56 protein-coding genes (2 of these 56 cut by a window edge) are annotated in these 57,036 nt (G+C 54.3%); 37 read left to right on the top strand and 19 right to left on the bottom strand.

The window, feature by feature from the left end; translation table 11 throughout:
• Window positions 1-479: the beginning of a cytochrome C gene (locus HPY30_06955; GenBank protein QYZ65748.1), read on the bottom strand. 1,486 nt of this gene lie to the left of the window's left edge; the window shows 479 of its 1,965 coding nt (coding positions 1-479); its start codon is at window positions 477-479; its stop codon lies beyond the left edge, outside the window.
• 456 nt (window positions 480-935) lie between these two features.
• On the opposite strand from HPY30_06955, the gene HPY30_06950 reads away from it, so the two are divergent.
• Together HPY30_06950 and HPY30_06945 are read left to right on the top strand one after the other, a co-directional pair.
• On the top strand, window positions 936-1,721 hold the full coding sequence (locus tag HPY30_06950; protein ID QYZ65747.1) for a cytochrome c: 786 nt from the start codon (window positions 936-938) through the stop codon (window positions 1,719-1,721).
• Between the two features lie 32 nt (window positions 1,722-1,753).
• Window positions 1,754-2,695: an ankyrin repeat domain-containing protein gene (locus tag HPY30_06945; protein ID QYZ65746.1), complete on the top strand. Its 942-nt coding sequence runs from the start codon at window positions 1,754-1,756 to the stop codon at window positions 2,693-2,695.
• Window positions 2,696-2,734: 39 nt separating this feature from the next.
• On the opposite strand, the gene HPY30_06940 is transcribed toward HPY30_06945, so the two are convergent.
• Together HPY30_06940 and HPY30_06935 are read right to left on the bottom strand one after the other, a co-directional pair.
• Window positions 2,735-3,181: a YaiI/YqxD family protein gene (locus HPY30_06940; protein ID QYZ65745.1), complete on the bottom strand. Its 447-nt coding sequence runs from the start codon at window positions 3,179-3,181 to the stop codon at window positions 2,735-2,737.
• 8 nt (window positions 3,182-3,189) lie between these two features.
• Window positions 3,190-3,753: a hemerythrin family protein gene (locus HPY30_06935; GenBank protein ID QYZ65744.1), complete on the bottom strand. Its 564-nt coding sequence runs from the start codon at window positions 3,751-3,753 to the stop codon at window positions 3,190-3,192.
• Window positions 3,754-4,286: 533 nt separating this feature from the next.
• On the opposite strand from HPY30_06935, the gene HPY30_06930 reads away from it, so the two are divergent.
• From HPY30_06930 to HPY30_06875, 12 genes are all read left to right on the top strand, one after another.
• The gene (locus tag HPY30_06930; protein QYZ65743.1) at window positions 4,287-5,915 is read left to right on the top strand and encodes a nitrite reductase; all 1,629 of its coding nucleotides are present in this window, start codon (window positions 4,287-4,289) and stop codon (window positions 5,913-5,915) included.
• A 100-nt stretch (window positions 5,916-6,015) separates the two neighbouring features.
• Complete coding sequence (locus tag HPY30_06925; GenBank protein QYZ65742.1) at window positions 6,016-8,847, top strand: cytochrome C552; 2,832 nt, start codon at window positions 6,016-6,018, stop codon at window positions 8,845-8,847.
• 2 nt (window positions 8,848-8,849) lie between these two features.
• Window positions 8,850-9,203, top strand: a complete 354-nt coding sequence (locus tag HPY30_06920) for a plastocyanin (protein QYZ67942.1) — start codon at window positions 8,850-8,852, stop codon at window positions 9,201-9,203.
• 95 nt (window positions 9,204-9,298) lie between these two features.
• Complete coding sequence (locus HPY30_06915) at window positions 9,299-9,622, top strand: cytochrome c (protein QYZ65741.1); 324 nt, start codon at window positions 9,299-9,301, stop codon at window positions 9,620-9,622.
• Entirely contained in the window at window positions 9,622-10,812 is a 1,191-nt protein-coding gene (locus tag HPY30_06910) for a protein nirF (GenBank protein ID QYZ67940.1), read from the top strand. The genes HPY30_06915 and HPY30_06910 overlap by 1 nt, the downstream gene beginning before the upstream one ends.
• 61 nt (window positions 10,813-10,873) lie before the next feature.
• On the top strand, window positions 10,874-11,326 hold the full coding sequence (locus HPY30_06905; GenBank protein QYZ67941.1) for an Lrp/AsnC family transcriptional regulator: 453 nt from the start codon (window positions 10,874-10,876) through the stop codon (window positions 11,324-11,326).
• Entirely contained in the window at window positions 11,317-11,793 is a 477-nt protein-coding gene (locus HPY30_06900) for an Lrp/AsnC family transcriptional regulator (protein ID QYZ65740.1), read from the top strand. Before HPY30_06905 ends, HPY30_06900 begins: the two co-directional genes overlap by 10 nt.
• Entirely contained in the window at window positions 11,793-12,236 is a 444-nt protein-coding gene (locus HPY30_06895; GenBank protein QYZ67939.1) for an Lrp/AsnC family transcriptional regulator, read from the top strand. The genes HPY30_06900 and HPY30_06895 overlap by 1 nt, the downstream gene beginning before the upstream one ends.
• Before the next feature lie 95 nt (window positions 12,237-12,331).
• Window positions 12,332-12,571, top strand: a complete 240-nt coding sequence (locus HPY30_06890) for a hemerythrin family protein (protein QYZ65739.1) — start codon at window positions 12,332-12,334, stop codon at window positions 12,569-12,571.
• Between the two features lie 20 nt (window positions 12,572-12,591).
• A complete protein-coding gene (locus HPY30_06885) occupies window positions 12,592-13,095 on the top strand; it encodes an Lrp/AsnC family transcriptional regulator (GenBank protein ID QYZ65738.1) in 504 nt (167 codons plus the stop codon).
• Window positions 13,096-13,323: 228 nt separating this feature from the next.
• Window positions 13,324-14,511 (top strand): heme d1 biosynthesis radical SAM protein NirJ, encoded by a 1,188-nt coding sequence (gene nirJ, locus HPY30_06880; GenBank protein QYZ65737.1) that lies wholly within the window; start codon window positions 13,324-13,326, stop codon window positions 14,509-14,511.
• Window positions 14,512-14,518: 7 nt separating this feature from the next.
• Window positions 14,519-16,099: a cytochrome C oxidase Cbb3 gene (locus HPY30_06875; protein ID QYZ65736.1), complete on the top strand. Its 1,581-nt coding sequence runs from the start codon at window positions 14,519-14,521 to the stop codon at window positions 16,097-16,099.
• 7 nt (window positions 16,100-16,106) lie between these two features.
• On the opposite strand, the gene HPY30_06870 is transcribed toward HPY30_06875, so the two are convergent.
• Window positions 16,107-16,391, bottom strand: coding sequence for a hypothetical protein (locus HPY30_06870; protein ID QYZ65735.1), 285 nt, complete (start codon window positions 16,389-16,391; stop codon window positions 16,107-16,109).
• 243 nt (window positions 16,392-16,634) lie between these two features.
• Here HPY30_06870 and HPY30_06865 point away from each other — a divergent pair, with 243 nt between their 5' ends.
• The 4 genes from HPY30_06865 (at window position 16,635) to HPY30_06850 (ending at window position 20,538) form a co-directional block, all read left to right on the top strand.
• Window positions 16,635-16,823, top strand: a complete 189-nt coding sequence (locus HPY30_06865; GenBank protein ID QYZ65734.1) for a protein nirD — start codon at window positions 16,635-16,637, stop codon at window positions 16,821-16,823.
• Window positions 16,824-16,838: 15 nt separating this feature from the next.
• Entirely contained in the window at window positions 16,839-17,396 is a 558-nt protein-coding gene (locus tag HPY30_06860; protein QYZ65733.1) for a thermonuclease family protein, read from the top strand.
• A gap of 133 nt (window positions 17,397-17,529) precedes the next feature.
• Window positions 17,530-18,648, top strand: a complete 1,119-nt coding sequence (locus HPY30_06855) for a cytochrome-c peroxidase (GenBank protein QYZ65732.1) — start codon at window positions 17,530-17,532, stop codon at window positions 18,646-18,648.
• A gap of 168 nt (window positions 18,649-18,816) precedes the next feature.
• A complete protein-coding gene (locus HPY30_06850; GenBank protein ID QYZ65731.1) occupies window positions 18,817-20,538 on the top strand; it encodes a mechanosensitive ion channel in 1,722 nt (573 codons plus the stop codon).
• Between the two features lie 230 nt (window positions 20,539-20,768).
• Here HPY30_06850 and HPY30_06845 read toward each other — a convergent pair whose 3' ends face one another.
• The 3 genes from HPY30_06845 to HPY30_06835 form a co-directional block, all read right to left on the bottom strand.
• Window positions 20,769-21,431, bottom strand: a complete 663-nt coding sequence (locus HPY30_06845; protein QYZ65730.1) for a cytochrome B — start codon at window positions 21,429-21,431, stop codon at window positions 20,769-20,771.
• Complete coding sequence (locus tag HPY30_06840) at window positions 21,431-23,101, bottom strand: tetrathionate reductase family octaheme c-type cytochrome (GenBank protein QYZ65729.1); 1,671 nt, start codon at window positions 23,099-23,101, stop codon at window positions 21,431-21,433. Before HPY30_06840 ends, HPY30_06845 begins: the two co-directional genes overlap by 1 nt.
• A 206-nt stretch (window positions 23,102-23,307) precedes the next feature.
• Window positions 23,308-23,991, bottom strand: a complete 684-nt coding sequence (locus tag HPY30_06835) for a cytochrome c (protein QYZ67938.1) — start codon at window positions 23,989-23,991, stop codon at window positions 23,308-23,310.
• 121 nt (window positions 23,992-24,112) lie between these two features.
• On the opposite strand from HPY30_06835, the gene HPY30_06830 reads away from it, so the two are divergent.
• From HPY30_06830 to HPY30_06790, 9 genes are all read left to right on the top strand, one after another.
• A complete protein-coding gene (locus tag HPY30_06830; GenBank protein ID QYZ65728.1) occupies window positions 24,113-25,162 on the top strand; it encodes a hypothetical protein in 1,050 nt (349 codons plus the stop codon).
• Between the two features lie 95 nt (window positions 25,163-25,257).
• Complete coding sequence (locus HPY30_06825) at window positions 25,258-25,704, top strand: cytochrome c (protein ID QYZ65727.1); 447 nt, start codon at window positions 25,258-25,260, stop codon at window positions 25,702-25,704.
• A 15-nt stretch (window positions 25,705-25,719) separates the two neighbouring features.
• On the top strand, window positions 25,720-27,108 hold the full coding sequence (locus HPY30_06820; protein QYZ65726.1) for a nitric-oxide reductase large subunit: 1,389 nt from the start codon (window positions 25,720-25,722) through the stop codon (window positions 27,106-27,108).
• A 233-nt stretch (window positions 27,109-27,341) separates the two neighbouring features.
• Window positions 27,342-28,052: an ABC transporter ATP-binding protein gene (locus HPY30_06815; GenBank protein QYZ67937.1), complete on the top strand. Its 711-nt coding sequence runs from the start codon at window positions 27,342-27,344 to the stop codon at window positions 28,050-28,052.
• Window positions 28,049-30,430 (top strand): ABC transporter permease, encoded by a 2,382-nt coding sequence (locus tag HPY30_06810; protein ID QYZ65725.1) that lies wholly within the window; start codon window positions 28,049-28,051, stop codon window positions 30,428-30,430. The genes HPY30_06815 and HPY30_06810 overlap by 4 nt, the downstream gene beginning before the upstream one ends.
• Window positions 30,431-30,432: 2 nt before the next feature.
• Complete coding sequence (locus HPY30_06805; protein ID QYZ65724.1) at window positions 30,433-31,752, top strand: HlyD family efflux transporter periplasmic adaptor subunit; 1,320 nt, start codon at window positions 30,433-30,435, stop codon at window positions 31,750-31,752.
• A gap of 56 nt (window positions 31,753-31,808) precedes the next feature.
• Window positions 31,809-32,309, top strand: a complete 501-nt coding sequence (locus HPY30_06800; GenBank protein ID QYZ65723.1) for a hypothetical protein — start codon at window positions 31,809-31,811, stop codon at window positions 32,307-32,309.
• Window positions 32,309-33,676: a UDP-N-acetylmuramate:L-alanyl-gamma-D-glutamyl-meso-diaminopimelate ligase gene (gene mpl, locus HPY30_06795; protein ID QYZ65722.1), complete on the top strand. Its 1,368-nt coding sequence runs from the start codon at window positions 32,309-32,311 to the stop codon at window positions 33,674-33,676. The genes HPY30_06800 and mpl overlap by 1 nt, the downstream gene beginning before the upstream one ends.
• Window positions 33,677-33,678: 2 nt before the next feature.
• Window positions 33,679-34,290 (top strand): UbiX family flavin prenyltransferase, encoded by a 612-nt coding sequence (locus HPY30_06790; GenBank protein ID QYZ65721.1) that lies wholly within the window; start codon window positions 33,679-33,681, stop codon window positions 34,288-34,290.
• Between the two features lie 99 nt (window positions 34,291-34,389).
• Here the strand turns inward: HPY30_06790 and HPY30_06785 are convergent, their stop codons facing one another.
• The 5 genes from HPY30_06785 to HPY30_06765 form a co-directional block, all read right to left on the bottom strand.
• Complete coding sequence (locus HPY30_06785; GenBank protein ID QYZ65720.1) at window positions 34,390-34,695, bottom strand: cytochrome c; 306 nt, start codon at window positions 34,693-34,695, stop codon at window positions 34,390-34,392.
• A 283-nt stretch (window positions 34,696-34,978) separates the two neighbouring features.
• Window positions 34,979-37,324, bottom strand: a complete 2,346-nt coding sequence (locus HPY30_06780; protein QYZ65719.1) for a diguanylate cyclase — start codon at window positions 37,322-37,324, stop codon at window positions 34,979-34,981.
• A 19-nt stretch (window positions 37,325-37,343) separates the two neighbouring features.
• Entirely contained in the window at window positions 37,344-39,200 is a 1,857-nt protein-coding gene (locus HPY30_06775) for a PhnD/SsuA/transferrin family substrate-binding protein (protein QYZ65718.1), read from the bottom strand.
• Window positions 39,201-39,325: 125 nt separating this feature from the next.
• Window positions 39,326-41,251: a phosphatase PAP2 family protein gene (locus HPY30_06770; GenBank protein ID QYZ65717.1), complete on the bottom strand. Its 1,926-nt coding sequence runs from the start codon at window positions 41,249-41,251 to the stop codon at window positions 39,326-39,328.
• Window positions 41,252-41,568: 317 nt separating this feature from the next.
• Window positions 41,569-42,354 (bottom strand): phosphate ABC transporter substrate-binding protein, encoded by a 786-nt coding sequence (locus tag HPY30_06765; protein QYZ67936.1) that lies wholly within the window; start codon window positions 42,352-42,354, stop codon window positions 41,569-41,571.
• 585 nt (window positions 42,355-42,939) lie between these two features.
• Between HPY30_06765 and HPY30_06760 the strand changes: the two genes are divergently transcribed.
• Window positions 42,940-43,590, top strand: a complete 651-nt coding sequence (locus HPY30_06760; protein QYZ65716.1) for a hypothetical protein — start codon at window positions 42,940-42,942, stop codon at window positions 43,588-43,590.
• Window positions 43,591-43,651: 61 nt separating this feature from the next.
• Here HPY30_06760 and HPY30_06755 read toward each other — a convergent pair whose 3' ends face one another.
• The 4 genes from HPY30_06755 to HPY30_06740 all read right to left on the bottom strand — a co-directional run bounded on the left by HPY30_06755 (window position 43,652) and on the right by HPY30_06740 (window position 47,051).
• Entirely contained in the window at window positions 43,652-44,245 is a 594-nt protein-coding gene (locus tag HPY30_06755; protein ID QYZ65715.1) for a DUF924 domain-containing protein, read from the bottom strand.
• 72 nt (window positions 44,246-44,317) lie between these two features.
• On the bottom strand, window positions 44,318-45,601 hold the full coding sequence (gene hemL, locus HPY30_06750; GenBank protein QYZ65714.1) for a glutamate-1-semialdehyde 2,1-aminomutase: 1,284 nt from the start codon (window positions 45,599-45,601) through the stop codon (window positions 44,318-44,320).
• Complete coding sequence (locus HPY30_06745) at window positions 45,598-46,245, bottom strand: thiamine phosphate synthase (protein ID QYZ65713.1); 648 nt, start codon at window positions 46,243-46,245, stop codon at window positions 45,598-45,600. The genes hemL and HPY30_06745 overlap by 4 nt, the downstream gene beginning before the upstream one ends.
• Window positions 46,242-47,051 (bottom strand): hydroxymethylpyrimidine/phosphomethylpyrimidine kinase, encoded by an 810-nt coding sequence (locus tag HPY30_06740; protein QYZ65712.1) that lies wholly within the window; start codon window positions 47,049-47,051, stop codon window positions 46,242-46,244. Before HPY30_06740 ends, HPY30_06745 begins: the two co-directional genes overlap by 4 nt.
• A 203-nt stretch (window positions 47,052-47,254) precedes the next feature.
• Between HPY30_06740 and HPY30_06735 the strand changes: the two genes are divergently transcribed.
• From HPY30_06735 to HPY30_06725, 3 genes are all read left to right on the top strand, one after another.
• Window positions 47,255-47,731, top strand: a complete 477-nt coding sequence (locus HPY30_06735) for a DUF5063 domain-containing protein (GenBank protein QYZ65711.1) — start codon at window positions 47,255-47,257, stop codon at window positions 47,729-47,731.
• A gap of 154 nt (window positions 47,732-47,885) precedes the next feature.
• The gene (locus HPY30_06730; GenBank protein QYZ65710.1) at window positions 47,886-48,260 is read left to right on the top strand and encodes an iron-sulfur cluster assembly accessory protein; all 375 of its coding nucleotides are present in this window, start codon (window positions 47,886-47,888) and stop codon (window positions 48,258-48,260) included.
• Between the two features lie 125 nt (window positions 48,261-48,385).
• Window positions 48,386-49,588, top strand: a complete 1,203-nt coding sequence (locus tag HPY30_06725) for an NAD(P)-binding protein (GenBank protein QYZ65709.1) — start codon at window positions 48,386-48,388, stop codon at window positions 49,586-49,588.
• Between the two features lies 1 nt (window position 49,589).
• Here HPY30_06725 and HPY30_06720 read toward each other — a convergent pair whose 3' ends face one another.
• Window positions 49,590-50,276 carry a DUF4126 domain-containing protein gene (locus HPY30_06720; GenBank protein ID QYZ65708.1) on the bottom strand — a complete coding sequence of 229 codons (687 nt, stop codon included), beginning with the start codon at window positions 50,274-50,276 and terminating at the stop codon, window positions 49,590-49,592.
• A gap of 188 nt (window positions 50,277-50,464) precedes the next feature.
• Here HPY30_06720 and HPY30_06715 point away from each other — a divergent pair, with 188 nt between their 5' ends.
• The 5 genes from HPY30_06715 (at window position 50,465) to HPY30_06695 (ending at window position 53,697) form a co-directional block, all read left to right on the top strand.
• On the top strand, window positions 50,465-51,496 hold the full coding sequence (locus tag HPY30_06715) for an N-acetyl-gamma-glutamyl-phosphate reductase (protein QYZ65707.1): 1,032 nt from the start codon (window positions 50,465-50,467) through the stop codon (window positions 51,494-51,496).
• Window positions 51,497-51,510: 14 nt separating this feature from the next.
• Window positions 51,511-52,233, top strand: coding sequence for a hypothetical protein (locus HPY30_06710; protein QYZ65706.1), 723 nt, complete (start codon window positions 51,511-51,513; stop codon window positions 52,231-52,233).
• Window positions 52,234-52,260: 27 nt separating this feature from the next.
• On the top strand, window positions 52,261-52,692 hold the full coding sequence (locus HPY30_06705) for a polymer-forming cytoskeletal protein (protein QYZ65705.1): 432 nt from the start codon (window positions 52,261-52,263) through the stop codon (window positions 52,690-52,692).
• 108 nt (window positions 52,693-52,800) lie between these two features.
• A complete protein-coding gene (gene erpA / locus HPY30_06700; GenBank protein ID QYZ65704.1) occupies window positions 52,801-53,154 on the top strand; it encodes an iron-sulfur cluster insertion protein ErpA in 354 nt (117 codons plus the stop codon).
• 276 nt (window positions 53,155-53,430) lie between these two features.
• Window positions 53,431-53,697 carry an RNA-binding protein gene (locus tag HPY30_06695; protein ID QYZ65703.1) on the top strand — a complete coding sequence of 89 codons (267 nt, stop codon included), beginning with the start codon at window positions 53,431-53,433 and terminating at the stop codon, window positions 53,695-53,697.
• A gap of 34 nt (window positions 53,698-53,731) precedes the next feature.
• On the opposite strand, the gene HPY30_06690 is transcribed toward HPY30_06695, so the two are convergent.
• Entirely contained in the window at window positions 53,732-54,868 is a 1,137-nt protein-coding gene (locus HPY30_06690) for an anhydro-N-acetylmuramic acid kinase (GenBank protein ID QYZ65702.1), read from the bottom strand.
• Window positions 54,858-56,330: a peptidoglycan DD-metalloendopeptidase family protein gene (locus HPY30_06685; GenBank protein ID QYZ65701.1), complete on the bottom strand. Its 1,473-nt coding sequence runs from the start codon at window positions 56,328-56,330 to the stop codon at window positions 54,858-54,860. The genes HPY30_06690 and HPY30_06685 overlap by 11 nt, the downstream gene beginning before the upstream one ends.
• Window positions 56,331-56,492: 162 nt before the next feature.
• Here HPY30_06685 and HPY30_06680 point away from each other — a divergent pair, with 162 nt between their 5' ends.
• Window positions 56,493-57,036, top strand: partial view of a tyrosine--tRNA ligase gene (locus tag HPY30_06680; GenBank protein ID QYZ65700.1) — the beginning only. Its footprint extends 656 nt past the window's final position; only the first 544 of its 1,200 coding nucleotides appear in the window; the start codon lies at window positions 56,493-56,495; the stop codon falls past the right edge of the window.

Genomic DNA, 57,036 nt, shown 5'->3' with positions numbered 1-57,036 from the left:
CTGGACTGGTCGGCAAGACTTGGGCGGGCATGCACCGAATGCATGTAGCTGTCGACCTGCTCCAATACCACCTTCAGGCGTTTGTACTTCGGGTCGGGGCTGTCTTTCTGCTCTTCCAGATTTTCCTGGTGGCACTGCACACAACCGACGGTAATGGGCAACCTTTCGTCATGTTCCCCTTTTGTCAGGGTGACGTTGGTATGACAGCCGACACAGTATTGCTTCCCATGGACGCTGTTCTCGAACTTGCCCGGGTCAACGTAGATGAATTTCGTTGTGCCATCTTCATACTCCCAGATCTGCTCATCTTCATCATCATCGGCATGACACTTGGTGCATTTTTTGTTTGGAGTGAGTGGCTTGCCTGCTTTTTCAGATGCAGGTGTTGAAGCCTGCTCCACTGCAGCAAAAGCAGTAAAGGCAGATAGCCCAAGCAGGGCTGCCAACATCACTGACCAGACCTTATTTATTCTCCTCATTATCTCCCCCGGCGCCCCTTCTGATTTTGATTGATCTGCCACAAACGAAGCCTCTGGCCCGGTAACTCGTGGGCGTTGCAGGAGGCTGTCTGAATTGCTCCCGGCAAACGGCGAGTCTGGCCGGGTGCGGATAAATCCTAATGCTGCAGGGGAATATCCACTCTATTTTTATGTTTGCGTATTCTTCTCTACAATACAGGCAAGGTCAACAGGTTCGGGGATGTTTACTCTGTGCGGCCTCTCCGCAATAGCATTGTCAAGAGTTGGGAGGTTTGGAATGGCAGAGAGCGAATCCAGTCTCATCCCTGTTAGAGTCGGGCCTTGTTGACACTGGTTATGATTGGATATATAAGCAGCATGTGCTGGGCTGTCGGAGTCCCGTAGATATGGTAACTGCTTAGCGCTGCTGAAGTGGTTCTGAATCTGTACTATCAATATAAAAAGATATTATTCGCTATGATCTATTTATTATCTTTATTTGCTAATATAGCAAAGTCATCGTTTCGTTTATTGCTGGTTTTTAGTTTGAGTCTGGCTTTCCTTGCTTCCGGCGTTGCCAATGCTGAATCAGAGGCAAAAAAAATTGATGAGGTAGTTCAAAAAGCCCTCGATGTGACACCCGATGTTGAAAAAGGCAAAAGGCTGTACTTCAACTGTGCAGTTTGCCACACGCCAGAGGGCTGGGGTTCACCATCCGGTCATTTTCCGCAAATTGCCGGACAGCATCAAAGCGTGATACTGAAACAGCTTGCTGATATCCATAAGGGTAATCGTGATAATCCCACCATGATGCCTTTTACAAAGCCCCTATTTGCCAAAGGTACACAGGCATTGGCTGATATCTCAGCCTATATTGAGCAGTTGCCGATGGTTCCCAATAACAGCATTGGCTTCGGTATGCGGCTTGAAGAAGGCAAAGAGCTATATAATGAAAACTGCAAAAAGTGTCACGGGGAGAATGGTGAAGGTGATGCAAAAGAGTTTTATCCGCGTATTCATGGGCAGCATTTCAAGTACCTGCTACGGCAATTACAGTGGGTGAAAATCGGCAAGCGCAGAAATGCAGATGAAAAAATGGTGGAACAATTTAAAATCTTTAGTCACTCTGATCTGGCAGCAATTGCCGATTATGTTTCCCGCCTGGCACCGGATAAAGAATTACTTGCCGATCATCTGGATTGGAGAAACCCGGATTTCAGAACTGGTTTTAGAACAGCACCTAAGGCGAAGCAAGAACAATGACACATAGCAGTACACTATTCAGAGGCATTAGCATGCTAAACCAGACAAAACTGTTAACCGGCCTGATTTTATATCTCTTTGTATGCTCAACAGCATGGGCTGACACCTTGCTGGACCAGCAGCTTCGTGATGTTGCGTCAGGGGGGACAGCAGAACAGCTCAGCTCGTTGATCAGAAAAGGCGCAAATATAGATGCGCCGGGTAAATATGGGAAGAGACCCCTTATGTTTGCCGCGGAATCCGGTAATACTGATATAGTTGCAACCCTGCTTTCTCATGGCGCAGAAGTCAATGCCAGAACGAAATCAGGTTCGACGGCACTAATATTTGCCGCTGAAAATGGTCATCCACAAATAACCGCATTGCTGATCGAACTGGGCGCTAACGTACATGATCGCAACAGGTCGGGATCCAACTCACTGATGATTGCCGCGAAAAAGGGGGACGATATCATCGTTGCCCAACTGCTGGAGTTTGGAGCAGATGTTCGTTCATCTGACAGAAAAGGCAATTCAGCCTTGATGCATGCGATAAATGCGGGGCACACTGATGTCGTTAAAACCCTGTTTAGATACAGCAGTCAGGTCACCCCCTGCGTACCTAATAATGCAGGTCTTACGCCACTGATGGTTGCAATTAATAAACGACAGAACGAAAGCGTAGAAATACTGCTGCCCAGAATCAAGAATGTTAATTTTCAGGATAATTTTGGCGCAGGCGCCCTTCATTATGCCGCTGAAAGGAATAATCTTGATGTCGTAAAATATCTTGTTGAGCGCCTTGCCAATGTCAATTTGCAGGATGAGGACCTCTCTACGCCCCTTATCTATGCGGTAAAAGCAGGTAATACTGAGGTTGTCTCGTACCTGTTAGCCAATGGCGCCGATAAATCACTAGAAAATGATATGGGTAAAACCGCCCAACAGCTTGCTGAAGAAAAAAACAATCAGGCTATCATCGATTTGCTTCGCTAGCAGTTTGTCCGGGAAAGGGAAAGAGAGGAAGAGGGCACGTTATAGCGCCTGTTTGAGAAACCTGTCAAGCTGATTGGCGAATGCCTGCCGGTCACCGTGGTTGAAGGACGGCGGGCCGCCGGTATCCACACCGCTACCGCGCAGTTCGTCCATGAAATTGCGCATGCTCAGCCGCTGTTTGATGTTGCTTTCGGTATAGCGTTCTCCCCTGGGATTGATCGCATTGCCGCCTTTCTCGATGACCTCGGCTGCCAGGGGAATGTCGGCTGTGATCACCAGGTCACCCGGTAGCAGACGCTTGACGATCTCGTTGTCAGCCACGTCGAACCCCGATCCGACCCGGATGGTCTTGATATAACGGGAGGGCGGCGTGCTGAGTGGCTGGTTGGCCACCAGGATCAGCGGTATCTGCACCCGCTCGGCGGCCCGATAGAGAATCTCCTTGATGACCTTCGGGCAGGCGTCGGCATCGACCCAGATCTGCATGGTGCGGCTCAGTTGACCCCTTTCCCCTGAAGGTGGGAGGTGTACTGTTTGTCAGTGCCGTTGATGTGGTTGATCAGCCAGCCCTGGAGATACTGGGCGACACCTGCCAGTGCTTCATGTCCCCGTACCTTGTAGTCCTCCACGAAACGCTCCACTTCGGCAATCATTGCTATATGCTGATCCTTGTGGGCGGCGAAGTCCGGGTAGTTGTTATCCTGCAGCAACTTCTCTTCATGATCGAAGTGATATTTGGTGTAGTCCACCAGCTCTTCCAGCGCCTTGCGCTCGAACTCTTCTCCGGTGTGATACTCATACGCTGTCTGGAATTTGTTCAAAAGCTCGATCAGTTTCTTGTGGTCATCATCCAGTTGTACGATGCCGACGCTGTATGAATCTTTCCACACCAGCTGGTCCGAGCGAACCTTCCAATTATAGATGAAGGGGATCAGAATCACCATGCCGATCAATATCCATGCAACCGGATTGTCGATTCCAAACAGGAATCCCAGTCCTGCAGCAACCACCAGGAGACTGATGGTGGTGACTAACAGCAGTGTTTTTAATTTTTTCATGCCTTAATTTCCAGCGTGATCGATTATTGTTCGTGAAATCAGCCTACATTCTAGGCCACTTTGGGGTATTTCAGAAACCCATCTGACGTGATGGCAGGTTCTTTATTTGGAAAAAGCTGTTCTCAACTTGGGGGAGGGGAGAGCAAGCGGCCAAAGGGTTGCAAAAAAATACAGGCTTTTATTGACGCAGGTCAATAAGAATTGGGATTGAGGTTTCTTTCGTTGTCTGACAAATATCAGAAACCTGCGAATTGAATTTTGGAAAATTGAGTTGTAGCGTTTGAATTAACTGTTGCTAATATACTGAGATATGGTGGTTTTTATAAGAAAAGGAATGGGATTTCCCGTGAGCGGTTCACCTTTTTTCACGTTTGAAAACCTGATTGCCACCCAGCAATAAAAAACGCGTTTGATTCATGTCAAAGAGTGATATTCCTCTCCGGCGGTATCGTCAGCCCGTGACTAAACCCACGAAAGTACGGGGTTTTGCCAAAATCTTCATAATCGATGGCCTTGATGGAGACTCAACTAACATGAAGAAAACCACATTTACACTTTCTGCCCTGGGCTTTGCCCTTGGTGTAGCAACGTCAGGTTTCGCTGTAAACGCAACTGCGGCAGCGCCAACCATGTCGGAAGCAGACTTTGAAAAAGGGAAGACGATGTATTTCCAGCGTTGCGCGGGTTGCCACGGCACTCTGCGTAAGGGTGCTACCGGCAAGAGCCTTGAGCCGGAGAACACCATAAAGCTGGGACAGACGCGTCTTGAAAAGATTATCACCTACGGTACAGAAGGTGGTATGAACAACTTCGATGACATCATGTCGAAGGCAGAGATCAGCCTGATGGCCAAGTACATCCAGCAGGAGCCGCCGGTTCCGCCGGAGATGTCTCTTGCCCTGATGAAGGAACGTCACAAGGTTTACGTCGAACCCAAGGACTATCCCACCAAGCCGATGCACGGCCGCAACTGGAAGAACTTTTTCCTGGTTATCGAGCGTGATGTAGGCAAGATTGCCATCATCGACGGCGACACGAAAGAAATTGTTGCACACATTCCGACCGGCTATGCAGTACATGTACTGAAAGCGGTAGAGCACCACAATACCCTTCATGCAAAAGATCCCGGCCGCTTCTGGTACATCATGGGTCGTGACGGCATGATGACCAAGGTCGATCTTTGGGCCATGCCTGATAAGATGAAAGTCGCTCAGGTACAGGTTGCTTATGACGCCCGCGATGTGGCCGTGTCCGGTGACGGCAAATATGTCATCGGTGGTGGTTACTGGCCGCCTCACTTCGTTATCCTTGATGCCAAGACCATGGCGCCGCTTAAAGTGGTTTCTGCTCGTGGCGTGAATGTTGATGGAAAGTATGTCAACGAGTCTCGTGTCGCTGCAGTATACGACACCCCTATGGCGCCCAGCTGGCTGGTCTCAATGAAGGAGCTGGGGCAGATGTGGCAGGTCGACTACAGTGACCTCGACAACCTGCAGATCACCAAGATCGACTCTGCTAAGTACCTGCACGACGGTTTCTACGATCCAAGCAATCGTTACTTCCAGATCGCTGCCAATGCCTCCGACAAGATGGTTGTGGTTGACACCAAGACCCGCAAGCTGGAAGCAATGATCGATGTGGACAAGAAACCTCATCCTGGTCCTGGCGCCAACTGGATCGATCCCAAGTGTGGTCCTGTCGGTGGTACTACCCATCTGGGTGTAGGTAAAGTCACTGCCTGGGGCAATGATCCCAAGGGTCATCCCGATCAGGCCTGGAAGATCTGCTACGAAGTCGAGACCGATGGTGCCGGCGTATTCTTGCGTACCCACCCCAAGTCAGACTACGTTTGGGCTGATCAGACCAAGCATCCAGAGCCTGAAGTGCAGCAGTCAATCCAGGTCATCTCGAAGAAGACCCGTGAGATCGTCAAGACTATTCGTCTGACCGAAACCACTGGTTATGCCGCTGTTCATATCGAGTTCAATAACGATGGCTCTGAGGTCTGGACTTCCGTCTGGAACCGCAAAGACAGCAAGAAGCCCAATGGTGAGATCATCATCTTTGATGCCAAGACTCTTAAAGAGAAGGCGCGCATCAAGGGTCTTTACGCACCGACCGGCAAGTTCAACGTCTACAATCGCGTTAACCATGTAACCTGATCAGGGTTGCATAAAATCGGGTAAAACCGATAGCGGGCATGGATGCACTCCATGCCCGCGTTTTTTCGCCTTTTTTCTCCTCGTGTAAAACGGTAAGCAAATGGCAGATCAGTTCAAAAAACCTAGCTTGGCATCTCGGCGATTCATTCTTGGCACAACCGTGGGTGGCGCACTGCTGTTTTTTATCGGTGGCATCATCTTCTGGGGCGGTTTCAATACTGCTATGGAGGCGACCAACACCCTCGAATTCTGTGTCAGCTGCCACGAGATGGAGGAGAATGTCTACGAGGAGTACAAGCCGAGTATTCACTATTCCAATCGCACCGGTGTCAGGGCGGCCTGCTCTGATTGCCATGTCCCTGATCCCTGGGTACACAAGATGGTGCGGAAGATTCAGGCCAGTAATGAGATCTACCACAAGATTCTGGGGACCGTGGATACCCCTGAGAAGTTCGACGAGCACCGCCTGACCATGGCGAAGCGGGTCTGGGATACGATGAAGAGCACCGACTCCCGCGAGTGCCGCAACTGTCACAATTTTGAATCCATGAACCCGGAGTTTCAGAAACCCCGGGCGAGAAATCAGCATCTGAATGCCTTTAGAACCGGCCAGACCTGTATCGACTGCCACAAGGGCATTGCTCACAAACATGTGCGTGATCTGCTCTCCGACGAGGAGCTGGAGACGCTGGAGGCGCCAGAACCCTCGTTTATCCGAAAAGTGCCCGAGATGTATCTCGAGGGCTTGAAAAGGGTAGAGGCCAAAGAGGCCGCCGAGGCTGAGGCGGAGCTGGCTGCGAAGAAGAAGGCCCGTGAGATCAAGGTGGCAGCCAAGAAGGCCGAAAAGGCACGGCTGGATATAGCCGTTGCGGATGCGCTGGCCGCCTACAAGACGCAACAGGCGGGTGAAGTGCCAGCTGCAAGCGCGGCGGCAGGCCCGGTTGCCGGTTTCGGTATCGACTGGGGCGATGTGCCGACGCGTAATATCACTGTCTTCTATCCGGGGCAGACCTCCATGGAGTGGATGTTGACCGGCAAGGACCACGGTGGCGCACGTCCATTCATCAAGGCAGGCGATCGTTGCACCACCTGTCACGACAAGGAAGCCGCGGCCATGGGTGAGAAGATGGTCACTGGCCAGAAGGCGGAACCGACACCCATCCCCGGCAAGCGTGGCAGTATTCCCGTCAATGTGCAGGCGGCCCACGATACGGAAAATCTCTATCTGCGATTTGAGTGGGAAGATACGGACCATGTGCCGGTTCCCTTCGTGGATGGTGGCAAGATGGATCCGGAAAATCCCATGAAACTGGCCGTCATGTTTGCCACCGACAAGGTGAAATATGCAGACCGGTCCGGCTGCTGGGGAACCTGTCATCATGACGTGCGTTCTATGCCGCATGCCCCGGATGCGGATACCGCAAACAGCAGTCCGGTCGCGCAAGAGCTTGACCTGTCTCAGGGGCTGACCAAGTACATCGAAGAGAGCCGAACCAAGGTCGAAGTCAAAGGGCGTCGCGGAAAGAAACGTGGCGGCTGGGACAAACTGAAGAGCGGGGATGAGCTGAAAGCGGAGATGGATGCCCATAAGTTCATGGATTTAATGCGCTACAAATCCGGCAAAGGCGAGACCGAGGACGGAGATATTCTGGCGCAACGTCAGATGAGCGGTGGTCAGGGTTTTGAGGTGGATGCCCGCAAGGAGGGCAATACCTGGATCGTTGTCATGAAGCGCAAGCTTAAATCCGACAAACCCGGCGATCTGAGTCTGGCGCTGGATCAGGTCTACAATCTGGGTTTTGCCATCCATGACGACCATACTGATGCCCGTTTTCACCATGTCTCCCTGGGATACAAGATCGGTTTCGACAATGAAGATCCCAACATCGAGATCAATGCAGTGAAACGTGAGGCGGCTGCTGCCGCGCCTGCTGCAGCGGCGGTACCAACTGCGGCAGTACCTGCAGCCAGCGGTATTGATGTGGACTGGAGCAAGGCTGCCAGTCGCGAGATCACCATCTTCTATCCAGGGCAGACCTCCATGGAGTGGATGCTGACCGGCAAGGACCATGGTGGAGCCCGTCCCTTTATCAAGGCGGGTGATCGTTGCACTACCTGCCATGACAAAGAGACTGCCGCCATGGGCGAGAAGATGGTTACCGGTCAGAAGGCTGAAAAGACCCCCATTCCCGGCAAGCGTGGCAGCATTCCGGTCAACGTCGAGTCGACCCACGACGGGGAGAACCTCTACCTCCGTTTCAGTTGGGAAGACTCCGAGCATGCGCCTGTGCCCTTCGTTGAGGGCGGCAAGATGGACCCGGAGAACCCCATGAAGCTGGCGGTGATGTTTGCCACCGACAAGGTGAAATACGCTGATCGATCCGGTTGTTGGGGCACCTGTCACCATGATATTCGCTCCATGCCCCACACGCCGGATGCCGAGATCGCAAATGGCAGCCCGGTGGCTCAGCAGCTCGACCTTTCCCAGGGCCTGACCAAGTACATCGAGGAGAGTCGTATCAAGATCGAGGTTAAGGGTCGCCGTGGCAAGAAGCGTGGTGGCTGGGACAAGATGAAGAGTGCGGATGAACTCCAGGCAGAGATGGACGCCCACAAATATATGGAGTTGGTGCGCTATAAATCCGGCAAGGGTGAGGTCGAGGATGGTCATATCCTGGAGCAGCGCACCATGAGCGGCGGCGAGGCGTCAGAGATGACCGCATCATTGGAGGGTGGTATCTGGACCCTGGTGATGAAACGTAAGCTTCAGACCGGCAAGCCGGGTGATCTGCCGCTGGCGAAAGACCAGATCTACAATTTTGGTTTTGCTATCCATGACGACTTTAGCAACGCGCGTTTCCACCACGTCTCCCTGGGTTACAAACTGGGATTTGATAACGATAAGACTGAGATTAACGCAACTGCACAGTGATGATGAGCAAGACGACCAACTTGATAAACGTTCGTCGGAGCCTGCTAGTTCTGGTTTTCACCCTATCTGCCTCGTCTCTGTCGGCGGGTGGTGTGCAGACACCGGTCGCTGAGATAGACATCATCAAATTTAAATTTGAGCCACAGGAGATTACCATCAAGGCCGGGCAGCGGCTGCGTTGGATCAACCGGGAGAAGCGGCAGTACCACAGCGTCTGGTTTGAGCAGGCGGGGGATCCAGAGCCTGATTATCTGTTTCCAGATGATACCTATGAACGCAGCTTCGATCAGGCCGGAAGTTTTCCCTATCGCTGTGGTCCACATCCCAAAATGACGGGTGTGGTACACGTCGAATAGGGAGGTTGACAGAAGTCAAAGCCACTCCCGAAACCCAGGTGATATCTTACTATTTAAGTAATGTCTTATTTACGCGAAAGAGAAGTATTAACCTGATGAAATCCCTTTCCATCCTGCTGTTGGTCATACCTGTCGTTATGACAGGCACTGCCGTGCAGGCGGAAATCGTCTCCCCGCGTCAGGCTGAGTTGCTCTATCTGTTGAAACATGACTGCGGCTCCTGCCACGGCATGCGGTTGGAGGGTGGGCTCGGCCCTGCTCTGACACCGAAGCGCCTGCAGTCCTGGCAGGCGGAACAGTTGGCGGTCACCATCCTGCACGGTCGCCCCGGCACACCGATGCCGCCCTGGCGTCCGTTTTTTACCGACAGTGAAGCCCTATGGTTGGCGCAACAGCTGAAACAGGGTGTCCGTCGGTGATGAAGTCTCTGCGTTTCCTGCTTGTCACGATGCTTCTGCTGCCCGGTCTCTCCCTGGCCGAGTGCCTGACCCGTGGCACAGGCGATATGGGTATCATCATCGAGCGGGCGGCGGGCAGTCTGAAGGTGGTGGATACCACCAACCACAGCGAGTTGTTTCGGGTCGAGGGGTTGGGTGACCTCTCCCACGCCTCCGCCGTCTACTCCCGTAATGAGCGCTACGTCTATATCTTCGGCCGCGATGGCGGACTCACCAAGGTGGACATCCTCTGCGGCAGGATCGTCAAACGCATCATCCAGGGCGGCAACAGCATCGGTGGGGCCATCTCCCAGGATGGCAGCCTGATCGCAGTCTCCAACTATAAACCCGGTGGCGTGAAGATATTCTCTGCCGACGACCTCTCCCTGATTGCCGATATCCCAGCCACCTCTGTCACTGACCGGGATGGTCATAGAAAAGGTTCAAAAACGGTGGGGTTGGTGGACGCGCCGGATCAGCGTTTTGTGGTCAGCCTCTACGATTCCGGTGAGAGCTGGATTATCGATATGAGTGATCCGGCCAAGCCGGCTATTCAACGATTCGAAAATATCGGCAGCCTGCCCTATGACGGGCTGATTACGCCGAATGGACGCTACTATATTGCCGGTCTCTTCGGACAAGATGGTCTGTCGCTGCTCGATCTATGGCATCCGGAGAAGGGAGCCCGCCTGATCCTCGATGACTACGGCCGTGGCCAGAAAAAACTTCCGGTCTACAAGATGCCGCATCTCGAAGGCTGGGCGATGGCAGATGACCGCGCCTTTCTGCCGGCAGTGGGACAGCACGCGGTGTTGGTTGTTGACAGCAAAGATTGGAAAGAGATCAAGCAGGTTCCTGTGCATGGTCAGCCGGTGTTTGTCATGGCTCGCCCGGACGGTCGCCAGATCTGGGTCAACTTCGCTTTCCCCCACAACGACACCATTCAGGTTATCGATACTGAAACCCTGGAGATTATCAATACTCTGAAGCCCGGCAAGGGCACACTGCACATGGAGTTCAGCCCCCGTGGCGAATCCGTCTGGATATCGGTTCGCGACAAAGACGAGGTGCAGGTCTACGCTACCCGCACCCAGGAACTGACCCACCGGCTGCCGGTGGATAAGCCCAGTGGCATCTTTTTTACTTCCCGTGCCCACCAGACAGGATTGTGACATGGCTAACCCTGCATCGCTTTTCAGACAGGCCCATCCACGTACGCTGAACCCAGGCAAGGTGGAGTTGAACGACTTGGAAAAGAGACTGCTCAACGAATATCAGAATGGGTTGCCGCTCACATCGACGCCCTATGCGGATATGGCTGCCAGGGTCGGCACCAGCGAGGCGTTGGTCTTGAAGATTCTGCAGCGATTGCAGGATGCGGGGGTCATCAGTCGGGTTGGTCCGGTATTCAAGCCCAAGAAGATCGGTGCCAGTACTCTGGCGGCTATGGCGGTTCCGGAAGAGCGGCTCGAAGCGGTTGCCGCAAAGGTCAGTGCCTATCCCGAAGTGAATCACAATTACGAACGTGAGGATGAGCATAATCTCTGGTTTGTGGTAACCGCGCCCTCCGAAGCTCATTTGGCGGCAGTGCTGGCCAGAATGGAGTTTGAGACAGGGCTCCCCATTCTCAATCTGCCATTACGAAAAGAGTTCCATATCAATCTTGGGTTTCCTCTGTGGTGCTAAGTGACGCTGATCGTAGCCTGGTTGCCGAAATCCAGGGTGGGTTGCCGCTTTCAAGTCACCCCTATGCCGAGGTGGGTGAGCGTATCGGCATGGAGGAGCAGGAGGTGATCGAGCGCATTACCAGGTTGCAGGATGAAGGTATCATCAAGCGCCTGGGTATCGTGGTGCGTCACCATGAGCTCGGTTATACCGCCAACGCGATGGTTGTCTGGGACGTGCCTGACAAACACTTGGATGAGGTCGGAGGGAAGCTGGGCAGTGAGTCCTGTGTCACTCTCTGTTATCAGCGTCCACGGCGTCTGCCCGAGTGGCCCTATAACCTCTTCAGTATGATCCACGGTAAGGATCGTCAGCGGGTACTCAACTACATCGACGCAATCATTGAATCCTGTGGTCTCGAAGGCATTCCTCACAAGGTGTTGTTCAGCGGGCGCCGCTTTAAACAGCGTGGTGCACGATATCAATGATGGATAGTGTCGACCGCGCTATCATCAATCGCCTGCAGGGGGGCTTCCCAGTCTCCGACCATCCCTACCGGGCGGCGGCGGATCATCTTGGTATCTGCGAGGCTGAACTGATTCAGCGTCTGGAGCAGATGTTGGAGAAGAGACAGCTCTCCCGCTTTGGCCCGCTCTACAATGCGGAACGCCTGGGTGGTGGACTCAGTCTTTGTGCCATGAGTATTCCTGAAGAGGATTTCGAGCGTGTGGCCGAACAGGTCAATGCGTTTTCCGAGGTCGCCCACAACTACGCCAGGGACCATCGCTTGAATATGTGGTTCGTGCTGGCCACAGAGACCCCGGCGCGCATCGAGTCGGTGCTTGCTGAGATTGAGGATGTAACGGGATATCAAGTCTACAATATGCCGAAGAGAGAGGAGTTCTTTGTCGGACTGAAATTCGAGGTTTGAAATTCGTCCCCATACTGCGGATACGATGCCCTTATGGTGTAACATCCGGTCTGAAATTTCAGAACACGCTATAGATTAATTAAGAGGCTCCACTTTTGAAGACACGAAAACCTGCCCAGAAGGTATCCCTGGCAGTGGCATATATCTGTTATGTCGCTGCAGTCATCACGTTGTTTGCCGCCGGCTATCGAGGTTACACAGTTGGTACGGATAACCCCATATTTGCCAGCCTGGCGGCATCGGTGGTCTTTTTTGTCGGCTGCGGCATCGTGCTGCATGTGATGGGGGCCGTCAGTCTCCCGGACCTCAAGATAGATACCAAGAACTCAGAGTAACCCTGGGCCTGAGAAAACCAATGCTGGACAAGGATACAACAACACGTCCGCTGGACGACCTGGATCGTCGCATTGTGGTGGCGACCCAGGGTGGTTTGCCACTGGTGCCGGAACCCTATGAGCAGGTTGCCCAGGAGTTGGATAGCACCGCCGATGAGGTGATGCAGCGTATGCGCAGGATGCTGGAATCCGGCATCATCCGTCGTATTGGGGCCGTACCCAATCACTATACTCTCGGCTTCAAGGGCAATGGCATGACCGTTTGGGATGTGCCGGACGACAAAGTGCAGGTTTATGGCCGCAAGATAGGTGCTCTGGATTTTGTCAGCCATGCCTACCATCGCCCACGTCATCCGCCTGAGTGGCACTACAATCTATTCGCTATGGTACATGGCAGAGATAGGGACGAGGTGATGGAGAAGACTAATATCATCGTGGAGCTTTTAGGCGAGGATAACCGGGGCCATGAGGTTCTTTTCAGCAGCCGGATATTGAAAAAAACCGGGATGAGGATAGGGCAATAGAGGTTACAGGTTACAGGTTACAGGTTTCAGGATTGATTGATTCCCCTCCCTGTCCCTCCCCGGCGGGGAGGGGACTATTTCCTTATGAGTCGGAACGGCAGAAAATGATGAGGCTGTTCTTGATACCGAAAACGGATAGCAAACAATTCTGCTGTCACCTGTCACCTGTCACCTGTCACCTGTCACCTGTCACCTGTCACCTGTCACCTGTCACCTTAGTTAAAAACTATGTTTAGAATCTCACAATTCATGCAGGAAATACTGGATCCCAAACCCTTGGGGCCAAAGCGCAACCCGCCGGGGCCGGTGGTGATCTGGAATCTGGTGCGGCGCTGCAACCTGATGTGCAAGCACTGCTACTCCATTTCAGCAGATACCGATTTCCCGAATGAGCTGAATACTGCCCAGGTTTTCGATGTGATGGACGATCTGAAGCAGTTCAAGGTGCCTGTGCTGATCCTCTCCGGCGGTGAACCCCTGTTGCGGCCCGATATCTTTGAGATCGCTCACCACGCCAAGGCGATGGGTTTTTACACCGCGCTCTCCACTAACGGCACCCTGATCGATGAGCAGAATATAGATAAGATCGCCGAGGTGGGTTTTGATTATCTGGGCATCAGCATCGACGGCATCCGTGAGACCCACGATCAATTTCGCCGCAAGGAGGGAGCCTACGACGTGTCGATGCACGGTCTGCGCCTCTGCCGGGATGCAGGTATCAAAGTGGGCCTGCGTTTCACTATGACTCAGGACAATGCGGAGGAGTTGCCTCAACTGCTGGATCTGATGGTTGAGGAGCGCATTAACAAGTTCTATTTCTCCCACCTCAACTATGCGGGACGTGGCAACAAAAACCGTGAGGATGACGTCTTCCTCAACACCACCCGCTGGGCCATGGATCTGCTGTTCGACCGCGCCCTGGAGGATGCGGCCAAAGGGCGGGGTACGGAGTTTGTCACCGGCAACAACGATGCGGACGGTGTCTATCTGCTTCATTGGGTGGAACGGCTCTTTCCCGAGCAGGCGGATCACATCAGGGCGAAACTGATCCAGTGGGGCGGCAACAGTTCCGGCGTCAATATCGCCAACATCGACAACCAGGGCCGGGTCCACCCGGACACCATGTGGTGGAATCACGATCTGGGTAACGTCAAGGAGCGGCCTTTCTCAAAGATCTGGATGGATACATCAGATCCCATCATGGCCGGTCTCAAGGCGAGTCCCCGCACCGTCGGCGGGCGTTGTGGCGCCTGCCGTTATTTCGATATCTGCGGGGGCAATACCCGGGTGCGGGCAATGCAGCTCACCGGCGATGCCTGGAGTGAGGACCCCGCCTGTTATCTCACCGACGAAGAGATCGGTATTCCCTCCGCCACAGAAGATGAAACGCCGGTAGATCAAGTGCTTACCGGGTAGGTTGACCATGAAAATCCGTACCCTGTTTTTGGCCCTTGTCGGCCTGTCTGGCCTTTTTAATGCGGGCCAGAGTGTCGCCGTGGTTGACGCTGCGGCGCTATATAAAACGCACTGTTCCGAGTGTCATGGCCCTGGCCGGCTTGGAATCATCGGGCCTGCGTTGCTGCCGCAAAACCTGAAGCGGCTGCGCAGGAAGTCTGCCTTTCAAATGATCGAAAACAGCCGCCCGGCTGTACAGATGCCGCCCTTCAAGGAGAAACTCAACAAGGCGGAGATAGAGTCGCTGGTGGAGCTGATCTATACGCCACTGAAGATTATGCCCAAATGGGGTATGGCTAAAATCAAAGGGAGCCAGCTGGTCTACCATAAACCTGGAGAATTTCCGGATAGCCCTAAATTCGAGGCGGATATCGACAACCTCTTCATGGTGGTCGAACTTGGGGATCACCACGCCACCCTGCTGAATGGGGATACCTTTGAACCGATTCACCGGTTGCCGACCCGGTTCGCACTCCACGGAGGACCCAAGTGGGCCGAAGGCGGCCGCTATATCTACTTCGCCTCCCGGGATGGCTGGATCAGCAAATTCGATGTCTTCAACCTGACCTATGTCGCCGAGGTGCGGGTCGGTATCAACACCCGTAATCTGGCAGTCTCCCACGATGGACGTTATGTAATTGCCGCCAACTACCTGCCCCATTCCCTAGTGGTGCTGGATGCCCGCGACCTTTCACCGCTGAAGGTGATCGACGTGGCAGACGAAACCGGCACCTCTTCAAGGGTCAGTGCGGTCTATACGGCGGATCCGCGGGAGAGTTTTGTCGCCGCGCTGAAGGATATCCCCGAGGTTTGGGAGATCGGTTATATGGACGAGCCGCCGGCGGGTTTCTCCGGCTGGGTCCATGACTATCGTGAAGATTCCGGGGATGCCCATAAAGAGGAACGGTTTCCTGTGCGCCGCATCGCGGTGGAGGGTTATCTGGATGACTTCTTCCTCACCCAGGAGTATGACCGGGTGATCGGCACGTCACGAGGTTTGGATAAGGGGCTCGAAGGAAGTGCGGGGCAGGTTGTCGATCTCGACCTGAAGAGAGCCGTGGCCCAAGTGACACTACCCGGTATGCCGCACCTGAGTTCCGCCATTACCTGGCAGTATCAGGGCAGAAACGTACTGGCCACGCCAAATATCAAAAAGCCGGAGGTCACCATTGTCGACACTGAAACCTGGGAGGTGATCAAACGGATTCCCACCCAGGGGCCAGGGTTCTTCATGCGCAGTCATGAGAAGAGTCCTTACGCCTGGGTCGATGTCTTCTTCGGACCCAACAGGGATCTGATGCATGTGATCGACAAACAGACCCTGGAGATTGTAAAGACGCTGAAACCGGTGCCCGGCAAAACTTCGGCCCATGTCGAGTTCACCAAGGATGGCCGCTATGCCCTGGTCAGTATCTGGGATCTCGATGGTGCGCTGGTGATCTATGATGCCAAGACGCTTGAGGAGATCAAACGACTGCCGATGAAAAAGCCATCAGGTAAATACAACGTCCACAATAAACTGACCCGCTCCCGCGGAACCAGTCATTGATCGGATGTTACTCTTTTCGTGTGGGTACCTGCTCGGTGCGCTGAAAAAGGCCTAGATTTTTTCCTGCCTCGGTGAGTTTTGCGGCTCCGTCGGCAGTAACCTGTAGGATGAAGACGGTTTTTTGGGTCTCATCATCCGCAGAAATGCAATCCATGTGGATGCTGTCTGCGGTTGTCCCGCTCCAGAAACAACGGAAGAGATGCTCTTTCCGGCCCGAAACAAAGAGCTCGGCCCGTCCCTCGAAAAGCACTTCGATCCTGGAGTAAGGCGACTCATTTCCTTCTGCGGGCACCCAAATACCTGAACCTGGATGCGCACTGCAGCCGACCAAAAGTATGCTGCTGAGAAGAGTGAGAAATAGGTATTTGGTCTTTATAATCACTAGAGAGTGTCCTGGTACTAATGGCAGGACGGTATTATAACTCAAGTTTCAGGGTTCGCAGTGACACTTGGCATGGGGTGTGGTTTCTCTAAATGTGACAATGTCGGGTGCAACCCACATATTATGCTTGCTTTAATATAGAGGGATAACCGATTGGGCGAAGTAAACTGTCTCTACTGCGGTAAAAAGATAGCGGAAGATATTGCCGAGTGCCCTCATTGCGGCGCAGTCTCCCACTTTCAGAAAAAAGGTTATCGTGCCGGGGCGCGGAAAAAATTTGTTCTGCTTTTTATTGCATTGGCCGTCTTCTGTCTGTTTTTTATCTTCTGGTTGCCAAGATAGGTTCACGGGGTTTTTATGAATATTTCGCTAAGAAAATTTGCTCTACTGCTTGGTGCCGGTTGTCTCAGTATGGCCGCTGCAGCTGCGGAAGATCAGCGTTATAAGTTACAGAAGATAGAGGATGGCGACACGCTGGTTGTGGAACTAACCAGCGGCACTGAGCGTATACAGCTGGCTGGAATCGATGCTCCGGAAGATACCCCTAATCCCAAGTTGCAACGAGACGCCCAGCGTACCGGTTTGAGTGAGGATGTTTTGTTGTCGATAGGCAATGCGTCGACCTCTCATCTCAAGAGTCTTGTGTCCCCAGGCCAACAAGTGATGTTGAGTGGGAATCTGAATCGCCGTGATAAATATGGGCGTATTTCCCTGGTGGTGCTGGACGAGCAGGGCAACAGCCTGAATGAGAAGATGGTGGCTGATGGTTATGCGGTGGTGCTCAATCGTTACCCACTGGACAGTGCTTTTCGGGGCCGGTTGAAGAAGATGGAGGGGGAGGCGTTTGATCAGAAGCGTGGCTTGTGGGGAGAGTATCGTGAGTTTGCCACGCGTTGGGGGAATCGGGGCGAATAGCTGTCTGCTGGTTTGAGCAGAGGAGATGTTTAATGGGCATCCCCTATCATCCAGATTGATATTTTACGATGCGTTTTGGAAGGATGTCCCGGATAATTTAACCGATTAATCCTTTATCGAGCTATAGAAAATCATGGCCAAGCAGAAATTATTCTCCATTGCCTCCATAGTTTTGGTCTTTATGCCCTTGGCGCAGGCAGATTCATCTCCAACAGCTGCCTCTCTGGGCGAGAAGCTTTTTTTTGACGCCAATCTCTCCAATCCGCCCGGACAGTCCTGCGCCAGCTGCCACTTGCCGGGAGCCGGTTTTGCCGATCCTGACCGCGAACTGCCGGTTTCCCGTGGGGTGCATCCCGACCGTTTCGGCGACCGCAACACGCCTACGGCGGCATATGCGCTCTATAGTCCCGCCTTCCACTTTGACGAAAAGCAGGGGCTGTACGTCGGTGGTCAATTCTGGGACGGTCGAGCCGCCACATTGGAAGAACAGGCCAAAGGCCCCTTCTTGAACCCGGTTGAAATGGCCAACGCGGATTCTGCTGCAGTCGTTGAGAAGGTCCGGCAGGCCTCTTACGCCAAAGAATTTGATTGCTTATTTGGCAAGGGGAGCCTCAAGGTGGTGAAGCAGGCATATGATCACATTGCAACAGCCATCGCCGCCTTTGAACGCAGCGAGCGATTCCACCCCTTTACCTCCAAGTATGACTACTATCTCGCCGGCAAGGTTGAACTGACCAGGCAGGAGAAACGTGGATTGGAACTGTTCGATGCCGGGGATAAGGGTAACTGCGCCGCCTGCCACACGAGTCAGGTGGGAGAGAATGGTCAGCCACCCCTGTTTACTGATTTCACCTATGACAATCTGGGGGTACCGCGGAATGACGAGAACCCCTTCTACAGCCAGCCCGCCCGCTTCAATTCCAATGGTGCCGAAGTGATCGATATCGGTCTGGCGAAGACCACGGGTCGTGATGTGGACAAGGGGAAATTCAAGGTCTCCACGCTACGTAATATCGCGCTGACGCCACCCTACATGCATAATGGAATACTGAAAACCCTGCGTGAAGTCGTAATGTTCTACAGCACCCGGGATATCCGCTCTGACTGGGGCAAGCCGGAAGTGGCAGAAAACGTCAACATAAAGGAACTGGGCAATCTGGGTCTGACCAATGGCGAGATAGATGCCATCGTTGCCTTCATGAAGACGCTGACGGATGGGTATCAACTCGACACCAACTCCGCAAAGCATTGAATAAGCCCACAGGGGTTGTTGGGCGGGGGCGGAGGTTGCTGTCCCCCAATGAAAATCGAAATAAAAGGGACCATAATTTAAACGTCATCTGTTACCGATTAAACATTTGAAAGGGCGTGGATTTAGCGACAATAAGACTTTGATTCCAACTCTATGGAGAGTCGTTCGATGAAAATACAGAGTGGTTTGTGGTTGCAGCAAGTAACAATGATCAGCCTTCTTCTCATGGCTGCAAGCGTTGGCATGGCCAATTCACTCGAATGTCCTCCCAACACTGAAGCACTGACCACGAAAGACTCACAGATCCCCCTGGATGAACTTGAAATACGCCTTAAACCTTTGGTTCGCTGTGAACTTGCCGAGGAGGCAAAGGGATGGATGACGTTGTTGAAGAGCAAAGTCCAGGAGATAAGCGGCGAGGAGCTGGTTGCCAAACACAAGAAAACCGAAATGAAGGCGGTCGAGGAGGCGTTGGATGCCCTGGAAGATGCCAAGGAGGCTATGGAGGAGGTTCCTGAGGCCACAAAGGGGGAGTCTGAGCCGACAGCTGCCAGCCAGGAGGAGGCAGAGACGGCGGTTGCCGAGGCTCACAAACAGATAAAAGAGGTCATGGGGGATCAGGAGGAGACAGAGGATGTGGTGGATTCCAGTATCGCCAAGGAGGTCCTCGAAAAAAGTGAAACAGAGGCCAGAGTCGATAGTAAATCGGGAAAAGAGATACTCCAGGATGAAAAGTCCGCCACCAAACAACTGGACAAGATAGACACAAAGGAACTTCAGGATCAGGAGACCTTGAAAAAGGTAACGGACGCAGCAGTTCAGTTGGCGGATTCGAAATCGGAGATCCGGAAATCACTGCTTGAGCACGTCAATCAGTTATATGCGGAAAGGACCGCGTTGATCGATCGCGCCAATCTGGTGATCAACGCATTTGAAGAGAAGGGAGCAGCTGAGGAGCCGATCACGGAATACAGGCAGTACATCAAAGCCGTATCAGGCCTTAAGGTCGATGTCTCCGATGTTGACGCTACATCGGCTGCCCTCAAAGGCTGGTTTATATCCAAGGAAGGTGGCCTGCGCTGGGGTAAGAATATCGCTATTTTCTTTGTTACGGTGCTGGTGTTTTACTTCCTTTCCGTCATCGTTGGGCGGGCAGCAGAACGAGGGTTCAACGCTTCGCGTCACACTTCTGCACTGTTGTCTGACTTCCTTGCGAAAGCAATAAGCCGGGGAATTATCGTGCTAGGTGTTCTTATCGGTCTGGCGGCGCTTGAGGTGAATATCGGCCCGGTCCTCGCGGTGATCGGCGCATTGGGCTTTGTTGTAGCTTTTGCCCTGCAGAGCTCCTTGGGTAATTTTGCCAGTGGCATACTCATCCTGCTCTACCGCCCTTTTGATGTAGGTGATCTGGTCGAGGTCTCCGGTGTATTGGGTAAAGTGTCTTCGATGAATCTTCTCTCTACCCATATTAAAACACCCGACAATAAGTCCGTTATCATTTCCAACAATGCCATCTGGGGCAATGTGATAACCAATGCCACTGCGACAAACAAGCGGCGCGTAGACATGGTTTTCGGTATTGGCTATCAGGACGATGTCGGCAAGGCGCAACGGATCATGGAGGACATCCTCTCATCCCATGAGTTGGTGCTGAAAGATCCGGAGCCTGTGGTCCGGCTTCATGAATTGGCGGACTCCTCGGTGAATTTTGTCTGCCGCCCCTGGATTCGGGCAGAGAACTACTGGGATGTCTATTGGGATGTCACCAGGGCGGTGAAGGAGCGTTTCGATGCGGAAGAGATCTCCATCCCATTTCCGCAGCGGGATGTTCACCTGTTCACTGAACAGACTGCCGGGACGGAAATTCTGCCTGACAAAAACAGTTCCTGATACTCAGTAAACGGGTTCAGAGCTTTTGGTTGAAAACAGGGATTAAGTGAGAGCCATTTTGGCCATTGCTCAAAGAATCTCCTCGATTGGATAGACATAGACCTGGTAGAGATGGAAGAGCGTCAGGGAGACTGCCAGGATACAGAGGGGCACCTCAGTTAGATCCCCCTTAAATCAACAGAAGACCCAACGCCTGATCTTGCGCTGAGTCTTCTGTTTTCGGCGGTTTGCTAATCGCCCTCTTTAAGCACCCCGGGTTCATCTGCCTTCAGATAGGCCAGCTCCTCATTCGACAGTTCAACGTCATCGTAGCCGGTGATCATCGGTTTCACATGATCGATAAATGAATGGCCTGTTGTGAGCAGATAGACGTGGGCGATGACAAATAGCAGGACTGCGAGGGCCGCGATGGTATGGGCGAGTGCAATGGGTCCAAGTCCTATCCAGCTGAAAATCTCCCCCTGTCCAAAACTGATCAGCAGGTAGGCGATGCCGGATATCCAGATCGCAGGAAAGATCACGATCTTGACCATAAGATAGGTCAGCGCCTGAAGAGGATTGTGTTTGCGCCGGTAGGTCTTGCGATAGGGGTGGTGCTCCCCTTTGAAAATGCCGAAGGCGTAAAAGCGCGCAACATTGATGAAGTTATCAGCGGTTGGAATATAGTGACGCCACTGTCCTGTTGTGAAGAGCCAGAAGACGGCGAATGCCCAGAGCGCCAACAACACCAGTGCGGCCCATGTGTGTACGGTGACAGCATCGCCAAACTCGATCAGACTATAGACCCCATGTACTGCAAATCCGCTGAACAGCAGGGTGAAGATGAGCGCCATCTGGCTCCAGTGCCAGAGTCGTTCAAACCGCTTGAAGACCAGAATCTTATGCATCGTCATCAGACTTTCCTCCTGCGGGTGGCGATCATGCGCAACGCGCCGTGTCCAAGTACCCCACCCAGGGTGCCGAGAACTGCCAACAAACCGATAAGATCAAGCATTTCATTCTTGCCTCTACCCGGCATATAGAAACCCTCAAGGTGATCGAGTCTGCCGTCATGTGAATGACAGCTGGAACAACTCAGTGCGTCGTCTTTGGGCGCCACCATGTGATTGATGGGCCAGTAGGAGTAGGTTTCTACAAACCCCCATTCGTCGCTGTAAGGGATGCCGTTTTTCTTCATTCCGGCCTCAATGGCCTTGCCGAAATCGTAGTTGCCCCAGAGTGCACTATCATCATTCCCCCAAAGATGCATATAGGGCAGTGTGTTGTTGCCCTTGTCGTAGGGTTGAGTGGTATGCATGCGTTTGAACGGGTAGATGCGTGAACCAGGGTCATCATGGGAACCGGAAAAACTGTTGATGTCGATCGGGCCTTTTGATGGATCAAATTTGGTGGCAATCGTGGTGTAGTTCATAGTGCCGTCAAACCAGGCATACATTGGCTCAAGGTCTTCAGCATAGGTGAAGGTGCCCTTGATCGACTTGTAGGTGGCGCGGTGATGCCCATCCCCCTGGGTGTACTCCTTCAGCTTGAAGCCCTCGCCATCTTTCAGTTTGCCCATGGTGCGCCAGTCCCAATCGACCTCTGTCGCGACGCCGCCCCGGGCAATGGCCGGAATGTGGCAGGTTTCGCAGGCAACTGTTTGAGTATGGCTGTTGAGCTTGATCCCCTGGACCGATGTGATGGGATGGGGTGATGCACTGTGACAGCTTTCGCATGAAGCAACATCGCGTGGCATGCCAGGTTTGCCGGTGCCAGTCTCGTCGTTGACCAGCATCTCGTACCGGCTGCCGGCCCACTCGTGACCTTCGCCCACATGACAGGTAACACATGAAAAGCCTTCACCGGCTTCACTCATGTGTACATCGACGTCTTTGGGTGGGTCGAACAGTACAGATGAGAGGTCGCCGTGTTTCACATTGTCGCCGCCGCCGCCATAGAAATGGCACTTACCGCAGTTGTTGCGAGTCGGCATCTCAACGCTTTTTGCAACCGCCGCCCAGTCGATGGCTGGCTTGCCCTCAAACATGACGGAGCAGGCCTTGTTGCCTTTTGATGTGGGTGTTTTGTAGTAAGTGCCGGTGGATTCGTGACAGACCAGGCAGTCGATGTTGTCCTGGTTTGTAAAGTCAAAATCCGGGCTGTCCATGTTATACCCGGCATGACACTGGGCGCACATGCCCTCATTGCCTCTGGCATTGGTACAGAAGTTATTGATCAATACACTCTTGCCAAGGTGCTGGCCAGTCTTAGGATGCTTGTAGTCCCAGGTCCAGTGCTTATTTTTCATGAACTGATGACCTGCGGTGTTGTGACACTCCAGGCAGGCTTTGGTCACTTCAGGGCCACTAAAAAACGGGCCTTGAAGCTCCTTCAGTTTTGTATGATCAGTGGTTGCCTTGCTCTCTTTTTTGGGTTTGATGATCGCATGGCGTTCATCCGTTTTTGTATATTCGGAGATGCCCATTTCGATTTTTGGATCTGAAGAGGCCAGGGTTGTTGTTACCCAGCCAAGTGCCAGAATCAGGATAGAGAAGCTAAGAAATATGTAATTAAAGCGATACATCCGGCGCCTGGAGGCCGGAGGGTAATGGTTGATCATCGTGACGATGTCCCCTTGTAAACACCAATCAGCGGCGCTGACAACGACAGATCTCTGCGGACCTATGCTGAGTGTAAATATACCTGCATTACACCAAGGCTGGAGTCTACCCGTTTTTATTCGAAAAAATCATGATATACATCAATGGGGAGGGGCCATTTCAGCCTCGCTTAAGGTGCAAGCACCTTTTTGATGTCATACAGGGTGCGATGCACGCTGTGGCAGCGTGCACAGCTCTGGACAGCCAGTGTTCCCAGGTGGCGTCCTGTCTGCTTTATCTCTCCTGCTTTGATCGCCAGCTCAAGCGCTGCCAGGGATTTCTCTGTTTCAGCGCCGAGGATTCTTGCTTTTTGGGCTTTGTCCTTATGGCAGGATTCACAACTTTGTCCAAGGTCTTCAAGCCGCTGGCGAAGACCGTCCAGGCTATCGAGTGCCGTCTGTTTTCTCTCATCCTCACTGGCGATCTTGATTCGGTTGAGCAACAGGGTGAGACGTTCCATTACCCTTTTAAAAGACTCCTCCTCCAATGTTTCAGTATCTTCGACCTTAACTATGCTGAAGTCCGGACTACGATAGAGTGCAGTAGCTACGGCGCGATAGTCCCGATGGCAGGAACGGCAGCTTAGACCAATTTTTCTCAGTGTGGTGGCAGCCTGTTTGTAATCGCCCTGTTCTGCCGCCTTTTGCAGTGCGTCCATCTGTTCTAGTTCCAGTTCATCCCGCCACTCCGGCACCATTTCGCCAATCTTGCGGTAGTGCTGCGCCAGGCGTGTGGTCCACTTATTGAGCCGCGCCTGGTCTTCCAGTGCCAAATAGTCGGAGACCGCCAGCATCTCACGGCGCAGTTTGAACATGTTGTGTAGCCAGACGTGTCGTTTATTGGCTGGTTTATACCACTGCGCCAAAGAGGTGGGAGGGAGTTGCAGATGTATTTCCCTCTCTTCGCTGGCGTAGGTTGAGGAGAACGGTATCAGCGTGACCAGCACGACAAAAAAGAGTCTGGGTAAAATCAACTATCTGCTCCGGTTTTACATCGATAGACAAGGCATACGGTTTCAGTCATATTGCCCGGCAGTGAACTTTGTTGCAATCGGCTTGGCGAGGGTCATTCTGCCAAATCAGGAGAAAGATGTGTTTGGTGATTCGAAAAAGTATAGAGGCACACTCCATTTTGTTGCTGCTCTGATCGTTGGCTGTTCATCGCCGTTTTTTTCAGCGGCACTGTCGGCTGCCGATGAGGTAGCGAATCCAGCCAGTGTTACCCATCAGATGTGGCGCAAGATCCGCTTGGGTGAACTTAAGATCGAAGGGGATTACGATGCGGTCAAGGCCTTGGTTCTGCAGGGAAATATCCCTATCACCTATGATTATATTGCCACGTTGATGCGGACGCCAAACGCCTTTGGCAATGGACCGGCCTGTATCGTTTGTCACAGCTCCAATGACCCGTCACGGAGTTACCGGGGACTGGACCTCTCCAGTTGTGAAGGTATTCTGCGAGGCTCCACTGAAGCCCCGGCCAGACCCGTCATTTCACCGGGCAAGCCAATGGAGAGTCGCCTGGTCCATAAGCTCAGGAATAACCGCATGCCGCTGGGTGTCTCTTTCCTGCACCCGACTGATACTGACAGTATCCAAAAGGTCAAAAAGTGGATCGACAGCGGGGCGGCTGATGACGAGTTTTTTAAGACCAGCGTACTGCCGCTCTTTGTCGAGCCCACGGCATTTGGTTCCGATATCGCATGTATCTCCTGCCATGCAGGATTCAGGGACCCGCCCAACTTCAATGAGGTCAACCTGAGCAGTCATGAGGCAATTATGACGGGGGCCTTCTCCCGAACCAACAAAAAACAAGGCAGGCCGGGTATCCCTATTGTTATTCCACACGAGGCGGAAAAGAGCCGGCTTTACCAGCGCCTGACGGAGAATCGTATGCCGCCTGGTATCAATCCGGGCGAGGAGAGTGACCACCCGAATACCAGTCTGCTAATGCGTTGGATCGAACAGGGGGCGTGGTGCAAATAGCCCTCCAAAACCATAACTTGATCAAGGTCAAAGCCTTGCTATCTATTAATATTTTCTAATTTACCCCGCAAGTCTGCATGCAAAGGAGTAATCACATGGCCGAGGCCTTCACTAAATCGATGGCGCGCAACATCTTCTATGGTGGTAGCGCTTTTTTCTTTCTACTTTTTCTCGCCCTGACTTTTGACACTATGGGGCAGCTTCCAAACCGTGATAACCGGGCGGCCCTGGAGGGGGAGCTGGGTCCGGTGATCGCTCAAGGCAAGGCGCTTTGGGAGAATAACGACTGTATTGGTTGCCACACACTACTGGGGGAGGGTGCCTACTTCGCGCCTGAGCTGGGTAACGTCTACAAGCGTTTTGGCAATTCGACCGATGCGATCAAGGGTTTCATTCTGAGCCGCCCGAAAGATGGTATTCCCGGTCGCCGCAGTATGCCTCAGTTCAATTTCAATGATGAAGAACTGACCGCGATTGCCGAGTTTCTGAAGTATGTTTCAGAAATCAACACAGCCAACTGGCCACCGAATATCCAGGGTTAAGGGGAGAGGATAACGATGAAGTATCAATCACAATCGGTTGCGAAGCTCTATTTTATCGCAGCCATCGCCCTGTTTGCGGCACAGATCCTGTTCGGCCTGATCATCGGCCTGCAGTACGTAATGGGGGATTTTCTGTTCCCCGAGATTCCGTTCAACGTGGCCCGTATGGTCCACACTAACGCGCTGATCGTCTGGCTGCTGATGGCCTTTATGGGCGCGGCCTACTATCTGGTGCCGGAAGAGGCTGAGACTGAACTCTTTGCCCCTTGGCTGGCGACGTTGATGTTCTGGATCTTCCTGGTGGCTGCGGCGCTGACCGTGGCGGGCTACCTGCTGGTGCCCTACGCCACCCTGGCGGAACTGACCATGAATAAGCTGCTGCCTACCATGGGACGTGAGTTCCTGGAGCAGCCGACCATTACCAAGCTGGGTATCGTCATAGTTGCCCTGGCGTTCCTGTTCAATATCGGCATGACCATCCTGAAGGGTCGCAAGACCGTGGTGAATCTGGTGCTGTTGCTGGGCTTGGTTGGTCTGGCGGTGTTCTTCCTGTTCGCCTTCTACAATCCGACCAATGTGGTTATGGATAAGTTCTTCTGGTGGTGGACCGTGCATCTGTGGGTTGAGGGTGTCTGGGAGTTGATCCTTGGTGCCATCCTCGCCTTCGTGCTGATCAAGACCACCGGCGTCGACCGTGAGGTGATCGAGAAGTGGCTCTATATCATTATCGCCATGACCCTGATCACCGGCATCATCGGTACCGGTCATCACTACTTCTGGATCGGTACTCCCGAGTACTGGCAGTGGTGGGGTTCGATCTTCTCCGCAATGGAGCCGATCCCCTTCTTCATGATGACCGTGTTTGCCTTCAATATGGTGAACAAGCGTCGCCGTGAGCACCCCAACAAGGCTGCGATCCTGTGGGCGTTGGGTACTGCTGTGATGGCATTCCTGGGCGCTGGCGTGTGGGGTTTCCTGCATACCCTCTCCCCGGTGAACTATTACACTCACGGTACGCAGATCACTGCGGCTCATGGTCACATGGCGTTCTACGGTGCCTATGTGATGATCAGCCTGACAATGATCTCCTACGCGATGCCTCTGCTGCGCGGCCGCAACGCTGCAAATCCGGCGAAGTCGCAGGTGGTGGAGATGTGGTCGTTCTGGCTGATGACGGTGTCTATCGTGTTCATCACCCTGTTCCTGACCGGCGCGGGTATCCTGCAGTCCTATCTGCAGCGTATGGGCGAAAACCCGCAGTCGTTCATGGCGGTGCAGGATCAGATCGCACTGTTCTACTGGCTGCGTGAGATTGCCGGCGTGGTATTCCTGATAGGGTTGCTGCTCTACATCGCCAGCTTCTTTGTAGGTCAGAACGAGCCGGAGGCAGCTGCTGCCGACTGAATAACCATAAACCCTCTTGAGGTGTAACAGCCTCATTTAAGGCCGGCAGTCTCTGTCGGCCTTTTTTATTGTTTTGAATATTGATTCTGGGTAGGCCGGTTCAAGCGTAGTGGAACCGGCAAGCATTCTTGTCAGGCCAATACTTGCGCCTGATCCGCTACGCATGATCCTGCCTGCATGAGGCTTCGTGGCCTATAATCTGAGCTGACCACCCTGCAAAAATATGGATGCCAATGGAACGGAAGGTTTTGTTATCCGTGAGAAATGCCAGTCGTATCTTTCGCATGGGAGAGGTGGAGGTTCCGGCGCTGCGGGATGCATCTCTTGATATTCTCGACGGTGAGTTCATGGTCATCATCGGTCCGAGTGGTTCGGGTAAGAGCACCCTGCTCAACCTTATCGGCGGCATGGATCATCCCACCAGCGGGAGAGTGCTGTACGAAGGGAGAGATCTGGCGCAGGCGACGGATCAGGCGTTGACTGAATACCGGCGGCACCAGGTTGGTTTTGTCTTTCAATTCTACAACCTGGCGCCGATGTTGACGGCGCTTGAGAATGTCCAGGTTGCCACGGAGATAGCCAGCGATCCGCTTGATCCTGGGGAAGCGCTGGCGCTTGTGGGGCTGGCTGGATATGAAAATCACTTCCCCTCGCAGATGAGTGGTGGGGAGCAGCAGCGCGTCGCCATTGCCCGCGCCCTGGCGGGCAATCCAAAACTGCTGCTCTGTGATGAGCCGACTGGTGCGCTGGATCTGGCCACCAGCCGTCAGGTTCTGGCGCTGCTGATACGTCTGAAGGAGGAGTTGGGCAAGACCCTGGTGTTGATTACCCACAATAGCGCGATTGCCGGTATTGGCGATCGGATTGCCACCATCCGGGACGGGGGTATCCATTCGCTGCAGGAGAATGCCAGGCCGGTTCCGGTGGATGAGGTCACCTGGTGAGCCGGGTGCTGCGCCATAAATTGATACGCGACCTCTGGCGGCGCAAAGGGCAGCTTCTGACCCTGTTTGCGGTGATTGCGATTGGTGTCGGTGCCTATGTCGGGATGGCGGGTGTCTGGCGCGATATGGGTGGTGCCAGAGACGCCTACTATCGAGATTATCGCCTGAGCGACTTTGTGGTGGATCTGAAGCGTGCCCCTTCATGGGCGGTGGAGGAGATCGTAAGACTCGACGGGGTGGTGAGTATAGAGGGGCGGATTTCACAATCGGTGATGATCGATCTGCCTGGCGTCGTGCGGCCGATTGAGGGGGTTGCCCTATCTCTGCCGGATTATGCAAGCCCCCGGTTCAATGATCTTATGATGCGCTCCGGTAGTACTATCTCCGCCCCCGGGGAGGCTGAAGTTATTCTCAATCATGCCTTCGCAGTGGCCCACGGATTGAAACCGGGTGATCGGATCGGTGTACTGCTGCTCGAAAGCCGGCAGGAGTTGCTGGTGGTAGGGACTGCCCAGTCACCCGAGTTTGTCTACCTGATCCCGGCCAGCGGTGGGCTGGCGCCCGATCCGGCGCGTTTTGGCGTGATCTATCTTGGTGAGCGCTATCTGCAGGCGAGAAGTGATCTGGACGGGGCCTATAATCAACTGCTCGGACGACTCAGTAGCCGACATGCCACGCAGGTGAAGAACGTCCTGTTGGCGATAGCACTGCGGCTCGACCCCTTTGGCGTGACCCTGACCACCCCGATCTCCGAGCAGGCCTCGTTCCGTTTCCTGCAGGATGAACTTGCAGGGCTTGAGGTGCAGTCGAGAATCCTGCCGATGATCTTTCTCGGCGTGGGTGCTTTGGTGCTCAATGTGTTGATTGGTCGCCTGGTGAACCAACAGCGATCGATCATCGGTACCTTGCGCGCTCTGGGGTATGATCGTTTCAGCCTGATCCGGCACTACCTCTCCTATGGCGTGGTGGTGGGTTGTGTTGGCGGCCTGTTGGGCATAGCGCTTGGTGTCTGGTTGCAGTCGGAGATGGTGGCGATCTATCGTGAGTTTTACGAACTGCCGGGGCTTGTCTACCACTTCTATGGAGATATCGCCCTGGTTGGATTGATGATCAGCCTGCTGTTTGCCCTTGCCGGTAGTGGTTATGGTGTCTGGCGGGCGACTCGTTTGCAGCCTGCGGAGGCTATGCGCCCTCCGGCCCCCCAGGCAGGCGGCCACATTCTGCTGGAACAACTGGGATTTCTCTGGGGGCGACTGAATTTTCGCTGGCGCTCGATCCTGCGCTCGGTGTTTCGCAATCCCTTCCGTTCGCTGGTGAGTCTGTTTGCCAGCCTGATCGCCACCGCGTTGGTGTTCACGACCTTGAGCATGGTCGATGCACTGGACTACCTGATGGGTTATGAGTTTGAGCGGGTCTCCCATCAGGATCTGAGCATCGGTCTGCGTGAACCGGTTGATCTGCAGACTTTGACGGAGATCGAAAGTCTGCACGGGATTACCCTGGCCCAGCCGGAGCTGCTGGTTGCCTGCGACCTGACTAACGGGGCGCGCCAGAAGCGTATCGCCATTACAGGTCTGCCGACGGACAATCGCCTGCATACCCCCCTGGACCAGTTCGGGAAAAGGGTTGATGTGCCTTCACAGGGACTGGTGTTGACCCGCAAGCTTGCCGAGATTCTCGAACTGAAGCCGGGTGACAGTGTGACCCTGAGGCCGCTTACAGGGCGCCGTGAACAGGTGGTGGCTGAGGTGAGTGCGGTGGTCGAAAGTTTTCTCGGTCTCTCCGCTTATGCTGATATCGGTTATCTGAGCCGCCTGCTGGGTGAAGAGCAGGTGGCAAACCGTTTTCTGGCCAACAGCGTGGGCGGGGAAATGAGTGAAAAACTGCTCTCCCGGATTAGAGAGCGCCCGGCGATTCTGGGGTTGAGTGAGCGTCGGCATGCGTTGGCGCAACTTGACGCCACCTTCGGCGAGACCATGGGCAGCATAATTGTGGTGATGGTGGTTTTCGCCGGCATGATCGCCTTCGGTAGTGTGCTCAACACTGCGCTGGTCTCATTGAGTGAACGGGAACGGGAGGTAGGCACCCTGCGGGTATTGGGATATACCCCTCTGCAGGTCACCAGCCTGTTTGCCGGAGAGAGCCTGCTTCTGAACGGGATAGGGATTCTGCTTGGGCTCTACGCCGGGGTAAAGTTGAGTGAAGGGCTGTCGCTGCTCTACAGCACTGAACTCTACCGGTTTCCCGCAGTGATTTTGCCAGGTTCTCTGGTGGTCAGCGCGCTGCTGATGCTGCTGTTCGTCCTGCTGGCGCAGTGGCTCGTTTTTCGTATCCTGTCCCGGCTCGACTGGCTGGAAAGCCTCAAGGTCAAGGAGTAACCATGTCTAAGCCAACTGTTGTCATCGGAAGTTTCGTAACGTTCAGCCTGTTGCTGTTGTCGGGTTGTGGTCAGCAGCTGGAAGTGGTGGCAGTGACGCCGGTGCAAGGCGGAATCTCCAGCATGTTCACTGAACCGGCCCGGACCCGGCTGGCCCGCACTTATCGTGTGACCATGCCGGTGGAAGGGCGCATCGGTCATGTCGACCTGCTGCCGGGGGACAGGGTCGAGGTCGGGCAGCCGCTGGCGATGATTGACCGTTTCCCTTTTGAACTGCGCGTCGAGGAGGCGCAGGCGGCGGTGTCAGAGATGGAGCAACAGCTGCGCATCAATGCCTATGATGAGATCGAAAAGACCCTGGCAATTGAGATGACCGCAACGGTGGAGGCCACCCGGGATGCTCTGCGTGCGGCGGATGCCCAAGTCGATGCAGAGAAGGTGCGGGTTGCCTGGGCTGAAAAGGTGAGGGAGCGGAACACCCAGCTTGCGAAGGAGGGCAGTGTTTCGCAGCAGGAGCTGGATAATGCGGTACTGGCAGCGCAGACGGCACAAATCTCCCTCAAGCAGGAAGAGTTTATCCAGGCAGCGCTGAATACCCTCTTTACCGCGATCAAGCTGGGACCAAAGTATGTCGAGCAGTGGCTGGGCCGAAAACAGCTTGAGCGTGAGGTGAGCCTGCAGCAGTTGGCCCAAGCCCGCACCCGGTTGGCGCGGGCAGAGTATCAGCTTGATCTGGCGCAGCTCCGCGCCCCGGTGAGTGGTGTGGTGCTGCACCGTTATAGTGAAGGGGAGGGGAGTCTTCTAGTTGGACAATTGTTGCTGGAAATCGGGGACCCTGCCGATATTGAGGTAGTGAGTGATCTGCTGACCCGTGATGCCATGCGGCTCAGTGTTGGGACTTCCGTTGAATTGACGGCGGGTGATATGCGCCTCCAAGGCGTAGTGAAGCGGATTGAGCCGGCGGGTTTTACCAAGCGCTCATCTCTCGGGGTGGAGCAGCAGCGGGTCAATGTAGTGGTTGGCCTGTCTGAGCATCCTGACAAGATAGGGGTTGGTTACCGGTTACAGGCACGTTTCCACACCGGTAGCAGCCAGAACACGTTGATGCTGCCCCGTTTCAGCGTGCTGCAGGCTGTGAATGGGTCTCATTATGTGTTTCTCATCGAGGGCAATAGGCTCAAACGCCGTGTCGTGAAATTGGGCCTGCGCAATGACCGCCAGTTGGAAATATTGGAAGGACTCAGTGGAGGACAGCGGGTTGTTTCAGTGCCTGATGCGGAGATGAAGGATGGCCAATCTGTTCGGGTAGATGCAGAAGAATAGATCGTTCCCGGGCTGATGGTATGATGCGTCACTGGATGAATTCAGGCGGGAGCTGAATGAAGGCGTTGCTCAACTTTTTTGTCGATCTCTGTCTGTTGCGTGCTGCGCCACAGGACCTGCCGGCGTCCGGCGTTATTCTGGCAGGGACATTTCTGCTGAATATCCTGGTCAGTCTGCTGATGATCGTTGACGCGAGGCACGGCCCAGGCCTGGCGCTGATTGAAAGCCTCTTCGAGACCTTCCTGATGCTGACTGTTCTCTATCTGGCGTTGCGAACCCGCCGTCTGAGAGGACGATTTCAACAGTCGGCCACCGCCCTGATGGGCAGTGGGCTGCTGCTCGGCCTGCTGGCCCTGCCCCTGGTGGCCTGGAGTCACCGCAGTGATTCCACTGAAGCGGGCCTGTTGCTGCTGTTGCTGATTATCTGGAGCATCGTGGTGCTGGGACACATCATTCGCCACACCTTTGGCCTGACTCTGAATATCGGGGTGGCCCTGGGGGTGCTCTATACAATGCTTGCCTGGTCGATGGTAGTCAGACTCTTTCCGGTAACCTGATGCACATTCATATCCTCGGTATCTGCGGCACCTTCATGGGCGGCATCGCGCTGTTGGCGCGTTCACTTGGTCATACGGTCAGTGGTTCTGATGCCAATGTCTATCCACCCATGAGTACACAACTCGAGGCGGCAGGCATCCGGCTCCAGGAGGGTTATAAAACCGAGCACTTGCAACCGGCGCCGGATCAGGTAGTGGTGGGCAATGCCATGTCCCGCGGTAACCCAGCGGTTGAGGCGATGCTCGATCAGGGCATTCCATATACGTCCGGTCCCCAGTGGCTTGCAGAGCATGTATTGCAGGGGCGTTGGGTGCTGGCGGTGGCGGGCACCCACGGCAAAACCAGCACCGCCAGTCTGCTGGCCTGGATCCTGGAGCATGCCGGATTGGCGCCGGGGTTTCTGATCGGCGGTGTGCCGGAAAATTTTGGCGTGTCGGCCCGCCTGGGGGATACCCCTTTCTTTGTCGTTGAAGCGGACGAGTATGACACCGCATTTTTCGATAAGCGCTCCAAGTTTGTTCACTATCGCCCCCGCACCCTGGTGATGAACAATCTGGAGTTCGATCATGCCGATATCTTTGATGACCTGGAGATGATTCAGCGTCAGTTTCACCATCTTGTGCGCACGGTGCCCGGCAGTGGGTTGATCATAACGCCGCTCTATGACGGTAACCTGGGCGAGGTGCTCGACAGGGGGTGTTGGACCCCGGTGGAGTATTTTGATCCCGAACTCGAAGCCTACTGGCATGCTGAAAACAACAGTCGGGACGGCAGTCGCTTCGACGTGGTGTGCAATGGTGAGCGGGTGGGACGGGTGAACTGGGACCTCATCGGTCGTCACAATGTCTCCAATGCACTGGCTGCGCTGGCGGCGGCGCGTCATGCCGGAGTGCCGCCGAAGACGGCAATCGAGGCGTTGAGTGATTTTCGCAATGTGAAACGGCGCATGGAGCTGCGGGGAGAGATCGGGGGAGTCAGGGTTTATGATGACTTTGCCCACCATCCTACCGCCATTGAGACTACCCTCCAGGGTTTAAGGGATCAGGTGGGGGATGCCCGGATTATTGCGGTACTGGAGCCCAGATCGAACACCATGAAACGGGGTGTGCACGCCGACCGGCTGGCTGGGGCGCTGAAGGCTGCGGACCGGGTTTTACTCTGTGCGCCGGATGATCTTACCTGGGATGCGACAGCAGTGCTGCGCCCTTTGGGCGGGACGGTTGCGGTATTCAATGAGGTGCAGGCCATTATCGATAGTATTGCAGAAATGGTGGAGCCGGGTGATCACCTCCTGGTGATGAGCAACGGCGGTTTTGAGGGCATCCATCAGCGTTTGCTGGATGTGCTTGGGAAAGATAGAGGGTAAATATGGAACCAAAAGACGGCCCCATTTCGCTTGCCATTACCGGTGCCTCAGGCAGTGCCTATGCGCTACGTCTGCTGGAGTGTCTCATTGGTGCGGGGCGGAACGTCTATCTGATGGTTTCACAGGCCGGGCAGATTGTGCTCAAGATGGAATCGGACCTGGAGTTGCCCGCCCAGCCCACCGAAGCACAAAAAATACTGGCACAACGCTTCAATGCGGCAGAAGGTCAATTGCAGGTTTTTGGACGGCAGCAGTGGATGGCGCCTGTGGCCAGTGGTTCCAACCCGCCGGCAGCGATGGTTGTCTGTCCCTGCACCACGGGTTCTCTCTCCGCCATCGCCTGTGGCGCCAGTAATGACCTGATCGAGCGATCCGCCGATGTGATGCTGAAGGAACGGCGCAAGCTGATTCTGGTGGTCAGGGAGACCCCCTTCTCGGAGATCCATCTGGAGAATATGTTGAAACTGGCGCGAATGGGGGCGGTGATACTGCCGGCCAACCCCGGTTTCTACAACAATCCGGAATCGGTCGATGATATTGTCGACTTCATGGTTGCCAGAGTGTTGGATCATCTGGGCGTGGAAAATGCGCTTTTGCCACGCTGGGGCGGGTGATTCCAGGCTGTCAGGGTAGGCTGGTTCAAACGTAGCGGAACCGGCAACCCATGGGTCATGACAATTCGAAAATGCCCGATCCGCTACGCTTGATCTGGCCTACAGGGTTTTTATATAGGTTGCCAAAGCGAGGCGTTGTGCCGTATTGATGCCGGGAAAACTGGACATCACCATGCCGCCCTTTTCGATCTTCGCCGCGATATGCTCGATTGACTCATCTGATCCGGCGAGCCGCAACAGCAGGCCGAACTTGCCGGTGCCTTTTTCCCCGTGACAGGATTGACAGCCGTCGGCGAACATCTCTGCCGGGGTGGTGGTGATGGAGGGGCTGTACTCGCTGGCGCCGCAGCCGGTGAGTAGTGCCGCCGCTGTTAGGGTGCCGAGAAATTTGATCGTTTTATTCATTATGGGTTCCATTCGATAGATAGAGACGAGAATCGGGCTTCAACCCGATGTGGTTGCGCGGATGATAACAAATCATCGGAGTCGCATCCTGCCGTGAGGCAAAAAGCCTAGTTATTACGCGGCTATCCGGTTTCTGTCCTGAAACAGAACAAAAGGAACGCAGAATACGCAAAGAAAATTTTATAATTCAATTAAGTAAACTTGCATCCTTTGCGGTTCTCAGTGTTCTTTGCGTTCCAAATGCTTGTTTTGAACAGGCACTATCTAATGCCCCCACGGGGGCTCAGTTGATAAGTGTAGTCTGATTGCGGCCGTTCTGTTTCGATGCGTAAAGCGCGGCATCGACCCGCTTGGTCAAGGTCTCAGCGGTATCTTTTGCCTTTAGTGAAGAGGCGCCAAAACTGGCGGTGATCCTGCCTGCCGTAGTAAAGCTGTGGTCAGATATCCATGCCCGGAGATGCTCGGCGATGTTGCGGGAGACTTCGGCATCAGCCAGGGGTGTGATGATCATAAACTCCTCGCCTCCCCAGCGGGCCAGGATATCGCTCTTGCGAATGCGCTGTTGCACGATCGATACCATCTGCTTCAGCACTTCGTCGCCGACATCGTGCCCGAAGGTGTCGTTGACGCTTTTGAAATGGTCTATGTCGAACATGATCAGGCTGAGTGGATTGCCGGTTTCCCGCGCCCACCTGATCTGGCTTTCCAGCTCATCATCAAACTTCATTCGATTGTAGATATTGGTCAGCCGGTCCGTAGCCGCCAGTTGCTTCAACTGGTTCTGTATCTCCACATGATGGGTGATATCCCGGTGGGACTCGATGATCTGTGCAACCTGGCCGGTCTCGTCAAATACCGGCGTGGCGCTCACCTCTGCGTAGATCACCTCGCCGTCGTTGCTGAAGTGCTTGTGGATAACGCTGGCTGCCTCTCCGGTCTTTCTTATGGCTTCGATGGGGCAGGGATCATGCTTGCCTCTGCAGGGCGTGTCGCGCTTGTGGGAGAGCCGGAAACAGGTGCTGCCTGCAGGTATCTTGTTTCCGCCACAATAGGTGTTGCGAGCGGACTGATTGGAGAGTTGCAGGCTGTAGTCGTTGATGTCGATCACCAGGGTGGGGTCGGCAATGGTATCCAGTACCTTCTGGATGTAGTCACGGGAGCGGGTCAACTGCTCTTCCGCGTTTTTCAACGGTGTGATGTCGTTGATGTAGGCGAAAAAATGGGTGATTCTGCCCTGTTGGTCGCGAATGACGGTCGTCGTGTCTTGGATCCACAGACGTTCTCCTGAAGCGGTCACCACCTGATAGGGAGTTCGCTCGAACCAGGAAGAGCTCAGGCTTCGGGTCTGCTCGGTCTCATCCGCAACCTGCTGGAGAAAGTCGGGTGCGATGATGCTCGAGAGTGTCAGTTCCCCGCTGAAAAAACGTGCTGCCGGGTAGCCCAGCAGGGATTCTACATTGGTGGAGATATAGTCCACCGGCCAGCCAAAAGCATATCGCCACCGGATGATCGTAGTAGGGCCTCCCATGAAGAGATCGCGTTCATCACTGATTGCCTGGTGCAAGTGCAGGATCTGCTGTTCCGACTGTTTCTGTTTCGACCGGTTCCAGAGCAGAAAACCGATGGCGATGGCAAGCACCAGGGCAAACAGTGCTAGTGCAGGAAGAAGTTCCTGTAGTTCGCGGGTGGTTCTCCGCCGAAGCTGGTTTTCAGCGATGTAGTGCACCAGGATGAATAGATGGTCACTTCGGTCACCGGGAGTATCGGACGGCGGGAGCTGCCTGTGACTTGAATGACGGGCAAAGCTGAACAGTCCCTTTGGGCTGATGTATTGGCCATTGCCCTCTGCCTGGATATGGGACCAGGCGTCCGGAAATGCCGCCTGAAAGTCCACCTGAGGTTGGTTGGGAAACATGAAATTCCAGGCCAACTCCCTGATGTGGCTGATGATGTAACCACCCTGTTTATTGAGGAGAAGTGCATGCCCCTCGAAGCCACTGACGTTTTCCTGAAGATCCGACAGCAGTTGCCGGCCAAGATAATTCAGCACAAGTACGCCGATCCTCTTACCGGTTGAGTCAGTCACCGGGGTTGCAAAGCGAATCATGGGTTTGAGCGGAACCTCCACCTCGCCATGCTCCATATTGAGGTCAAAGCGTGAAGTGTAGATATGATCCGGTGCGATGCCGATGGCTTCAGTGAAATAGTAACGGTGTACCTTGGACTGCAGTGACTCCTGCGGTGCGGTTTCCGGGACGCCGTTGTTGTAGTTGATACGAATCCTCTCCATGCCTTGGTTGTCGATGAAACGGATTTGGTCATAACGCTTTTTCTTTGTGCTGAAACCCAGCAATTCCCGGGAGGCGGAACGGATCTCATGGGCCTGATTCTCCTCTCGGAGGAGATTTCGTATATGTGAAATGTTGGCGAGGTAACGGAGGTCTGAGTGGATCTCTTCAAAGGCCAGTTCAAATTGGGTGATCTGTCGGTTGAGCAGTAGGCCGGATTGAGTCAGCAGTGCCTGTTGCTGGCTACTGTATAGCTGGTGCCAAATGCCGAAAATCACCAGGCCGAAAACCGCCACCAGAAGCCCGAGGCCAAGCAGGTATTGGTGGGTGAGTTTCATCATTACAGCTATGTCCGGTATCTCAATCGATTGCCGTAGCTGTGTCTTTCACTGTCTTTCGAAAAATCACCACCGCGCCTGTAATGACCTCATTTTCAATGATTGGTGTACTGGTGTATTCAGCCTGGAAACTGCTGCCGTCCTTACGCCAGAAAACCTCATCCTTGCCACGGTGGGTCAGGCCCTTTGCCAATACATGGGTAATCGGGCATTCATTTTCTCGAAAACCGCTGCCGTCCGCATGGCTGTGGTGCCACATCTTGTGGCTGTTTTTGTTCAGCATCTCGTCGACTTCATAACCGAGCATGCGGGCGGCAGCAGGGTTGACGAAAGTGTGGTTGGCATTCAGATCCAGACCCAAAATGCCGTCCCCGGCGATATCCAGGATGAGTTTCTTCTGCTGTTCGCTGCGTCTGGCCTCCTCCTCCAGCCGTTTGAGTTGATCGAGGTCGTTCATGACAGCAACCAGGTACTTTATCCTGCCCTGTTCATCCTTGATGCTTGAGATGTTCAACATGATCCATTTGTCAGACTGATCCGGCCGCAACAGCCTGAGCTGCACCGAAATATTGCTGGACTGACCGCTACGCAGCATGTCCAGGTTTTGTATCTCGGTTGCAAGATCCTCACCGCTGATAAGGTCGTTCAGGTTCATCTCCTTGAGTTCCCTGGCGCTGTAACCAGTGATCTCACAGATTTTTTGATTGAGTCGGAGAATCTGGCCACTGGCATTCGTGTGGGCGATGCCGACAGCTGCCTGCTCAAAAGTGGCGTGCAGGCGCTCTTCATTCTGGCGCATGTCGATCTGTTGGGCATTCAGCGCCTTGTTGAGTCGGGAAACACGCAGCAGCAGAAAGCCGAGCAGCAGCATGATAGCGATGACGAGGGCAGTCCAATACCAGTAGGTTTTGATTGCAGCCTTGAGAGTGATTCTGTAGTCATGATCGAAGGGGCTAAGCGCCAGTTGTTGCAGGACATCCCGCACCGGCTGATAGTTTTCGGGAATATTCCAGCCGTTGATTTTGGCGTTTTTGGCTGCAGTGCTCTCCGTAGGCATCTGCAGCAGGGCAACTGCCACCTGGCGTGCCAACTCGGAGGAGGTATGGGGGAGTTTGGCAATTGGCCACTCCGGGTAGAGTGGGGTGCTGACCGCATAGGGAAAATCACTGAACTGCTGTTCGTTGATGACATGCAGTGGCCCAGTCCTGATTTTGCCCTCTTTCTCCATGCGTTCGAGGGTATCGGTACGGACAATGCCGACGTCGGCTCTGCGCTCCAGGATCGCCTGTACCACATCATCGTGGGTATTGAGAAACTCCAGGGAGGCAAAATCGTATTCGTCCAGCCCCGCTTTCCGGATCTCGCTCAATGCCATGATCCATCCACCCAGGGATGTTGAGTGTACGGCGGCAACCCGTTGCTTCTCCAGATCATCCAGGGAATGTATGCGCTTATTGTCAGAACGGGTAAAGATAACGCTGCCGAAATGGGTTGTGTTGATGCCAGGTGACAGTTGGTTGACCATCGTCAGCACTCTCTGTACCCGGTATTTATGGGCGAGATCGATGTAGATTCCGGAATTGACGATGACGAAGTCCATCAACTGGTTTTTGACCAGTATCGGTATGTCATCGAATGGCATGGGCACGATACGAAAACTGTAGTTGGGTAAACGCTGCGTGAGGTAGGCGGCTGTGGCACCCCACTTGACAGTGGTCTTGGCCGCACCCCGTTTGGCAAGCACGCCGATTGTCACCTCCTCTCTCTCTTTCGCCTCGACGAAACTGGTCTGGATAAACGAGAGGAGTAAGCAGATTAGGGTCGCTATGGTAAGTCGGTGGTATCTGCGGCTGCCAAGTGAGGGTGCTGCGTCTATCATGGGCCTATTCGCCGAAAAGAGTATCTGTGCCGAAAACGGTTCGCATCATGCTCAATCCTGTATCGGCACATACTTTGTTAACTGAAATTTCGACCTGTCCATTTGCCCGCATTCGACGGCCTGGTTCAGCTTGCGTCGACAGGCCCAAGGAGAAGCGGGGAGTCCGGCTCTTTCCTCTCTATGCGGGGGAAATCTGCACTGTCTTTATTCAGAATCTCCAGCGGTGTCTGAAAGTTGCTCTCCGTGACGGGATAGGTCAACAGGCCGAGCAGGTATGCCTGGCGCTGGCGGGAGACGTTGCCGATCCAGACAGGTTGTTGTAATGGCCGTAAAATCACGGGTGTGGACCAGAGGCGTAATACCAACTGTTCACCTGCATCGGGGTGTTTTACCAGTGTGATGCTTTCGTAACTGCCGTCGTGAACCTGGGGCAAAAGGGGAAGTTCCCGCAGCGCCAGAGAAGGTGAGAGCATGCGTAGCAGATTGTGCCATCCCAGCATCTCTGCCCGCTGCCAGCCCCGGCTCTCCAGGGTGTCGATCAGCGGCTGTGGCGGTCCGGCAAGCTGAACGTTGAATGGGTGATCCAGTCGTTCACGTATATCGTGCCGATGGCGGGGCAGCGAGTCGGCTGCGCTCTGTTGCCAAGCTTGCAGGCTGATCGTCTGGGTCGGTGGGGCAGGGCGGTAGCGCTGGAAATCCTCAGTCTGATAGAGGTGGCTTCCCAGAGCGGTGGCGAAACCGGCGGCGATCATTGCACTGAGCGTGAGTCCCAACCAGTGACGTTCCAACTCGGCATGCCGATACCAGGCCATGCCCAGGGCTGCGATCCAGGCAGTGCCCAACAGCAGACTGGCGACTACATCACTCAGCCAGTGCGCGCCCAGGTAAAGCCGGGAGAGCGCTACGCCTGCGATAATGGAGCTGGCCAGGCTGTAGGGCAGCCAGCGCAGATTCAACGGTAGAACCCTGGCGATAAGGATGGCAAGAAAGCCGTAGGTCACGGTAGCGCGTAGGACATGGGCGCTGGGAAACGCCCAGGGTCCCAGCCCTTCGATACCCTCCATCGGACGGGGAATCTGCAAGCTATATTTCAACAGTAGCGGAGTAAGCAGTCCAAAGAGCACAGCAGCCAGCCAGTGTTGCAGTGCCGGAAGGTGGCGCTCCCGGAGCAGGAAAATTCCCACCGCAAGAGTCACCACGCTGATCGTTGAGGGGTCGGCAAAACGGCTGAGATGGAGCATCAGGTTGTCTGACCAGGGATTGCGCAGACTCTGCAGTCCGTTGAAGACCCAGTGATCGGGTTGGCTGATCAGTGTTCCTTCCAACACCATTGCCGCGAGCAGCCCGAACAGAAAGGTGCCCAGCAACAGCAGAGTTGCCAGGATGCCGAATCCCCTGGCTTCCGGATGGGAGGGATTATCCAGGGCGCTGGCGATCTCGCCCAGGAAGGGGTGTCTGGCGCCCCAATTGGTGATGGTCTGGACGATCCGGGTGGCGTGAGGTCGAATCAGCCGGAACAGTCGACGTGAAAAGGAGAAAATCAGCCAGATTCCCCCCACGCCCAAGAGCAGAACCGCCACCAGCCGGAAAGCGACTTCGGCCGCGAGTTCGAGAGAGGCTCCGAAGACGATGCCTGGCAGCAGGTAGGCAGGTGCCCAGATCAGGGCAGAGAAAGAATTGGCGAAAAAGAAGCGCCAGGCCGACATCTCCAGCATACCGGCAACCAGAGGAATGATCGCCCGCACCGGGCCGAAAAAACGACCGATGGCGACACTCTTGCCGCCATATTTTCTAAAGAATTCAGTGCCGCGCTGCAGGGTTTCCGGGTGGCGGCTGAAGGGCCAGAGATTGTGCAGTCGATCCTTGTAGTGTCTGCCAAGCCAGAAGCTGAGTCCGTCCCCGGCGATAGCGCCTCCGACCGCCCACCAGAAGACCGGCCAGAATGCCAGTGTGCCGGTGGCGATCAGGGCGCCGAAACCAAACATCATTACCACGCCTGGTACAAGAAGTCCGACAACGGCCACCGACTCGGAAAAGGCGACCAGAAACACCACAACACCTGCCCATAGGGTGTGGTTCGAGATCCATTCCAATAGTAGGCTGAGAAGGTCGGTCACGGGGTGAGAGGATAAAGGTAAAAGGACAAAGGGAAAAGGGTGAGCCTTGACCGAAGGTCCAGTGGACCTTCGCAGCGAGGCGAACGACCGGACAGGATGTCCGGGCTGGGGTTGATTTAGAACGCTATAGCAGCGCCAGGGATGGCGAGGAAAGATTTCCTTAGAGTCACCACCGAAGGTCCAGTGGACCTTCGCAGCGAGGCGAACAACTGGATAAGAAGGTGGGGCAGAGGTTAGTTAAAATACCACGCTTAATCCTTGTTGGATCTCCTCCTCTCGAGTCGCATCTTGCGGCTGATTCGTCGTTGCTGGTTTAGCTTGTTGACCAGGTGGAGCCCATCCATGTAGGGAACGACTCCGTTGTGCCGGATTACCTCCCGACCTAGCGAACTGTTGGCAAAATGGATGAACTTCATAACCTCGCTTCGGTTACTGTTCCTGAAACTACTCACCAGATAGAGTGGTCGATAGAGCAGATAGGTCCCCGATTTGATGTTTTCATAGGTAGGGGCCTTGCCTTCAAGTTTTAGGATTTTGACATTGCGTTTTCGGGCGCTGCTGACGCCGGTGATCGCCAGGCTGTTGAGATTGCTTTCAGTCTCCTGTTCCAGCGGGCCTGATGAGGGAAAAGTGATGTCAGAGGCGAATTCCATGTCAGGTGCAGCAAAAAGATATTCCCGGATGGTGTGGCCAACACCTGAAATCTTACCCTTGCGAATCAGTAAGTTGATTGGTTGGTCATTCCCGCCCAACTGCGTCCAGTTGGTGATTTTGCCCGTGTAGACCGCTTTCAGATCCTGCAGTGAGATGTTGTTTATCGGATTATTCTCATGGGTGATGACCACCAGCGCATCCCAGGCAACGGGGTGAAATTGAACCGATTTCTCTGCGGGATCATCCCACAGTTTGTTACGGCAACTACCGCCAATGTCAACTTTGTTGGCAGCGACCTGACGTATGCCCTTTGTGGCTCCACCACCGGAGAGTAGGATCTCTGTCTTTGTCTTCCGTTGGTAGGCGAGGCTCAACTCAGCCATGAATGCCTTTTTAGTGATGCCGCAGCCAACCCAGGTCAAAGTGTCGCTGTAAGCAGGAGAAATAGTAAGACAGAGCAGGCAGGTGAGGATGAAGTGGCGAACGGTAAGGTACAAGTGGATATCTCCTCGATCGGACTCCCTTCCATTCTGAATAATTTTATTGTCAGCCGATTATTGTCCAGATTTTATTTGAAAACAATTGTGACCGGGTCAGAGAACAAATTCACTGCTCCCTGAGAAGTCCCAATGCTTTCAGATAATTCCTACAATTGGCGTAGATTTTCTGATGGCACTGCCCGGGCACGGATAGTATATTAATTCCTAACAAGGATGGCCGATGAGATTCGAAGGGGGCAGGGAAGTCCCGCCTTGTATCAAGGTTAGTGACAGGGATGTATTGCTAACCAGACACAAAGGATGGCTTTCGTCTTTGCCGCCTGCGTAGGGAGTGGTTCTCATGAAAATAAATCTGTTCCTTTTCGTAATCAAGGCCTGACCTCTCGTTCTGTGACCCCATCGCATTCCCGAATGTTAAAAAAGAAATAGAATTAATTGGAATTCTGTTGATTGGTTGGGGAGAAAGGGATGAAAAGAAAGCTTGGTCTTATGGTGGCATTGCTCGGAATGGGGCTGCTTGGAAATAATGCGATGGCTGAAGGCTTTGCATTGACCGGTAAGGCAGGCTCTCTGGGATTGGGCCTGGAAGGCACTTTGGGAATAACTGAGTCGCTGAACGCGCGCTTGGGTGTCAATGGTTTTAATTATGATTACTCGTATACGCTGGATGATACAGATTACGACCTGACGATGGATCTTCAGACGATTTCGCTGCTGGCCGACTGGCACCCGTTCGATTCCGGCTTCCGCTTCAGTGCCGGCATGATGTCCAACAATAACGAGCTAACTGGCCGTGCGCTGCCTGTCGGCGGTTCTTTGAATATTGGCGGTACCGACTACGATGTAGGGCTCGATGCACTCATCGGTTTTAATTCCACTGCCCCCTATCTTGGTATCGGCTGGGGCAATGCCGTTAGCGCTGACAAGGGCTGGGGCTTTAATCTCGATGTGGGAGTCTTGTTTCAAGGGTCACCCGACGTCAGTTTGACGCCGTTTGGCGCCGATGCTGGCATTGTGGATGCCGACGATTTGGCAGCCGAAGAGCAGCGTGTGGAAAGCGACCTCGAGAACTTCAAGTACTATCCTGTGGTCTCGCTAGGCGTCTCCTATAAATTCTAGGCCTTGACGGAAAGAGGAAAGGAAAAGGTGGCAGATTTATTCATGGTGATTTCCCCACAAATTAGCCATTAAAGGCTTTCGGAGAGGCCAGATAGTCCAACTCCTCTGTGGTACTTTTGCGATTAATGATCGCATTGCGGTGGGGAAAACGCCCAAAGCGCCGGATCAGTTCTCGATGGTGACGGGCAAAACGGGTATTTTCCGTTAACCCGGCCGCTTCAAACAGACTCACCGACAGCTCCTGATCGGCCAACTCTTCGCTGTGCATCAAAGGCATATACAGAAAGGAGACCTGGGCCTTGGGTAGCTGGCGGTCAAAACCTCTATCGACGGCATAATGCGCCACCTCTAAGGCCTGACGTTCAGTCGAGAAGCTCTTCATTTCGCCCCGAAACATATTGAGGGGAAACTGATCGAGGATGATGGCCAGCGCCAGGCATCCCTCTGGGCTCTTCAGCCAGGTAGTCAGTTCCCCAGAAGCAGCTTGCGACCAGATAGTTTCAAAGCGCTCGACAATCTCTGCGTCGATAGCCGCTGTGGATGAGAACCAGTGTCGGCTCATCTGATTTGAATACCAGAAAGTCAGGATATCTTCAGTCTTCACGACACGCCAAATCCATTCGAGACTGGGGGTGAGTATTCTGTTCCCCAACATCTATCGAGGGTAAATAAAAAAGTAGAGAAGGGGTCGGAATACTTCCCCTTTCTCCTTTAAGCCTTATCCTTACTATTGCATCTCCCCAAAAACCTCGCCAGCGGCATCGATGGTCGTCTGCAGATCCTGATCGGAGTGGGCGGCGGAGACGAAGCCTGCCTCGTAGGATGAGGGGGCGAGATAGACGCCGCGATCCAGCATTGCGTGGAAAAACTGCTTGAAGCGCTCCGGGTTGCATGCGGTGGCACCGGCAAAGTCGGTGACCTTGTCGGCTTCTGTGAAGAAGAGGCCAAACATGCCGCCTATGTGGTTTTCAGCCATCGGGATGCCTGCCGCTTTGGCCTTTTCCATAATGCCGGTAACCAGGGTCTCCACCTTGGCGGAGAGGGTGTCGAAGAAGCCTGGTACGGAGATCAACTCGAGAGTTTGCAGTCCGGCGGTCATAGCTACAGGGTTGCCGGAGAGGGTGCCGGCCTGGTAGACGGGACCCAGCGGGGCGATCTTCTCCATGATCTCTTGTTTGCCACCGAAGGCGCCAACCGGCATGCCGCCGCCGATCACTTTGCCCAGGGTGGTGAGGTCAGGTTTGATGCCGTAGTAGCCTTGTACTCCGCCCAGGGCGACGCGAAAGCCGGTCATAACCTCATCGAAGATCAGTACACTGCCGTGCTGGTCGCAGACTTCGCGCAGGGTCTCAAGAAAGCCTGGGACCGGAGGGATGCAGTTCATATTACCCGCTACCGGCTCGACGATGATGCAGGCGATCTCATCACCGATCTTGGCGAAGGTCTCTTTGACCTGCTCCGCATCGTTGTAGTTGAGGGTGATGGTGTGCTCTGCCAATGAGGCGGGTACGCCGGGGGAGGAGGGTTCACCCAGGGTCAACATGCCGGAGCCCGCCTTCACCAGCAGGGAGTCGGAGTGACCATGGTAACAGCCTTCGAATTTCACGATCTTGTCCCGGCCTGTGTAACCCCGGGCGAGGCGGATCGCCGACATGGTGGCCTCGGTGCCGGAGCTGACCATGCGCACCATGTCCATGCTCGGTACCAGTTCGCAGACTTTGTCCGCCATCAGGCTCTCAAGTTCGGTGGGGGCACCGAAACTCAATCCTTTGTCGATAACAGAAGCGACTGCCTCGATCACCTCGTGATGGGCGTGTCCCAGAATCATCGGCCCCCAGGAGCCAACATAGTCGATATAACGTGTGCCGTCCGGGTCGAAGATGTAGGGTCCGGCGGCGCAGTCGATGAATACCGGGTCACCGCCGACACCCTTGAAGGCCCGCACCGGTGAATTCACGCCGCCGGGAATATGTTGCTGTGCATGGGCGAAAAGGTCGTGAGAACGGCTCATCGTGGTAAATCCTCCGGTTGGAATAGTTTGCTGAATCTTGCAGCGGCGAGTCGAATGTCTGTCTGGTTGAAAATCGCTTCGATGACAGCCAGCATATCGGCGCCCGCGTCTATTAGTGGGCCGCCATTCTCCGGCGTAATGCCGCCGATGGCAACCTGTGGCTGAGGCAGTTCACGGCTGGCCTGGCGCAGCAATTCGGGATCGGCCTGTACCGCATCGGGTTTTGTCTGTGAGGGGAAGAAGCGCCCGAAGGCTATATAGTCCGCTCCAGCGCGGCTCGCTTCACGGGCCAGTTCAAGCTGGTTGTAGCAGGAGACGCCGATGATAGCCTCCGGTCCCAGCAGTGCTCTTGCCTGTGGCAGGAAGGCGTCGTCACGGCCCAGGTGGATACCGTCGGCGCCGATGCTTTTCGCCAGTTCCAGGTCGTCGTTGATCAGCAGCAGCGCATGGTGCTTCCGGCACAGCTTGAGCAGGCTTTTTGCCTCGGCCTGTCGGCGTGACCTGTCGCCACTTTTGTCCCGGTACTGGATGATGCGCGCGCCTCCCAACAGGGCTTGGGCGACTTGTTCAGCCAGGTTTCGGTTCTGTGCAAGTGCCGTGTCAGTGATGGCGTAGAGGCCATGCAGCCGGGTAACTCTGTTCATGTTTCGGGTTGGTTGCTTTGGCGCTGCAGTCTGTCCGGCAGGGATTGGCAGCGACCGCTGCGAAAGCCATTCAATAGCGTCTTCCAGGTGTATTGCTGGGCACTATTGACCGCTTCGATTAGATCTTTTCCACTTGCCATATTGGCTGCGATGGCGGCAGCCAGGGTGCAGCCTGAGCCGTGGTACTCGCCGGGCAGGCGCTGCCAATCGGCTTGATTGAGCAACCCCGTCTTGTCGTAGAGACGGTTGGTTACGCGGTCACTCTGCTCATGGGTACCGGTGATCAGAACATGTTCAGCGCCGGTTTTGAGCAGAGTGTGGGCGCACTGTTCAAGTGTCTCCTCATGGGGTGCCAGGCGACGGGCCTCAGGGCTGTTTGGGGTGATCAAGGTACATAGCGGCAGCAGCTGTTGCCGGATAGTCGACAATAGGCTCTCCGTGGCCAGCGGGGTGCCGCCGCCAGCCGCCAGCACAGGATCGAGAACCACTGGGATGTTTTCATGCTCCCGCAGCAGCCCGGCTATAGCATGGGCGATGACTACGTCTCCCAGCAGGCCGATCTTGATGACTGAGACCTGGCAGTCTTTCAGAACGGTCTCTGCTTGGGCGATGACCTGCTCGGCGGGAAGTGGCATCACTGCCTGCACGTCGCAGCTGTCCTGCAGTGTCAGGCAAGTGATTGCAGTGGAGCAGTGGCAACCATTCGCGCCGACTGCCTCGATATCGGCCTGTATGCCGGCGCCACCACCGGGATCGTGGCCACCAATGGTGAGTACGATCGGTAGTTTGCGGGATGAGGGTTTCATATAGGGTGATTGTACGTTTTTTTCCTTTTCGTTATTGGATAACCCTGGAATTGTCATTGCAAGCAGACCAATGCAGGGTTTTTACTAGGATTGGCCGGTTTGCCTGCTAAACTGTCTGTTACGGTATCCCGCCGACGAAGCGTTGAGACCGGGTGTAGGTAGTGGGACCCGGAGCATCAGGTCACAGCAATCGGAGAAGATTCATGAGTCCACATCAGCAAAATTTGACAGACGTAGCCCGCAATTTTTGCGAGTTGGTCGATCGTCTGCAGGATGGCGATGAGAAATGGCTGCATGAGGTCGCGAGTCTTCTGCCCCGTCTGCATGCTGCGGTTTCATCGATAGAGCAGCCGGATGAAGACGATGGACACTATGTTTTTGCCGATCTGGATGCCCGTTTTGAGCTCTACTCCTATCTGCGTCAGCTGCTGGGTGAACGCGATGGCTATTGGATGGAGTTTGATGTGGCTGAGGATGGCCAAAGCATGAGTGGCAGCCTCGCAGATGACCTGACCGACATCTACTGTGAACTCAAGCATGGCCTGAAGGTGATGGAGGGGGAGCCGGATCTGGCCATCGAAGGGTGGCGAAAAGGTTACCATCTGCATTGGGGGCAACACTTGGTGGATGCTGAACGGCATCTCTACGAGCTCAAGGCCCGCAATCAGCTCGATCTATAATCCGTCTTCCTGGCTGACTCCAGCCAACTGGGGATTCAGTGGTGGGGGAAATCTATTCCGTAATACCTTCTAAAAAGCTGGGTTTAGTGGTTCTTTGTATAATCTTTTGCTAACATACGTAGCCTTTATCAGATGATTTATTGGAGAAATCGGGATGAGTGGTACTGCACTGACCGAGAGTGACCTGACCCTGACTGAGATGGCCCAGACTAAAATGGTTGAGCTGTTTCAGCAGGTTGAAGACAACATTGAAGGCGTACGGGTGTATGCAACCCCAGGTGGTTGCAGTGGTGTCAGCTTCGGAATGACTTTCAGCGACGCGATCAATGCCAATGACGGTATACTCGCCTGTGAAGGTTTTAAAGTGATTGTCGATGACGGCACAATGCAGTATCTGCGTGGTGTTGAGATCGACTTCGTGGATCGTGGCGACGGCAATGCCAGCTTCGTATTCAATAATCTCCAGCCGGTTGACGGTGGTGGGGGTTGTGGTTCCTGTGGTTCCTCCCAGGGTGGTGGCTGCGGCTGATCCGACCCCTTTTCGAGAATACAAAATAACCGCGGATGGTGTTGCCACTCCGCGGTTTTTTGTGCCTGCCAGGTTGAGTCGCTGTGGGCCGTAAACTATTGCCAAGGTGCTGAGGTGGATCGGAGATGAATCAGAAAGTGGTTGAACTTGCTGTGGTTGGTGCGGGTATCAGCGGGCTTGGTTTTGCGCATATGTCCCTCAAACAGGGCATTCAGCCTCTTGTGCTGGAGGCATCGGAACAGGTCGGCGGCTGTCTGCACAGTCACTGCTTTGAAACGCCTGAAGGAGAATTCTGGACGGAACTCGGCGCCCACACCTGCTATAACAGCTACGGAAACCTGCTGCAGATGCTGGAGGATACCGGCCAGCTTGAGTCACTGCTTAAAAAAGAGAAACTCCCCTATCGTTTGCTGACGCCCGCTGGCCTGAAAAGTATTCCCTCGCAGCTGAAACTGACCGAGTTGTTGGGTGTGCTGCCCCGGTTGTTCAGGTCGAAAAAGGCGGGCCACACGGTTAAGGAGTATTTTGGCGGAATCATTGGCGAGCAAAATTTCCAGAAGGTGATTGGCCCGGCCCTGGACGCGGTTACCTGTCAGCCCTCGGCGGAGTTTCCTGCCGACGCGCTGTTTCGCAAAAAGCCACGACGCAAGGAGATCCTGCGCAGCTATACCGTCGTCGGAGGCATTCAGCAGTTTGCTGGCGTTATCGCCGCTCAGTCCGGTCTTGAGATCCGCACGGGAATATCGGTTGTGGGGTTGGATCGGCTCGAAAGTGGTTATCTGCTTAAATTAAGCGATGGCAGTGAGATAGAGGCGCAACGTCTGGCCTTGGCTGTGGCGCCGGATATCGCGGCAACCCTGCTTCAATCGGTAAATTCTGAGCTTGCGGTGTTGTTGTCCCAGGTCGGCATGGTGGATATCGAAAGCGTCTCCGTATTTTTCGAGGCTGAGAAGCTGTCGCTGGAGCCGGTATCGGGCATCATTGGTCAGGATGATGATTTCTATTCGGCGTTATCCCGCGATTCAGTTCCAGATAACCGTTATCGAGGCTTTACCTTCCACTTTCGCCCCGGACGGCTCGACGAGGCTGGGCAGCTTGAGCGTATACGTGCCGTGCTTGGGCTTGCTGAGCAAGACCTGTTGGCAACAATTTCCAAAACCAATCGTCTGCCTGCACTCAGGCTGGGGCATGGGGAGCGCATCACATCGATCGACCGGATGCTCCTGGACCAGCCGCTGGCATTGACCGGCAACTGGTTCAGTGGCGTCTCCATCGAAGATAGCCTGGTGCGATCTGCAACGGAGTTTGGCAGGCTTTTTCCCGCTTGAGCTACTCTTTCGGTTTCCCCCCGGCGTCCTGATAGAGCGACTTCAGGATGTCTTTGCGGCTGCCGCCAGCTGGTGCTGAAGCGTTTTTTCTGCCACTGAAAAACGCTCTAATGCGGTGAAACAGACGTTTCAGTGCACGCCAGATCTTCGGCAGCAGCCAGATAACCAGCAGCAGGAAGACCCCCAACAAAATAAGAAAGGCGATAGGGTAGTGCAGCGCTGCCCATAGTCCGCCGATGACTGCAACATCCTCAGCCACGGATGCGGTCCAGTTTGTTACGGGTTCCGGCGATGTGTTGATCAGGATGCGGGAACCTGTTTTGGTGAGATGACTGCCGGCAGCCATAGTGCCCCCGACCAGAAATGCAGCAAACTCGGCGGCCTCGCTGACCCCCAGGCCACTGACTGCGCCGGCAGCCAGTATCGCACCTGCCGGAATTCGGATGAATGTATGGATAGCGTCCCAGCCCGTATCAACACCGGGGGTTTTGTCGGCAAAGAATTCGACGCAGTACATGATGCCCGCAGCCGTCATCACCATCGGGTCGGAGAGTACCTCCAACCCCGGTGGGAGATCGACATTTCCGGTGGCGCCCATATAACCCAGCATGAAGACGGCTGCATAGAGATTGAGGCCAGCGGCCCAGCCTGCCCCGAGCGTCAGGGCCAGTGTTTCGACGGTATCCATAGCTTATCCTTGATGCTTGCTTCCACTATAATATTAGGGTCATTGCTGACAGTTTCCAGTCTGTTTGTGTGATTTTTACCTTTTTGGCGTATTCCGTCTTTCACGGGACGTTTCACTTCCGCTTTCCAGATTCTGTCCGTATTATTGATCGTTCGTTTTGAAGATGAAGTGTTAAGGATTCGAGAGCGATGATCAGAGTGGGAATCGTCGGTGGTACCGGCTATACGGGCGTGGAACTGCTGCGTCTGTTGGCGAAACATCCAGAGTGCGACCTGGTGACTATTACCTCCCGTTCCGAGGCGGGGCGTCCGGTAGCGGATATGTTTCCCAGTCTGCGCGAACATGTAGACCTTGTCTTTGTTGAGCCGGAGCCTGCTACCCTGCAGGGTTGTGATCTGGTCTTTTTCGCCACGCCCAACGGTATTGCCATGCGTCAGGTGCCGGAACTGCTGGATGCGGGGGTCAAGGTGATCGATCTGGCCGCGGACTTCCGGATCACCGATCAGTCGGTATGGGAGCACTGGTACGGCATGGATCACGCCTGCCCCGAGCGTCTGCCTGAAGCTGTGTATGGTCTGCCGGAGATCAATCGCGAAGCTGTGAAGCAGGCACGCCTGGTGGCGAATCCCGGCTGCTATCCTACTGCAGTGGCATTGGGTTTCCTGCCTTTGGTCGAGCAGGGGTTGATCGACCTGGATTATCTGGTTGCGGATACCAAGTCCGGTGTCAGTGGCGCGGGCCGTAAAGCGAGTGTGCCTGCCCTGATGGGTGAGACAGGTGAGAGCTTCAAGGCGTATGCCATTCCAGGGCATCGTCACCAGCCGGAGATTCGCCAAACACTTTCCCGGGCAGCCGAGCGGGATGTCGGTCTGACTTTCGTGCCCCACCTGGTGCCAATGATCAGGGGTATCGAGGCGACACTCTATGCCCGGCTGAAACCGACAGACAGGGATCTGCAGGCGCTGTTTGAAGATCGCTATCGTGATGAACCGTTCGTGGATGTCATGCCTAGAGGTTCACATCCGGAGACCCGTAGTGTGCGCGGCATCAACCACTGCCGGGTCGCGGTGCACCGGCCGCTGGATGGTGATGTGGTGGTAGTGACCTCGGTCATCGATAATCTGGTGAAGGGTGCTGCCGGCCAGGCGGTGCAGAATATGAATCTGATGTTCGGGCTGGCCGAGAATACTGCGCTGGACCAAGTGGCCCTATTGCCTTGAGAACAGAGTGCTGAATGATTTCACTTAAGCGATACCAGGTTCCAAAGATCGTTGTTCCTGGCGGGCGTGGACGATGGTTGCGCCTGTTCTTTGTTCTGCTGCTGGTATTGGCGGCGGCCTGGTTGGGATTTCAGCAGGGGCAGGCGCGGCCGAAAGGTATCCAGGCTATTGATCGCGCCGGTCTGAATGATTCTTTGAATGAGTTGAAGGTCGAAAGGGGTGAGCTGCGCCGCAAGCTGACCATGGCGGAGCAGGTTGCGAAGGTGGATCGTGAGGCTATGCAGGCAGTCAGGGAGCAGATCAAGCAATTTCAGGACGAACGTCTGAAGATGGAGGAGGAGCTGGTCTTTCTTCGGGGCATCGTCTCAACGGATACAAAAAAAGAGGGTTTGAGGATCCAGAATTACAAACTGGAACCCGGCCTTGAAAGCGGGCAGTTCCTGGTTAAGTTTTCTGTCAGTCAGGTGTTGAAAAGTGGCCCGGTGGCCAAGGGACGGATTCATATTCGAGTTGAAGGCCTGCAGCCGGACGGGAAGGCAAAGACTTTTGGCCTCGAAGAACTGACGGAAGACAAGACACCGAGCATCAAGATGCGTTTTCGCTATTTTCAGAATGTGGAAGGTAAATTGAAACTTCCGGACGACTTTAAACCCGCCAGTTTGACTATTGAAGTCAAACCGACCAACAAGAAACTGGCGCCGGTGACTGAAACTTACGAATGGTCACCGCAGGCCTGACAGGAAACATAGCAGATGAGGATTGGCATGAGAAAGAAGCGATTCCGCGCGCCGAAGATTACAACAGTTATCGGCAAGGAGACCCAGATTCGGGGTGATATTCTATTTTCCGGTGGGCTGCATGTGGACGGCGCGATCAAGGGTAATGTCTCCTCTGCAGAAGGAGATGACAGGGCAACCTTGACCCTGAGTGAAGATGGCTCCATCGAAGGGGATGTGCGGGTCGCCAATGTCATGCTGAACGGCAATGTGATCGGAGATGTCTATGCAGGCCACCGGGTGGAGTTGGCGCCTAAATCCCGGGTCACGGGAACGGTCTGTTACGACCTGCTGGAGATGGCGATGGGTGCCGAGGTCAATGGGCAGCTCGTGCATGCGCAGGATATGGAGCAGCGTAAATTGGGTTTTGATGGTGACAATGGTGTTGATGCCGGGGTTGAGTCAGAGGTGACTGGCTGATTCCTCGTCGTGCCGGGAATACTTGACTAAAACTCTGGGTAAAAGCATAATTTTGCTTATATTGTGCATGGTCTGATTCTTTTTGACCCACCAGACAGGTTTTTTATCATGAGTACGGCAGAAGCTACCACCGAGTCCCCCCTTGTATTTACGCAGTCTGCGGCAACCAAGGTTGCAGCACTGATTGAGGAGGAGGGAAAGCCTGATCTGATGCTGCGAGTCTATATTCAGGGCGGCGGTTGTTCCGGTTTTCAGTATGGGTTCTCTTTCGATGAGAACGAGAATGATGGTGACACCAAGGTCGTAACCGATGGCGTGACATTGCTGGTCGACCCCATGAGTATGCAGTACTTGGGTGGTGCTGAGATCGATTACACAGAGGGTTTGCAAGGTTCCCAGTTCGTCATTCGCAATCCGAATGCCAGTACTACCTGCGGTTGTGGGTCATCCTTTTCTGTTTGATTTGAGGTAGACAGTCAAGGATGAAGTGGTGTTTTTGCGCCCTTTTTGGCGGAAAAAGTAACAAACTGTGTTCTGAATTTTATTGCCGGTGAGCAGGTTATTGTTCCAATCTCCTGGTTTGCATTTCAGTCTGGGGTGATATATCTTCACTCGTTCGCGTGATCTTGGTCCCACCTGAAACGCCCTACATTTGCTGTTTTCTCACAGATGCATCTTGAAAGACAGGCGCAGGGTGCGCGGGCTTATTCGTCGACACATTACAGAAGGTCAAAAACATTGATTACCCTTTCAGTCCGCAGTCTTCCCAGGTCGACCACAGAAGAGAGCCTGACAGCACTCTTTTCAGAGTACGGTGTGGTCCGTTCTCTTAAACTGGTAAAGGATCTCTTCTCTGGTGATTGTAAGGGCTTTGCCACTATCGACATGGAAGGGCACGAGGCCCGTGCGGCTATGGCAGCACTTGATGGCAGTGAATTCAACGGCAGCATGATCCGTGTCGGTCCAGACCGGCCGAGAAAAGGCCGTGGCGGCAAACGCCGCTGAATTAGGATAGTCCGCCTGCCGGTGCTGCTTTCCGCTATTTGGAAAGTCTGGCAGGATAGATCCCCCCCAACACCACAGCTTCCCTTGCGCCGGTAACTGAAGGCAGGTTACTTGGTAGTCCCAACAGTGTTCTGTGTGCCAGCCAGGCAAATGCCATTGCCTCGATCCAGTCCGGGTCGACGGAGAGTTTTGCTGTGCTGAAAACCTCTATCGAAGGCAGGTTTGCAGCGAGACGGCCCATCAGATAGCCGTTATGTACCCCGCCGCCACAAACCAGCAGTTGATCCGCCGCCGGGTAGTGTTGGTCAATGGCGCGCGTTATGCTGAGAGCAGTGAGTTCTGTCAGTGTGGCTTGCACGTCACAGTTGGCTGACTCAGCATCATGCCCGAGCATCGAATTCATCCAGTCAAGATTGAAATATTCAGTGCCGGTGCTTTTAGGTGCAGACCGGGGAAAATAGGTGTCTGCCATCATTTTGTTCAGCAATGACGGGATAAGTTTGCCCGTTTCACCCCAGGCGCCATCACTGTCGAAATCGAGTTGCCTGTGTCTGGCAATCCAGTGATCCAGCAGAGTATTGCCGGGTCCTGTGTCGAATCCAGTGACCGGTTCGGCAGTATTGCCGGGTAACCAGGTGATGTTGGCAATACCGCCGATATTGAGGATGACCCGGTTCTTATCCCCGCTCTGGAATATCACCTGATGAAAGGCAGGCACGAGTGGAGCGCCTTGCCCTCCAACCGACATGTCACGGCGCCGGAAGTCGGCTACAGTAGTGATGCCTGTGCGCTGTGCGATGGTGTTGGCATCGCCGATCTGCAGAGAAAAAGGGTGTTGGACCCCGGGGCGGTGTCGCAGTGTCTGTCCATGGCTGCCGATGGCTCTGATCTGCTCCCGGCGGCAGTCATTCTTCTCGATTAACCGCACTGCTGCCTTGGCAAAGGCCTCGCCGACCTGGATATCCAACTCCCCGAGGCGGTCGATCTCATTATCGCTGGGTTGGCAGAGGGCTGATAGATTCCGGCGGAGTTCCGGGGGATATGGGTGGCTGTGGTGGCCAATCAGTCTGGGGTCGCTGTCAGGCTTCAACTCAACCAGGGCAGCGTCGATACCATCCATGCTGGTGCCGGACATGAGGCCTATATAATAGTTGGCCTGCTTAGCGGGCATTGGCGAGCAGTGTGCGGTTCAGAGTGTCGAGTTGGGAAACCAGTGGCTGAGTCTTCAGTTGAAAGTTAGCTTCGTATTTTTTTGCGATGGGCTGGGCGGCGGGAAGTTTGACGGTCAGGGGATTGCGGTGCACGCCGTTGACCCTGAACTCATAATGGAGATGGGGGCCGGTGGCAAGACCGCTCTTGCCGACGTAACCAATAGTCTGCCCCTGGCGAACCTTGCTCCCTTTTTTTGCCTTCTTATTGTAGCGGGAGAGGTGGGCGTAGAGGGTTGTGTAGCGTTGGCCGTGCTGCACGATAACTGTACGGCCATAACCTCCCTTCTTACCTCTGTGTATGATCTTGCCATCCCCGGCTGCCTTAATCGGTGTGCCGGTCTTTGCAGCGTAGTCGACCCCACGGTGAGGACGTTTCTTACCTAACACGGGGTGCCAGCGTTCGCCGGTGAAGCGGGAGGAGATGCGCCGAAAATCGACCGGAGCACGCAGAAAGGCCTTGCGCATGCTGCGCCCTTCAGGGGTGAAGTAGTCACTGTGGCCAGTCTCATCCGTATATCTCAGTGCACGGTAGCTGCGTCCCTGATTGATGAATTCGGCAGCCAGAATGGGACCGTTTTTCAGTTTATCTCCCTCAAGGTAATCCTCCTGGTAGATGACGCTGAAACGATCGCCGCTGCGGATCTCCAGGGCGAAGTCGATATCCCAGCCGAAGATATTTGCCAGCTCCATGATCAGGGCATCAGCAAGTCCTGCGTCCTGGGCGCTGAGATAGAGGGAGTTGGTGATGGTTGCACTCGTATGCGCGGTGCGGTGTTCAATGGGTTTGTTTTCTTCATTGGCGAGAAAGGAATCGCCATCGGATTTGATATGCAGGCTCTGCACCCGATTGTGGTCAAGCGCCAAGGCAAGCAAACTGCCGCTGTCGTCCAGTTGCAGGCGCAGTGTCTCACCGGGTTTTATACGGGTCAGCTCTTTCGCCATCTCGCTGGAATTAACGATGCGGTGTAGTAGATTGGCGCTCAGCCCATTCTCTTTAAAGATGCTGGAGAGGGAGTCCCCGCTACGAATCTTCCGGGAGATCCATTGGGACTTGGATGCAGTCGCATGGGACTCCAGGTCTGGTTCTGACGGGACACTCACTGGCTTGACGGGAGGATCGATGGTTGATGGAGCAGGTGCCATTGCGAGGGGAGGAGGGCTGACCTGAGGTTCTGCGCGACTCTCTTCACGTGACTGCCCCGGCAGTGCCAGTGGCACGACTATCCGCCCGTTTTCCTGGGAGGGTTCAGCCTTGGTCGGAAGTTGAATCGGTGCGGTGGCCGGGTTATCTTTTCTGTTATCCAGAAACAGTGCCCCTGCGGCAGCAATCGCCAGAAGTAATAGAATGACCAGTCCGGCGCGCAATAGCTGACGGAAACGTGAGGGTTTTCTATCCAGTGAATAGGATTTAAAGTCTTTCATCAGGTTTTTGGGCTCAACTGCTGCCGGTAGGGAATCCCACAAAAATACTAAACATAAGTATAGATAAGCAAGCGCTCTTGTGGTTCCCGACAGGCAATAGTTAATTTCTTCGGGAGCTTTTAGTAGAGTGTGCGCCCATTGATGACTTTTGGGGAAAGATTGATGACGGACGTTAATTCGGCGCTGGAGATCATTCGGCGGGGCACTGATGAGATTTTGCCGCAGGATGAGTTGGTCAAAAAACTCGCAAAAGGCAAGCCGTTACGTGTCAAGGCGGGATTCGACCCCACCGCGCCAGATCTGCATGTCGGGCATACTGTGCTGGTCAATAAACTGCGTCAGTTTCAGGAGCTGGGGCATGAGGTGCTGTTCCTGATCGGGGACTTCACCGCCATGATCGGTGATCCGACGGGTAAAAGTGTGACGCGCCCCGCGCTCTCCCGGGAGCAGGTCATGGAGAATGCCCAGAGCTACGAGCACCAGATATTCAAGATTCTCGACCCTGAGAAGACCACGATTGTCTTCAACTCCTCCTGGATGGGGGAGATGAGTGCGGCTGAAATGATCCAGTTGGCGGGCAAGCATACGGTGGCCAGAATGTTGGAGCGGGATGATTTCAACAAGCGCTATACTTCTGGACAGCCAATAGCCATCCATGAATTTCTCTACCCTCTGGTTCAGGGTTACGACTCTGTGGCATTGAAAT

This window comes from Gammaproteobacteria bacterium (ex Lamellibrachia satsuma) (genome assembly GCA_019623805.1).
Taxonomy (GTDB): Bacteria; Pseudomonadota; Gammaproteobacteria; order Chromatiales; family Chromatiaceae; genus QGON01.
The sequence above is the reverse complement of the archived record's forward strand: the minus strand, read 5'-3'. Positions and strand labels throughout refer to the sequence as shown.

What these genes read in the sequence shown, in the direction of transcription:
- HPY30_06950 (QYZ65747.1), top strand. Translation starts at nt 936, where the DNA reads ATGATCTATTTATTATCTTTATTTGCTAATATAGCAAAGTCATCGTTT.
- HPY30_06945 (QYZ65746.1), top strand. Translation starts at nt 1,754, where the DNA reads ATGCTAAACCAGACAAAACTGTTAACCGGCCTGATTTTATATCTCTTT.
- HPY30_06940 (QYZ65745.1), bottom strand. Translation starts at nt 3,181, where the DNA reads ATGCAGATCTGGGTCGATGCCGACGCCTGCCCGAAGGTCATCAAGGAG.
- HPY30_06935 (QYZ65744.1), bottom strand. Translation starts at nt 3,753, where the DNA reads ATGAAAAAATTAAAAACACTGCTGTTAGTCACCACCATCAGTCTCCTG.
- HPY30_06930 (QYZ65743.1), top strand. Translation starts at nt 4,287, where the DNA reads ATGAAGAAAACCACATTTACACTTTCTGCCCTGGGCTTTGCCCTTGGT.
- HPY30_06925 (QYZ65742.1), top strand. Translation starts at nt 6,016, where the DNA reads ATGGCAGATCAGTTCAAAAAACCTAGCTTGGCATCTCGGCGATTCATT.
- HPY30_06920 (QYZ67942.1), top strand. Translation starts at nt 8,850, where the DNA reads ATGAGCAAGACGACCAACTTGATAAACGTTCGTCGGAGCCTGCTAGTT.
- HPY30_06915 (QYZ65741.1), top strand. Translation starts at nt 9,299, where the DNA reads ATGAAATCCCTTTCCATCCTGCTGTTGGTCATACCTGTCGTTATGACA.
- HPY30_06910 (QYZ67940.1), top strand. Translation starts at nt 9,622, where the DNA reads ATGAAGTCTCTGCGTTTCCTGCTTGTCACGATGCTTCTGCTGCCCGGT.
- HPY30_06895 (QYZ67939.1), top strand. Translation starts at nt 11,793, where the DNA reads ATGGATAGTGTCGACCGCGCTATCATCAATCGCCTGCAGGGGGGCTTC.
- HPY30_06885 (QYZ65738.1), top strand. Translation starts at nt 12,592, where the DNA reads ATGCTGGACAAGGATACAACAACACGTCCGCTGGACGACCTGGATCGT.
- nirJ (QYZ65737.1), top strand. Translation starts at nt 13,324, where the DNA reads ATGTTTAGAATCTCACAATTCATGCAGGAAATACTGGATCCCAAACCC.
- HPY30_06875 (QYZ65736.1), top strand. Translation starts at nt 14,519, where the DNA reads ATGAAAATCCGTACCCTGTTTTTGGCCCTTGTCGGCCTGTCTGGCCTT.
- HPY30_06860 (QYZ65733.1), top strand. Translation starts at nt 16,839, where the DNA reads ATGAATATTTCGCTAAGAAAATTTGCTCTACTGCTTGGTGCCGGTTGT.
- HPY30_06855 (QYZ65732.1), top strand. Translation starts at nt 17,530, where the DNA reads ATGGCCAAGCAGAAATTATTCTCCATTGCCTCCATAGTTTTGGTCTTT.
- HPY30_06850 (QYZ65731.1), top strand. Translation starts at nt 18,817, where the DNA reads ATGAAAATACAGAGTGGTTTGTGGTTGCAGCAAGTAACAATGATCAGC.
- HPY30_06845 (QYZ65730.1), bottom strand. Translation starts at nt 21,431, where the DNA reads ATGACGATGCATAAGATTCTGGTCTTCAAGCGGTTTGAACGACTCTGG.
- HPY30_06840 (QYZ65729.1), bottom strand. Translation starts at nt 23,101, where the DNA reads ATGTATCGCTTTAATTACATATTTCTTAGCTTCTCTATCCTGATTCTG.
- HPY30_06835 (QYZ67938.1), bottom strand. Translation starts at nt 23,991, where the DNA reads ATGTTCAAACTGCGCCGTGAGATGCTGGCGGTCTCCGACTATTTGGCA.
- HPY30_06825 (QYZ65727.1), top strand. Translation starts at nt 25,258, where the DNA reads ATGGCCGAGGCCTTCACTAAATCGATGGCGCGCAACATCTTCTATGGT.
- HPY30_06820 (QYZ65726.1), top strand. Translation starts at nt 25,720, where the DNA reads ATGAAGTATCAATCACAATCGGTTGCGAAGCTCTATTTTATCGCAGCC.
- HPY30_06815 (QYZ67937.1), top strand. Translation starts at nt 27,342, where the DNA reads ATGGAACGGAAGGTTTTGTTATCCGTGAGAAATGCCAGTCGTATCTTT.
- HPY30_06805 (QYZ65724.1), top strand. Translation starts at nt 30,433, where the DNA reads ATGTCTAAGCCAACTGTTGTCATCGGAAGTTTCGTAACGTTCAGCCTG.
- HPY30_06800 (QYZ65723.1), top strand. Translation starts at nt 31,809, where the DNA reads ATGAAGGCGTTGCTCAACTTTTTTGTCGATCTCTGTCTGTTGCGTGCT.
- mpl (QYZ65722.1), top strand. Translation starts at nt 32,309, where the DNA reads ATGCACATTCATATCCTCGGTATCTGCGGCACCTTCATGGGCGGCATC.
- HPY30_06790 (QYZ65721.1), top strand. Translation starts at nt 33,679, where the DNA reads ATGGAACCAAAAGACGGCCCCATTTCGCTTGCCATTACCGGTGCCTCA.
- HPY30_06785 (QYZ65720.1), bottom strand. Translation starts at nt 34,695, where the DNA reads ATGAATAAAACGATCAAATTTCTCGGCACCCTAACAGCGGCGGCACTA.
- HPY30_06780 (QYZ65719.1), bottom strand. Translation starts at nt 37,324, where the DNA reads ATGATGAAACTCACCCACCAATACCTGCTTGGCCTCGGGCTTCTGGTG.
- HPY30_06775 (QYZ65718.1), bottom strand. Translation starts at nt 39,200, where the DNA reads ATGATAGACGCAGCACCCTCACTTGGCAGCCGCAGATACCACCGACTT.
- HPY30_06765 (QYZ67936.1), bottom strand. Translation starts at nt 42,354, where the DNA reads ATGGCTGAGTTGAGCCTCGCCTACCAACGGAAGACAAAGACAGAGATC.
- HPY30_06760 (QYZ65716.1), top strand. Translation starts at nt 42,940, where the DNA reads ATGAAAAGAAAGCTTGGTCTTATGGTGGCATTGCTCGGAATGGGGCTG.
- HPY30_06755 (QYZ65715.1), bottom strand. Translation starts at nt 44,245, where the DNA reads ATGTTGGGGAACAGAATACTCACCCCCAGTCTCGAATGGATTTGGCGT.
- hemL (QYZ65714.1), bottom strand. Translation starts at nt 45,601, where the DNA reads ATGAGCCGTTCTCACGACCTTTTCGCCCATGCACAGCAACATATTCCC.
- HPY30_06745 (QYZ65713.1), bottom strand. Translation starts at nt 46,245, where the DNA reads ATGAACAGAGTTACCCGGCTGCATGGCCTCTACGCCATCACTGACACG.
- HPY30_06740 (QYZ65712.1), bottom strand. Translation starts at nt 47,051, where the DNA reads ATGAAACCCTCATCCCGCAAACTACCGATCGTACTCACCATTGGTGGC.
- HPY30_06735 (QYZ65711.1), top strand. Translation starts at nt 47,255, where the DNA reads ATGAGTCCACATCAGCAAAATTTGACAGACGTAGCCCGCAATTTTTGC.
- HPY30_06730 (QYZ65710.1), top strand. Translation starts at nt 47,886, where the DNA reads ATGAGTGGTACTGCACTGACCGAGAGTGACCTGACCCTGACTGAGATG.
- HPY30_06725 (QYZ65709.1), top strand. Translation starts at nt 48,386, where the DNA reads ATGAATCAGAAAGTGGTTGAACTTGCTGTGGTTGGTGCGGGTATCAGC.
- HPY30_06720 (QYZ65708.1), bottom strand. Translation starts at nt 50,276, where the DNA reads ATGGATACCGTCGAAACACTGGCCCTGACGCTCGGGGCAGGCTGGGCC.
- HPY30_06715 (QYZ65707.1), top strand. Translation starts at nt 50,465, where the DNA reads ATGATCAGAGTGGGAATCGTCGGTGGTACCGGCTATACGGGCGTGGAA.
- HPY30_06710 (QYZ65706.1), top strand. Translation starts at nt 51,511, where the DNA reads ATGATTTCACTTAAGCGATACCAGGTTCCAAAGATCGTTGTTCCTGGC.
- HPY30_06705 (QYZ65705.1), top strand. Translation starts at nt 52,261, where the DNA reads ATGAGAAAGAAGCGATTCCGCGCGCCGAAGATTACAACAGTTATCGGC.
- erpA (QYZ65704.1), top strand. Translation starts at nt 52,801, where the DNA reads ATGAGTACGGCAGAAGCTACCACCGAGTCCCCCCTTGTATTTACGCAG.
- HPY30_06690 (QYZ65702.1), bottom strand. Translation starts at nt 54,868, where the DNA reads ATGCCCGCTAAGCAGGCCAACTATTATATAGGCCTCATGTCCGGCACC.
- HPY30_06685 (QYZ65701.1), bottom strand. Translation starts at nt 56,330, where the DNA reads ATGAAAGACTTTAAATCCTATTCACTGGATAGAAAACCCTCACGTTTC.